Raw genomic sequence first — 56,156 nt, 5'->3', positions numbered from 1 at the left:
AACAACGCGACTAGTTTTGAACGGCTGTCGGAGATTCAAAACGAGATTCTGAGCTTCAGCATGGAGCAAGTCGGTGATAAAGTCGACAAATTCTACGTGCAAGGTAAAATCACGGACGACAGTTATGGAAATATCACAGGCGTCCAGGGTAGCCTCAGGACTGTTATTGTTGGCGGTCGCGTCCTCGACGTCTCTGCTGTCCTGGATAAGACCGGTTTTTATGAAAATTTCGATTTTGTCAGGCCGCGAATCATGGAGTTGCACGACATCCTCCGGACCGTGCAGGGTAAATCCCCAGTGCGGTTTCGCTGGGCGGTTGACACCAAATCGGGCACTGTGGAGAGTGATTGGACATACTACGACGATTTGACCGCTGAGGAGAAGAAAGACAACTTCTGGAGGCACTGGAAGGGTGACGAAGCTTGGACGGCGCAGCTTGAGGCTGAGCTAGCCGGCGAGTAAGGCCACCGAATGCACCCGGCACGAACCAACAGCACGTGTATGAAACGAATGCTGACGGTCTGATCGAGCGGGTCATCGTCGAGAACCTCCATCTGAAGCCCACCGGCCGCCCTCGCTTCAAGCATGAGCGGAACACGCCAGGTAAGCTCCCCACGGGCGACGCGGGTCACCTGATCGCGGATGTCTTCGACGGCAGCCCAGAACTCGACAACCGCCTCAGCCAAGCAACAGCAGTCAACCGCGGCGCGGGCTCGAAATGGACGGAAATGGAACGCTCTAGGCGAAAAGCACTGACGAAAGAACCACCCAGCGCTGTCACCGACATTGACATCAAGGTTTTGTACGACAGAAGCAAACGACCCACGGGCTTCGACGTTCAATACAAAATCGACGGCGAACCGGTGACCCGCGATTTCTCAAATACTATACCCGAGACCGACTGAAGTAGAAAACGATGCCCAACGAGACCAGTTTTGAACGACTGTCGAAGATCCAGGACGAGAACATGGGCTTCACTCTGGAGCAAGTTGGCGACAAGGAGGCTTATGCAAAATTCGATTGATCGAGATGGATTCGCGCGTGTCGGTCACGGATAACACCGGCTGGTCCGCTGTGCTTGAAGAGCAACATCTGACAGACACTCTTCGCAAGGGAACCAGCCGGTGCGCACACAGACTACTACGGGAATGACGGCCGAGCACTACGCGATCCTCGCCGAACGGATCGAGAACGAGTTCACGTGGCGTCGGCGTCGAGGACGGCCACGCACACTCTCGCTCGCGGGGGCACTGCAGATCACTCTTCTCTATTATCGCCAGAATGTCACCGAGCAGTTGATCGCTGATGTGATCGGTGTCAGTCAGTCGACCGTGTCACGAACGATCGCGGTGGTTGAGGCGATGCTCAACGTCGTTGTCGACGACGAGCAGCCGGACGTCGAGGCCGCGCTCCGCGGGACGACGGCCGTCATCGACGGCACCCTCCTCCCGTGCTGGTCCTGGGCAGACGCGCCCGAACTGTACTCCGGGAAACACAAGACCACAGGGCACAACTGCCAAGTCCTCGCCGACCTCTCCGGCCGGTTGATCCACATCTCGGATCCCATCGCGGGCAAGCACCACGATGCCCACGCTTTTCGAGAAACCGGGTTAGCCGACATCCTCAACCTCTCGAACACGCTGGCCGACAAAGGCTACCAAGGCACCGGAATGGTCACACCGATAAAAAAGAGACTAGGCGAAGAACATCTTCCAGATCACGCGAAACAACACAATCGCTTCGTGAACACCCACCGATACGTCATCGAGAGAACAATTGCGAACATCAAAACCTGGCGCATATTCCACACAGACTACAGGCGACCACTACACACCTTCCACGACGCCTTCAACGCCGTCCGCTGCCTCATCTTCTTCACTCAACAAGAAGCCAATTTTGCATAAGCCTCAAGGTCGACAAGTTTTACGTTCAAGGCAAGATTACGGACGACAGTCAAGGGAATATTACCAGTTCCGAAGGCAATCTTCGGAATGTCGTAATGGGTGGGCGCGTGTTCGGCGTCTCGACCGTTTTGGATGACGCCGGGTTCGCTGAGAGTGTCGCTTTCGTCAGACCGCGAATCGTTGAGTTGCATGACATCCTCCGTAATTTGCAGGGTAAGTCTCCGGTGCGTTTTCTCTGGGCGGTCGACACCACGACAGGTCAGGTTGAGAGCGACTGGACGTACTACGACGATTTGTCGGATGAGGAAAAGAAAGATGGCTTCTGGGAGAACTGGGAAGGTGACTTCGCGTGGAAAGCGCAGCTTGAGGCTGAGCTAGTTGGCGAGTAAGGCCAAACCGGTCGGACCCTGACTGCCGTCGTGCGCCGACAGAGCTGCCCTGGCGGGTCGCGGAGACCTCCGCGGGGACCGATTCCGCGGTACCTCCGCGAGCGGTCAACCACCTCGCCGGAACCGCTCGACACCCCGCCGCGCATAGCGGAGGCGTGAGCACATCTCCCCACCTCGAAGGTACCGCCTGGCATGGCGCCCAGCTGGTGGTGGTCGACCCCGACAAGCTCCGCCGCATCCGCCGCCGGCAGCTGAGTCACAGCGTCGCGGAGAACTTCCTTAAGTGCCCCGCATCGGCTGTCGGGGACACGCTCATCCCTCGACCGTCGGACCCGTTCGCACCAAATGAGGTGGGCGTCGGTGCGCACTCGGCTCTCGAGTTCGTCTACGAGCACGAGCCGTCCGAACGAAGCCAGGACCTCGCGAGGGAACGGGTCGTCGAACTCGCCGCCGAGGAGTGGACCATCGAACGCATCCACGACCCGCGCGGCGATGTCAGGCCCGTCATCATCAAGGCTCTGACCAAACCCGATGGGACCGTCAACCTCGACGACACCGCTGCGCTCGAGCGCGTCAACGAAGAGATGAAGGTCACATGGACCGGTCGCGTCACCGCCCTTGCCCTCGGTGACTGGGACATCGAGGACCCGACGGTCGTGGATGTGCACTCCATTGAACTCGACATCCAGAACGTGGTCATCAACGGGGTCCCCGCGCGGGCGTTCGTCGATCGCGTCGACCGGGTGCCCCGGCTTGACGGGTCGGGGACCGCGCTGGCCGTGCGGGACTACAAGAGCGGTGCCTACAAGCCCCACAACCCGCGCTTCGGGGACGCGAACGGAGACCAGCAGCGCCGGTACGCGGCGCTGGTCGCCGAACTAGACGGAGAGTTCCCTGTCGACGCGCGTCTGCTGTACATCGGCGCCGGCAAGTCCCGCGTCATCGACCTCAGCCCGGGGCCGATGGCTCAGGCACTTGCGTCGTTCAAAGAGGCGTGGAACACCATGAACGACTCCGCCGACGCGGGTGCGTTTGATGCGACCCCGTCGAACCTCTGCGGGTGGTGCCCCCTGGTGAACTCGTGCCCGATCCCAAAGCTCACCTCGGACAAGGCGAAGGCGCACGCGGAGACACTGCCGTCGAAGGTCGCGCTTGGCATCCCCGTCGTCTCCGTGCGACCGGCCGCTGCGCCTGCCCTGGCCCCGGCCGCAGCCAAGGGCCGGGCGCGGGCGCCCGGTGCCGAACACCTCCCGAACGCCCCGCGCATAGAGGCAGGAGAACACTTCACCCCTCCCGAGAAGGCGCCCAGCATGACGAACGACACGACCCCGACCCTGGCCAAGTACCCGGCCTCCGAGTATGCCGCGATGGCGGCGTTCAGTCTCGTGGACACTGCGACCGAGCACCTCGACGAGCGCGGCCAGGCGCTCACGCCGACGACCATGAGTGCCTTCGCGCAGACCCTCGCCCACGTCCTCACCGACACCGAGCAGACCCTTTTCGACGCGGTCGGCTGGGAGTTCGGTCGCCACGCGCGTCTCGGCTTCGCTCTGGCGAGCAACCTCCGCCTGCGTCCTGCCCCGTTCGGGCAGGACGCTGCGGACTGGGCGGCGTGGGTCACCCTGCAGAAGAACCTGCTGCAGGCGAAGACATCCATCGCGCTCGGCCTCCTGGACTACCAGGCGTTCCCCGTGGACGCGTTCGCGGTCTTCATCCCCGCGGCTCCCGCTGCCGTCGCCGCCGCCTGATCTGACACGAAATGGATCGAGATACGACACCATGAGCACTCCCGAGCGCAACGAGATCATCTTCGCCGCCCACCGAGCGGCAGGACCGGGCGCCACCCTCGAGAGCGTCGCGGCGCAGACCCGGCTCCTCCTCGACTGCTTCGCCGAAGGGTCTCCTGTCCTGGCAGAGTTCGACAAGGAGGCGATCCGCGCCGAGGCGACGACGAAGACCACGACGTTCTACGGAACGCTGCTGTTCGTCGACAAGGAGATCACGTCCACGCGCGGCGTCATGTTCTTGAAGACTCGCCCCAGCGACCACCACCCGAACGGTAAGGAGCTCGTGCGCACGGACCGGACTGACACCGTCGAGGGCCAGGAGGTCGCTAAGAAGGCGCAGACCCTCGTTGGCCATCGGGTTGCGGTGACCATGCGCATCGAGAAGGCCGTCATCGCCGGTAAGAACCGCACCGTCCGGGTCGTCCACGCGATCGTATCCAACGGCGTCGATCCGGCGTTCAACCCGGCCGACCCGAGCTACCAGCCCGACTACGAGGACCTGAAGCTGGACAAGATGGCGTCGCGCCTGCCGAGGCCGGGGCCGCCGCTGGCCGCTCTTCCCGGCGCAGCCGCGTAGCAGCCCCACCGCCGCACCTTCCCGAGAGAGCCGGACGTTCTCGCGTCCGGCTCTTTCGGTGCGCACCGCGCCGCTACGTTCGCCTCAGACGATTGGACGTCACCGTCGTGCAAGCGGCGCCTCCGAGCTGTCAAACGTTTCCTCGGGCCGTCTGGCCCTCCTTTCATACGCGCAGTCGTCCTCGGCGTGGCATCCGTGCTTGCAATGCTCGAGCGTTGCTACTGCCGCCTCCAAGCGCAGATGCGGGAGCGTCGTCAGGACGACGTCACCCCACCGGCAACCAAACCGGTTCTCACGCCCCAGACGGGCTGGGACGGACTCGCGGACGTCGACACTCGGCTGCCCGGAGGAATGGGCGCCCCGGAGCTGGTCGTGCGGCTCGTCGTGGCTGTGCTGGCGGTGCTCCCAGGGATTCTGTCCAACCTGGACGCGATGGCCCGGGTCTGACGCCACTGCGGCCGTCAATAGGCTCATGGCTCAGAGACGGATCAGCGTCATCGCTGCCGCCGCCATGACCATCCCCGCCCTGCAACTGACCCGCTGCAGCGCGCAGCCGCGTTCGTGCACGATCCCAAAGGCACCGCCGGCGGCGAATGTGACGACTTCAGCGAGGTCGGCGAGGAGATGACCGACGATGCCCTAACTCAGAAACGGGCGCAGACCGGCGGCCAGGACGCCCTCGTCGGCGCTCACAGGCTCGCAACGTCGATCGACGACACCGACCGTGTACGAGGAGCCCCTCGGCGGGACGTGGGGTCAGAGCTAGCCGAACACCGTCGGCAGGGCCGCCGCTCCAGCGAGCGCGATGCCGGCGACCGCGTAGACGGCGACGGGCACCATCAGCAGCCACTCTCGCCAGGAGCCGGCGTTCCCAAGCGCGGGAAGGGCAAAGTAGCCGCCTCGGGTCCAGAGCGAACCGAGCAGGGGAGTCTGCGCCCACGCCTTTGGCGCCTTCGGCTTGAGTGGCCAAGCCAGCGGCAGGCCGCCCGTGGTGAGGAAGTCGCCGGCGAGGTGGACGATCCAGCCGACGGCGACGCACAACGGCAGCCACGACCACTGACCGGGCGCGAGCCATGTGATGAGCGCAGCGAGGGCGACGCCGACAGTCCACCCGAGCGGCCACCGCTTCGTGATGCGGAGCACCTTGACGGCAAACGCGAGCAACGCGGCGGCGACAGCGCCGGCGACGACGGTGAAGGCGGGGCCGTTGTCGATGTCCAGCCACCCGGAGCCGGTCAGCCACAGCGCCCCGAACAGCACCGCGACCGCTGAGATGCCGGAGTGCGTGCCGTGCCGGTGGCCGCCGCTGAGCGCGCCGACGGCGGCGGTAGCGAGCTTCGCGGCGCCGGGCACCGAGTGTGCGATCGTCGCGTTGTGGTGGTCGGCGTCGGGCAGGAGCGCAGCTCCCGCGCAGACGACGGCGCCGAGCGCGACCGCCGCCGGTTCCAGCGGGTGCCAGGCGAATGCAGGCAGCTGCGCTGCGGTGGACGTGACAGCGACCCACGCCGCGGCGCCGGTGAGTGCGTGGGAGGTTCCCATCATGGGGTGGTGCCTTTCGAGTGGTCAGTCGAAGCTGACAGCCGGAGCGGTGACGGTGGGGATGGTTGGGGTGCGGAACAGGTCGAGGTCGACGACGGGCGCCTGGACCGCGGGAGGGGCGGTGTCGAAGTCGACGACGGGCTGGTCGAGCGCCGGTGCGGTCTGGGCGGCGCTGGCAGGCTCCGGGTCCTGCCCGTCGAAGAACGCCGCCAGGCGTTCCACGTCCGAGGAGGTGAGCCCGTCCTCGGGGGTAATGAGCGCGACTCGCGCTCCCGACTGGCGGGCGACGTCCGCGATGAGGTCGCCACGGCTGATGCCGAGGTCGTCGAGCGTGCCGAGGTGGTCGTCGGCGACAGCGAAGGAGGTCACCTGTGGGTGCTCGCGGAGGAACCGGGCGACGGCGCCGACCTTCCACCAGCCGAGGTCTTCGTCGGCGTCGTTCCTGGTGAGCGAATGCGCTGGCTGGCCCAGCGGCTCGTTGAGCGCGGGCCCCGCCTCGGCCTCCCAGTCGCTCAGCCACACGACCGTCGCGGGCAGATCGCCGAGACGGCCGAGCATCGTGTCGGAGATCCAGGCGGCCCCGCCAGGCACGTCGGCGATCGTTCGGAAGTCGTGCCAGTCGTCGCTGCGCACGATCGGCGAGACCGTTCGGTCGACGTCGAGGAACAGCACGCGATCGCCGTAGCTTCGCGGTCCGGCCGGCGGCTTGCCCCCCGCTGCAGCCGGTGGGGCTTCGACGGTGTCGGGCATGTCGATGGCGTCGATGTCGAACTCGAGCGGCTCGTCGTCGAAGGCGATCGTGTCGGTGTCGAACGTCGAGGCCTCAATCGTCGCTCCGGGAGCGTCACCGTCGTCCGCCAGGAACGCATCGGCCGGCACGTCCGGCTCGGACGTCTTATCGGACGTCCCGTCAGCGGCGTCGGCAGGGAGCGCGTCGAAGTCGATTCCGAGCCCGTCGTCATCGCCGCCGCCGAAGTCGAAGCTCAGGTCGAGCTCGCCCATGTCGATGACGGTATCGTCGTGCGGCGCCTCGGTGTCGTCGATGATCTCGCCGAACACGGGACCGCCGCCGGTCGTCGGCAGGTACGGTGCGAGATCTGCCTTCTTGCTCGGGTCCAGCGGCGCTCGGACGGCCGTGATGTGGGAGACCATCGACTCGACGTGGTTGTTGTCATACCAGGCCTGGACTGCGAACGGTTTCGACTTGGACGACTCGTAGATGCCGCGACCAGTGGGGACGACCTCGCCCAGATCCGGCGCCTCGGTAGGAGCCTTCAACGCTGACATCAGCGAGCCGAAGGACGCCTTGCCGAGAATCAGCGACGACATGTTGTTCTTTAGGCTCGTGCCGCCGGGGATGGCTTTGAGCGTCTCCGCTTTGAGCTCCTGCGCGGCGAGGATGAGGGTGAACCCGGTGGACCGGGCCTCCCGCACCGTGCGGGCAGCCTTCGCGCCGATGTTCTTCTTCGCGTCGTTGATGCTCGAGAGCACCTCGTAGTCGCGGAGTTCGTCCTCGGTCGCGTCGGCACCTGGCTTGCGCAGCGTCTCCGCCGCCATGAGCGAGGTGAACTCGTCGATGATGACCATGACGTGCGCGGGACGAACGTCCTCCGGGAGGTCGCGGTAGGAGGCGACGCCGTACCGTCCGTTGAGCTGTCGGCGCCGGTCGACTTCGGCGAAAATGAGGTTCATCATTGCGCTGGTCGATCCTTCGTCGATAGCGATTGCGCGCATCCACGGCTCGCCGTAGCGAAAGTCCGCGGCGAGCTTCATCGGGTCTGCGAGGAAGACCTCCCAGCCGCGCAGGAGGGCGAGGGTGAGTAGCACCTGTAGCGCTGCCGACTTTCCGCTACCTGTGCCCCCAAGCACAAGCAAGTGAGGATCGGCCATGATGTCGATCTCGACGGGTGCCCCTTCGACGTTCGTCGCGAACGGCAGGGCCTTGCTCGCAGCGACCGCGTCCCAGTTGAACCGGGCGGGGAACGGCATCGGGTTGAACTCGCAGACCAGCAGCGTGAACGAGCTAGGGGTGCTCCCGGCACGCACCTCGATGTATTCGTTGCCGGTGAGGCCAACGAGCTTGGACACCGCCTCCTTGACTTCGCCGCGGTTCACTCCGCGGGGGAGGCTGAACTCGAGGACCTGGACCTTGTCGTTGGAGGGCAGCACCCCGGACTTGAGCAGCTTCGGCGCCGTGCCGTCGACCTTCGAGGCGACTTTCGCGTCGAGGAACGCCTGCTCCCAGTCGAGCGAGATTGTCTTGTCCCGGTTCTGGGTGCTGTTGGACCGGCCCGTGCGGGCGAACACGACCGTCGGGAACTTCGGGCTCGCGCCCGCGTAGATGGCGACACCGTCCTCGATCTCGGTGAGGCGGAGCCAGTCGCAGCCAAGGGACATCCGGATCTTCTCCTGCGCGAGCTTCACCGCGGCGGAGGTGACCCCGCCGTACAGGCGGAGGTTGATCTGCCAGATGTGGCCGATGCTGTCGTCCCGGTCGGTGAGCGGCCGGACGCTGGACACCTCCGGGCGCACGAGCTTCGCCGCGTCGAAGGCGTCGTTGATGGCGCCGGCGAGGGCCCACCTCGTCGCGAAAGATGATCCGCCCGGGTTGATGTTCGCCGGGTTCGACGGCACCTGCCCGTTGGACCAGATGACGCTGAGGCCCTGCGTGTGCCGTTCGCCCTCGCGGTACCCGGCAACGACGAATCCCGTGACGGTGACGAACGGTGCGGCGGCGAGCGTGGTTGCCAGCTTCTTCCGCATCTCCTGGCCGAAGAACGCTGTCGGGTCGAGCCCCTGCTTCACCATGAACGGCTGGCAGTGGATCACCGTGCCGTCGGCGAGAGCGGCTTCCTTGTAGACGGCGTGCTGAATGACTGGCGGCTTCTCGCCCAGCTTCAACGCGTCCGCCCACCGCTGCCCCCACCGGGCGGTGACCTCCAGCTGCTCCATGTGCGCGAGCAGACCCGGGTCCCTGAGCGTTGTCGTCGGAGCCTTCACCGCGCCGAGGTACAGCGTCGCAATCCCGTCCGGGTCGTCGACGTAGGCCTCGGTCTGCAGAACCGCGCTGACAGTGCCGCGCACCGCGCTGAGGGAGTTGGCCGCGGTTCCGTCGGGGCTGACCCACACGCTCGCCCAAGCGGCGGTCGGCTGGCTGCCCTCTTGCCGGAAGATCGGGTCCACGCCGAGGAGGATCGGCTGCCACTGCTTCGCTTCGAGGACCGCGTTGTAGACGACCGTCTCAAGGAACAGTGCGAGTTCGTCCCGGTCGACGTTCGGGTCCGTGGCGTCCGGGAGCGTCGACTGCTGCCATGTGATGACCCGGAACCGCAGTGGGTGCCGGGAGCCTTCGATGGGTTGCCCGTCACCGTCGATGTCGGGGGCGGGCAGCATCGCGAAGCGGACGCCGGAGCCCATCATCGGCATCAGCTTCTGGTGAAGCGCGATCGCCCCTGCCGCACCGAGCGTGCCGGGCGCCTCGAACGTGTCGACGGTAGTGCACGCTTCACCGACTCGCGTGTGTGAGATGAGGTACGGGGCGGGAGAGAGTTTTAGGCCAGCCCAACGCGGCTTCCATGCGGCGCGCGCCGCCTTTGTTTGCCGCCACGAGGTGAGCGCCTCCCGACGCACCAGCAGGTGCAGGAACCCAGCGGCGATCGCGGCGGTGACGCCGACGCCGAGCAGCCAGTCCGGTGCGAACAGCCAGGCGACTCCGGCGAGATGCAGGTTGATGAGCAACCCCGCGGTGAGCGCGGCTGCCCCGACGAGAGCGCCGATCGCGGGGACCGCGGCCGCCCACCCGCCCTCGCGAAGGCGGCGGGCGAGCACACTGATGCGGACGCCGTCGGATGGGTCGTCAGCGTCGATGTGCCGACGCATCGACATGTCCACCTGCGTGACGAGCACGTACGCGGCGGCGGTGTTCGCCCACGCCCAGTTGAGCCCGAGCGCATCCGTCGGGAGCGTGAACGCGGCGGCGGCCGCACCGTAGGCGGCGACAGTGACGAACCGGGTGGGTAGCACCAGCCAGGCGACGGCGGTCACAGTGGCGAGCACGTAGACCAGCGGTCGCACCTTCGACAGCGCCGCTGCCGCGCGCGGGGACCGGCCGATGAGGGCGAGGGCCGGGCCCTGCGGGTTCGTAGACGGCAGCCATTCCCGCAGCTGACGCGGCGCGTTTGGTAGCCAGTCGATGCCGGGGAGGATGAGCTTCCAGCGCAGCTCGGACCACATCCGATGCTGCTGCATCTTCCGCGCCTCGCCGGGTCCGTTGACAGTCGGTGTGCCGTTCGTGTCCTTCTGGCCAGTGAACAGTGGCGCGACGGTGAAGAACGCAGAGACCACCACCCCGACCCACAGGGCGACGACGCCCGGGTAGCGAAGGGCGGCGACGACTGTCGCGACAATGACGGCGATGACGAGGACGTACGGGGTCAGCGAGGCGGGCGGCTGCTGGGTGCGTGCGTGAGGCATGGCGCGTTCCTTGCGGTCAGGAGTTGATTAGCGGGACCAGGGCGGTGACCACGTGCGGGTCGGCGGGACGGCTGCCGACGATGCGGGTGACGGAGCGTTCGAACGCGGGCCCGGACACGGCGCGAGCGCCCGGGGACCGGAGGAACCACAGCCGCTGCGCGGTCCGGTCGTTCGACGGCCAGATGATGAGCGTCGGGGCGCCGAGACGAGCGCGTGGGGCGTCCCGTTCGAGATGACGGTTGAGAGCTGACACGGCGGCGGGAACGGTCCGCTTGTCGGCGGGCGCGAAAAGCTCGAGCCCTCGTCGAGTGACGCCGTCGAACGTCCAGTAGAAGCCGGGCGCCCACACCTTCGTGTCGAGGATCGTGACCGTTCTGCCGGAGATGACGACGTGGTCGATGTTTGCGGTGAAGCTGGGGAGGGGGATGCGCAGATCGTGGATGACGGTCGGGCCGCCCGGCCGGAGAGCGAGGGCGTTCAGGATGCGGGCGGTGCGCTCTTCGCCGCGCTGGCCGACCTTCGCGACGCTGGCGTTCGCGGCCCAACTCGCGTTGGTGAGACTCGCGCCGGTGCGGCCGAGAATCTGCCCGGGCGCGGTCACGATGGCACCGCGGAGATGATGAATCCGACGATGACGACGATGATGATGATGCCGGCGGTGATGAGCCCGCGAGTGGTGGTGAAGAACGCGATGATGTCGTCGCGCTGCTCGTTCGGTCGAGGGCCGGAGGGCTTGTTGTCTGCCATATCCAGTACCCTGCGGCGGGGGTTTCGGTGGCCCGAAGATGGTCAGCGGGGCCGACTGAAGACCATGCGTTTCACCGGCCGGGTTGGGCCGACAGCGCCGCGCGCCGCTCCGAGGGTGCCGCGCCTGGTGCCGTCGTCGGTGACGCTGGCGATGCGGGGAAGTTCGGCGATGCCCTTGCGTTGGAACACGCGCCGCCAGAGTTCCGGCGGTGTGCCGGTTCGCTGCCAACGGGGAACGCTGCGCAGTCCCGCCAGGTTGTCGAGGAGCGCGAGCGGTCGCGCCGTATCGGCCGGACGGTACGGCACAGCGACAGGGTCGAGGAGGTCGCACGCTTCCCACGGCTCATCGAACGCCCCGGTTGGCCGGTCAGCGCGTAGGTTCACGAACCCTCGCGTCGCGTTGTGCCCGGCGGGGAACCAGTCTGACCAGCTGACGATGAACATGCGCGACGCGGTCAGGTCGTCCCGACGGCCCGGGAAGATGCGGGCGGCTCGTGCAAGATGTGTGCGCAGGTTCCGCGCCAAGCTCGTCGCCTTGCCGGTCATCTCCGGGCGTCCCGCGATGACGAACAGCACCACGAGTCCGGAATCGGCGGTGGACCGGTCGGCGAGGACCGCGGCCCACTTCGCCATCTTCTGCTCCATCGACCCATTCGCCGATGCGGTCAACTCCACGGCGATGCGCAGACCGTCCGCACGGACGATGGTCATGTCCGCGGTCTGCTGACTCTGAACGTGCCGGGGCGGCACTCCCCAGCCTCGGTACGCGAGGTCGTTCACGGCGGAGAGCTTCTCGCCGAGGACGGCTGCGACTCGGCAGAACTCCGCGACACGCAGGCCGAGCTCGGCGGCGAGCACGTTGTGCCGGTCGTACTGGCGGCTGAACTCGAAACCGGTGCCGCCGGTGACGGACACCCACTCCGGGTAGGTGAGTGCCTGCTCGAACCGTTCGACGGCGGCGCTAGGTTTCGCGGGGCGCAGGAGCGTGCCGCGATTGAACTTCGCTCCCGCGCGGAGCGCGTCATGGTAGATCCCGATCTCGAGGAGCCGGGCGGCAAACAGGTCGGAGATGCTGCGGTGCCGGCCGGACGCGAGCGCGTGCTCGCCGGTCAGCGCCGCGAGCTGCTCCGCGGTCAGCGTCCGCCACGCGTCGAGGGCGCCGAGGACGTTCAACTTCTGGTTCCAGGCGACGCCGGCGTCCAGCCGTTCCCAAGCCTCGCCCGGGTCTGTGCGCAGATGCGGCGGCAGCCGCGCGAAGTCCGCCTCCTCCGCCCGGTCCGCACGTTCGCGCGACACCCAGGAGGCGGCGGACCCGTCACCCCACATGCCGCCGTGGAACGGGTCAAGACGCAGGGCCGCACGGACGGGCGACAGGGGGATGCGGGACGCGAGAGCGTCGAACGGGATCACGCCGTGAACCCCTGACGGGCCGCGAAACCCGGGCCGCGCAGCGCACCGAAGTTGGGGATGTCGACGGTGAACGCGCCTTGGGCGGTCTGCTCCACCTTCGTCTTCACGATCGCCTGGTAGCGGGGGAGACCGGACACGTCAGCCGGCTCCCAGTCGGAACCGTCGATGATGAGGCGCTTCACGAGCGTGGCGACGATCTCCGGGTTCGACTGGGCGTACGCGATAAGCGTCCCGAACCCCATGACCGCGTCACGGACCGCCTGCTCCAACTGCTCCGGGTACTGGGTCGCGAAGACCGCGCGGACACCGAAGGACCTCGCGTCGTTCCGGATCCACGCGACGACGTCGGCAGAGGTTCCCGCAATCTGCTTGAGCTCGTCTGCGTAGATGGACAGCACCTTGCCCTGCTCGAACCAGCCGACACAGTGGCGTTTGATCGACTCGTGCAGCGTGTACATGATCAGAGACGACATCTGCGCGGCGATCTCGTCATCCATCGAGTCACCCGACGGTGCGACGCCGGTGTTGATGATGACGCAGTGGTGCTCGGTGATGAGCCTGGACCAGGCGACCTTCTGCGGCCGGGCCCACCACGTCTCCGCGGCCATGAGCGCGGCGACCTTCGTCCGCGGCGCCTTCAACAGCTGGCTCCGCTGGGCCTGCGTGACCTTCGGGTCGTACGCGGGAGCGAGCCCCTCTACAGCGTCGTAGAGGTCGTTGCCGGGCTCCGCTTTCGAGCGGAGCATCTTCTCCCTCAGCGCGACGGCCAGCTCGATGCCGAGCTCGATGCCGCGATTGGCCAGGAGGACGTTCGCGTAGTAGAACGGCGACGCGTCAGCGGCGATGCCGGGCACCTGACTTGCGACGTCGGGGGTGACAACGAGCGCTGCTGCGAGCAGGCGTCGGAGCGTGTCGAACGACTCCGGTCCAATGCTCGTCTCCCCGTACACGTACTTTAGTGCGGCGACGATGTGCCGAGCTTGAGCTTCTACGGTTCGGCCTTCGGCGGGGAACAGATCGATGCCGATGGGGGAGGTGCGGTCGGCGACGTCGAAGCGGACGTATCGGGAGTCTGCGGCGTCGCTCCACGCGGCGTACTCCCTCGCGGAGATGCCGTCGCCTTTCGTGTCCAGGGAAATCATCGTGTGGTTCGCGCCGACGCTGCCGTGCACCGGCGACGGGTGCGCTTTGTCCAGCGCCGCATACCCCCACAGCGCCTGCAGCAGCGCGGACTTTCCGGAGCCCGCCTCGCCGAGGCAGATGATGCCCTGCCACGCGTCGACGGTGCTGAGGTATACGGGCTGGCCGTCGTTCACGCCGATGTCGGGACCGATGCGTTCGCGCAACGAGGCAGGGGCGACGCGCGTGCGAGTGGACGCGACACCGGATTGCGCGCCGGAGTGCGGCGCGGCGATCGACAGCGGCAGGATCGCGCCGACGAGGAACGCGGTCGAGTGCAGCGGGTAGTCACCGTCGGTCGCCTGAACCGGCTGGCCTTTCGCGTCGATGCCGGCCGCGCGCGGCGGGGTGGGACGGATGAGCTTGCGGCGAGGCGTTGGGACGAGACCGGTCGCCAGGTAGTCGCGGGTCCAGGAGAGTCGGGAGCGGACGTGGCCGGAGAGGATGAGCCCGCCTACGACGGCACACACCCCGCCGACACCGATGGCGACCCCGCCCCACGGGTCCAGCTCGAGCGTGTTCGCGACGAAGCCGGCCCCGGCCGCGAAGACGGCGGCGAGGAAGAACGGTGCGGCGCTCGACGTCGCGGTGAGCACCGGCTCCTTCGTGCGCAGATCGAAGCCGGGCAGCGACGAGCTCACCCGGCGGAGCAGGTTTCGGGCGCCGTCCTTGTCGTGCGCGCCTACCCACATGCACGCGACCACCGAGTTCGTCGTCACGGAGTGGTGGACGCCGGACGCCGCGCGAGCTCCGCGCCAGGTCGCGTGCCAGTTCCGTTCGCTGCGGGAGGGCTCCCGGACCGACATGCCGACCCACTCGCCGTCGCGGAGGGTGCCCGCGATCGCGTCGACGACGGTCGTGATCTCCGCGCCCGCCTGCGTGTTCACGCCGATGCCGCTGCCGCGTTTGAACGACAGCCGGCCGACGACTCGCGCGGCCGCGAGGTCCGGCGGGTCGGCCTTCTCCGAGTGGGCAGACACCGCGTGAGCGATGCCGAAAGCGGTCTGCTTCACAGCGCCGTCCTCGGGGGAGACGAAGTAGTGGGCGAGCCCGCCGTCCTCGCGGACGGTGACGAAGGTCGCCCCGGCGACGACCGTGCGCAACGCGCTGCCGGCCTTGGCGACGAGAGTGGCCGGGTTCGGGTCGATCGCGGAGGCCTTCGTGAAGCGGAAAGCGGTGGTGGAAGTCGATCGCAAGCTCATGCCGAGTACCCTGCGGCGGGCCGAAACAAGCCTGGGGCGAATCACGCCCCGAAACCGCGACGGCGTGGTGCCGGCAGCGAGCGTTAACCGCCCATCCGAGCCCCGCCAGCGCCCCGCCCCCGCCATCTACCTCAGCCTTATGCTCCGCAGGCCCCGCTGATGGTCTCCACATCGGGCGCACTTCGTGCACCACGGTCACCTCGCATCCGCTCCGTCACCGTCTCGATGTTCCGCCGCTGCCTTGTCCGCGTCCGCTCCCTGGTAGCGCTCCGCTCCGACGACGCAGGGTCTGTCCCGTCGCTGGCGTCGCTGCTCGCTCTTTTGCGCTTCGCGCGTCGTGGTCGTTTCTCGTCGTCGGTTCTCGGTCGTTGCTCGTGGGCCTTCCGCTGTTTTGGGTGTCGTCTGGTGTGGCATGGTCCATGTTGTCTGCTCTTCGTTGTTGAGGGAGGGTCCGGTTCCCGGGTTGGTTTTGCCTTGTCTTTCGCGGGTCAGCTCTCTGTCCCGTTTCGCCGCGTCCTGTCTCGTCTCGTCCGTCTCGTGCTCTCCTGCGACGTGACGTGCGCTGACGACGTCGGGGGTGGTGCGCGGAGCGCTTCGCGCGTCCCGTTCCCGTTCCCGGGTGACCTGCCGGGGTGTCTGCTGATGTGATGCGTGACGGTCCGGGCTGCTGCGTCGCGGACGAGACGACGTAACGCCGCAAGGCCGGGAACGGGAGGCGACCCGGGGGACGGTGGGTGGTGCGCGCAGCGCTGAACGAGATGGTGCGTCACGGGACGAGAGGGCACAGGCCGGGACACGGGGCGCAGGGACCGAACCGACGGGCATCTGCGGGACCGGGAGGGAACAGGGCAACGGAATCCGGATGCGCGCAGCGCCGAACACCACGAACCGGAACGGGGACAGACCGGACAGGGAGCGCAGCGACCGGTGGAGCGAAGCGACGCCGAAGGACGGGACAGCAGAGGACACAGGAGCGGATGGAGGATGCCCGAAGCGCGGGAAGGTCACGGTCACGGCGTGCGCCGTCGTCACTCGGCCAGCGCACCTGAACGGCGCGCTGGCAGTGACGACGGCGCACCCTTCTCGAGACGTCGACAGGAAGGGGATGCCCGCGCAGCCGAGTCGGAGCGGGGAGAACGGATCGGGAGGGGAGCTTGCGACCCGACGCGAGCGACGTAGGAGCAAGCTTTTCACCTCGGTCCTCTTGCCTCTTTTTGCTCTCGGTTCGGCCTGGCTGGGCGGTCGGCTACCGCCGGCTGACCCGGGCTGCGCCGGGGGCGGTTGCGCTATCGCGCTGTCTCTTCGCCGACGGCGGGGCGAGGGTTCAGCGTGGCTTGGTCATCCGGCCGATGGGGAGGATCCGGATTGAGTGGCGGGTGAGGTCGCGGGTGTCGCAGGGTCGGATCGGGCTGCTGGGCGTGTGTGCAGGACCCGTCAGTCGACGTCGAATGCTTCGTCGCCTGTGTCGGCTATCCGGAGGGTGGGTGTGGGTTCGGGAAATTGGTCGTGTGTGCTGATGTGCTGGTCGGCGTCATCGTCGTCGGGACTGCGGGCGGGGGACGACTTCCATTACCTTCGCTGGGTGACGGCGTTCGGCTGTGATCGATCGGATGTGGGTGGTGGCTACGACGGTCGGGCTACCGTCCGCTGTGTCTGCGCCCGCGCATAGTGCGATCGAGATTGCCGCGCATGGCGGCCGCCCCGAGGGCGAGGACGATTGATGAAGGCGCTGGCGCGACTCTGCGAGAACGCAGTCGCGAACCCGCCGGACGTCGTCCTGACGGACGAGCGCGTTGTGCCCATCGAGAACGGCTTCGAGTGCAGGCGACGGAGGAGTATGTCGTTGAGGTGTGGAAGATGTTTTTCAACTGGCGGCTGGCTGGTCGTGATGCCGCCGGATCAGCGAGTGGAGGTCACCCATGGGTTCGGCTATTTCGGGAGAGGGCTGGCGAGTCTTGCTTGCGTTGTCGCTGCCGGGTTGCGTTGGACTGATCCGATGACAACTCGCCCGGAGGGCTTCGACAAGCAGGCGTTCTAGTGGAGCGTCGGCGGTTGGCCACAGTGTGGGGGATCATTGATTTGGCGTCAGCGCCGGTCGTCGAGACGTTGTGGCGCTCGACCGGCGTGGTCTTAGGTGGAGTGACCAGCGACCGAAGGAGATCAAAGTGGCTAACTCGACTGCATCGCAATGCCCGACGTGGTGCGTGGGCCGGCATGAACCGGATGCGCGTCCTGACGATGCTGTCATTCACTACAACGAGCCGACTCTGACGCGCATCGAGCGCCGCGACGCGGTCGAGGTTGGGCATAAACGGGCCTTCCGTCAGAGCGATTGTGAAGTGTCGATCGGTCTCACGCAGCGTGATGGGGACCCGGCGCCGAGCGTCTTCATTGAGGGGCTGGTCGGGCGGGTGTTGCTGCTCGCTCCGGCGGGTGCAGATCAGCTTCAGTCGGCCCTCAGTGAACTTTTGGCTGTCGCCCGCGCCTGAGGTGGTTAGGCCGTCTGGGGCGCGAAGGAGCCTGTCACGTAGGCCGACCGTCGGGGGTTCGCGGACGGGGCGCGTGCGGATGCTTGTAATCCCGTGAAAGCTCGCGGGAGGTTCGCGATCGGTGCTGGCCGGCTGGCGGATCGCCGCGCACGTGAAGTCGTTCCACCGCTGCCGGTTGTTCCAGACGATGCTGCGGGAACGACCCCGGCGCCTGGTCGTGAGCAGTCACGGTGAGCGCCTGATGACGATGGCGATGATGCCCGCGTACATTGCCGATATGAGTGACTGGAACAGCAACGATCATCCTCGAGGCCATCACGCGAATCCCGGTGGGTTCAGCGGGAAGGCACATTCTGATCCGGAAGGGATGCTCGTCTCTGAGAGAGCTGGCCGATCGCACGATAATCCAGTCCTATGCATGCTCCGCGACACGGCGCGCCTGCTCGGTAAACCGCAGTCGGTCGTCGCGAGCAACTGGCTCCGGAGCCCGGCCATGACGACCTTCCGGGCGGATCAGTCGACTGGCGTCAGCTTGGATGAGTTCGAGAGCGCGATGAGCCTCTTGCGTCGCCTCGCGTCCGTCCGGTAGGTGTCAGCTTGCCTTCCTCCGCAACGGCGTGACCTGTGCGAGCGTCGCACCGCGTTCCGTGTGCGCCCGTTGTACGTCCAGGAGGTCCCAGGCCTGGTCGCCGGTGACAGAGACGCCGCGTGCTCCGGCGCGGCGGGTTCTGCCTTTCACGAGCATGTAGTGCGTCTGGAACACCCCGGAGCCGATCTGTTCCTGGGCGTCGTGGAAGAACACGATGTTGGAGACGGGGCCGGTTCCGTCGTCGAGCGAGACGAACACCACCCGCTTGCCGCCACGCATCGGCGGCGTGTTCGTTGCACGTCTGACTCCGGCGATAATAACCTCGGTCCCGCCGGGTAGCTCGCTGAGCTTCGTTGTGGGGGTCACGCCGAGGTCGAGGAACAGAGGGTAGAAGCTTTCCATCTGATGCCGGTTGATGGCCAACCGCAGTTCTTTGAGTTCCAGGTCCGTCTGAGTGCGACCGTGCAACTCGAGCGAAGTGACACCGGCGCGCGGGTCGACGGGCAGGTCGAAATCGAATGCGAGCTGGTCGGGGTTGATTCGGTTCGCGGTCGTTCGTACTGAACTGAGGTGAGCGAGGAGCTCGTGTCGACGGGCCGGTTCGTAGTTGATGAAACCGTCCAGCGCGCCGACGCGGACGAGAGAGTCGAGGGTGGCTCGGCGAGGGCGAACACGATCGCGGAAGTCCTGCAGGGAGGAGAACGGCTGGTGCGCGGCAATGCGTGCGCGCTCCGCCGCGGAGGAGCCGACGAGATCTTCGAGAGACATCCGCACCCCGTAGCAGGTCCCGGAGCCGGTCGGTTCGACGATGTATTCGAGGGTCGAGAGCTGAACGTCGATGGGGAGCAGAGGCACGCCGAGATGGCGGGCTTCGGCGACGATGAGGTCCTTCGGCCACATGCCAGGGTCGTGGGTGAGCAGGCCCGCCATGAACTCCGCCGGGTGGTGACGTTTCAGCCACGCGGACTGGTAGGTCGGGAGGGCGAACGCGGCGCCGTGCGCTTTCGCGAACCCGAAGGAACCGAACCCCTTGAGGACCTGCCAGGCCCGGTCGATGACCGCTGTGGTGAAGCCGCGCTGCTCGGCGCGAGCGCGGACGAAACTGGCGATACCGGGCAGGCGCGCCCGGTCAGCGAGCTGGCGGCGGAGGACATCCGCGTGGCCGAGGCCGCAGCCGGTCAGCTCATCGAAGAGTCGCATGACCTGCTCGTGGAAGACGACGACTCCGCGCGTTTCGCGCAGGAACGGTCGGAACCGGCTGTCGATGTAGTCGGGCATGACCTCGCCGTGCCGGGCGCGGAGGTACTGGAGCGGCATGTTGTTCTGCATCGGCCCGGGCCGGAAGAGGGAGATCTCGACGGTGAGGTCGTTGAACTCGGTCGGTTGGAGCTTTCCTACGAGCTCCATCTGTCCGGGGGATTCGAGTTGGAAGACGCCGAGGGTGCGGGTGGAGCGGAGGAGCTCGAACGTCGGCTCGTCATCGAGGGCGAGGTTGTCGATGTCGATGCGGGTGCCGGTGAGCCGCTCGTGCTCGGTGACGGCGTGGGCCATCGCCGACTGCATGCGCACGCCGAGGATGTCGAGCTTGATCAGGCCCATCGGGTCCATCGCGTGTTTGTCGAACTGCGACATCGGCAGGCCGATGCCGGCGAGTTCCACTGGGGTGCGGTCTAGTAGCGAGGTGTCGGAGAGGATGACGCCGCACGGGTGTACGGACACATGTCGGGGGAGCCTGTCCAGGCGCTCGGAGAGGTCGACGAGCAGGTCCAGCTGCTCGGACTCCTTAACCGCTTCGGCGAGGTCGGAGAGCTCGGGTTTCGCGGCGAGTGCCTCACGGAACTCGCGTGCGTTGAACCGCCAGAGCTGCTTCGCGATCGAGTCGATCGCGTCGTCGTCGAGACCGAGCGCGAGGCCTGCGTCCCGGACGGCGCCGCGTGACCGGTAGGCGCTCGTCATCGACATGAGGGTGGTGCGGTCGCTGCCGAACTGTTTGAAGACTTCACGGTAGATGTCGTGCCGTCGGGCGGATTCGACGTCGAGGTCGATGTCGGGCAGGTTCGTCCGCTCGGGGGAGAGGAACCGTTCGAAGATGAGCCCGTTCGAGATGGGTTCGACGGAGGAGGTGTGCAGCGCGTAGTTGAGGACGGATCCAACTCCTGAGCCTCGAGCTTGGATGCGTACTCCCATGCCGCGGATGATTCCGGCGACCCGGGCGACGGTGAGGAAGTAGCTCGGCATTCCGAGCTTCTCGACGGTCTTCATCTCGTGCTCGAGCTGGCGGTGCGCGTCGTCGAGCGCGGGCATGCCGGGCCGGGCGTAGTAGTGGTCGACACCGGCGCGCGCTCTGTTCCAGAGCGCTGTCATAGGGTCACCGTCGATACCGATGATGGAGGCCTCGGGCATCCGCGGGATCCCCCAGCCGATGTCGCTGACGGGGTCGAGGGCGCACTGTTCCGCGAGCCGCTCCGTCGCCGCGAGGAGCAACGCGACCGCGTCCTGCCGGTGGGAGCCGGCGCCGACGACCATGCGGGCGACTTGGCGCATCAAGCGGGCTGGTTTCAGCCATGCTTGGCCGGTGGGTTGCAGGTCGCCGGTCTCCCAGAGCGTTGCCAGGGGCTTCAGCGATCGGGCGGCGTCGGCTAAGTCCGCGGTTGCTGCTTCCTCGGGTGCGCCGTACCGGGCGGCGTTCGTGAGAACCGCTGGGAGTCGCGTTTCTTCGGCGAGCGAGAGCATTTTCGTCGCGGACGTCACGGAGCCGGGCTTGCTCGGCTCGGCGAGATGGCAGACGACCTCGAGGGTGAGTACGCCTGCGGGGAGGGCCTGCCGCCAGCAGCGCAGCGCGGTGCGGGCGTCGTCTAGAGCGCGCCGGTCGATCGCCCGTCCCACGTCGGTGGTCGGTCCGATGATCACGGTCAGTCGGGGCTCCTCGCCGAGGACCGCGGCGAGGTCGCTGCGGGCGAGCGCGATCGTCTTCGTCGGGCCGACCCCGTGGTGGGCGAGGGACACAGCTCGGCACAGTTGCGCGTATCCGCGGCCGCCGTTTTGCCCGTGGGCGAGGAGGACGACTCGGCCGAGTTGTTCGCCGTGCTCGCCTGTCATCGCGACGTCGACGCCGAGGCCTGGGGAGATGCCTGCGGTGATGCACGCGCCGATGTGGGCTGGTGCGCCGTAGAGCCCGTCACGGTCGGTGAGGGCGAGGAACCCCGCGCCGTCGTCGACGGCCGCGGCCACGAGTGACGGTGCGGGAGTGACTCCGTAGTGGAAGGAGTGGGCGGATGCCGTGTGCAGGTGCGGGAACCCTGTCACCGCCAGGCCGCCGTGAGGTACCAGGTGCCGTCGGCGTCGCGGCGGAGGTCGTACCGGGTGAGTTCGTCGTTGTCGCGGGCAGCGTCGACGAGCCAAAACTCGGTGTCGATGCAGTTGGGCGAGGATGTTCCGTCCCACCACACGGAGCGGGTGTAGTGCGCTTGAGGCTGGCCGATGATGTCGTACTCGAACCGTTCGAGAACGAAGGCGGCCGGTTCGCCGTCGTCGGTGAGTGTGACTTCAATGGGGCTGTCGAACGTATCCACGATCGGTCTCGCCTTCTGCACTCAAGCTCGAACATGTGTTCGATTCTGTACGGTAACTCAGACCACCCACATTCGCCATTCCCTCCCATGGCTACGGCGCTGCGAATCGGTACCGCGGGCGTGGCGGGCCCGAGCTCGGACGTCGGAGGTACTCGCCCGCGGCTCTGGATACCTTTGGTGCCGACACGGCAGGATGACGCCATGCCGATCGTCGACGTCACCTTCGACATGCGCAGCGACACGCCTGTCGCTCGCGCCCCGGAGGTCTTCAGTCCGACCCTGCGGCGGTAACGCCAGGCTCGGTGAAGCAAGCCGCTACCGAGCGGGGTGGTGTTCAAATTGAACCCTGAGGGATCGAGCGCATACCTCGTGCAGGAGTGCGAGCTCGGCCGGTTCCGATTGGCGTGCGACACCATCGCGTCGTCCCATCGTCGGTGTCTGCCAGCGCTCCATGAAGCGATGGGGCGTCGGCAAACGATGCTTTCCATGCGCTCGGCTAAGCCATCGGCGGGTCGCTCGTCTTCCCAGGGAACAGGGTGGGCTCCGCGCAGACCATCATCCAGGTGCGCGGCATGAGCCGTGCTAGTGAGGATCGCATCGACCTGACGCTCGAGTGCATCCGACTGCACTACGCACGGAAGCTGAGTCCCTCGCTGCCGTGCTTGACCGGTAGGCGCCGCTCCTGTACCCGGTCACGCGCTCGGTGCCAGGTCCCCGATTGATCACAGCTGCGTTTCGACGCGCTTGGTCCGGAATCGAAGAATCTGACGGGTAGCTGATTGCAGCCGGTCCGGCGTTGGCTCGTCGGTGTCATAGGGGTACTGCGGCGGGATGGTGAAGAATCGTGCGAGAGCGGCAAAGGCACCTGGGTTGCTAGCCCGAGCGTGGTCCCCCTGGACCATTAGAACCACTTCGTGCGGGACAGGTCCGCGCCCTGCGTCCGAACGGCAGCGTCGATCACTGACCACGCGGGTTGTCGACCGTCGTACTCATCAAGGAGCAGCCGCAATCGCTTGGATAGTTCTTCGCGCAAGATGGTGATGCGCGAGTCGCCGGCGGGGGAGCCAGTGTTCATGGGTGGCGCTCCTGCGGGGTCTACGAAGTGATCGGGCGGTCGGCGTTTCACCACAGAACGCCGGCGAAAGTCGATTCGGATTGAACCGGGGCGTGGGTGGTGAGCTGAGCGAGCCGGCCAGCGACCGCTTCGCAGAGGTCCTCGACGTCGATGCCGCCGGTGACCTCGTATGAGGTCACCGCAATGAGTACGTGTCCAATCTCGCGAAGGTACGTGTGCCGTCGACGGACGTCGCTCGTCCCTGCCAAGGTGTAAGTCCGGTTCTGGTTGTCGGCCGTCCTCTCCCAGTGGCCGGTGATTCCCTCCCCTAGAAGCGCTGGGGGAGTCGTGCGGTGATTGATGAGTCCGCCGAGAGCGTCCTCGACTGCTTCGTTCAGAGCCTCGGGCGCTAGTGGACTTTCCACGCCGGCGAACTCGAGCACCCTAAGCGCGACAATTTGAGATTTGGTCACCGTCACGCATACATTGTGAGTCGGTTGTAGTTGTTCAACCGAACCGGCTGGTCGCAGCTCTGGCCGGTGACCGAGGCTCAGGGAGATGCATGCACCGCTCACACACGGAACGCCTGATGGCACTGGCCGTCGCGTCGCCAGACGCATGGTCTGACACCTACTGTCAACTCGCCTTGTTCGATTTTCCTGCGGACATGCGCACGAGCCTGATGCTGAGCTACTACCGGAACTTCGCTGTTCCCTCGATCGCGCAGACCTTGGCGGACGCTGGCGGTATCGCGACCGATCCGATGAAACAGTCGGTCGACACGACGCTCATCCTGTTTGAACTCATCGAGGCCAGGCCTGAAGGCCCGCATGCAGACCACCTCATCGGCCTGCTGACCCGGGTGCATCGAGATGTCCCTGGGGGCAATGACGATTACCTCTACGTGCTCCTGAGCCTCCTCGTCGTCCCGATTCGCTGGGTTCAGCGGCACGACTGGCGCGCGCTCAGCGTCGCGGATGTCGAAGCCGCCACGGCCTTCCATCGTGAGCTGGGCCACCGCATGGGTCTTCGGGATCTCCCGGACAGCTACGAAGCCGCAGATGAGTTCTACGCGCCCTTCGAGCTGGCGCGGGTGCGACCGTCAGACGAGGGGCCCGCGCTCACGACCATGACGATCAGCGTCAACCAGTCGCGAATGCTGGGCCTGATTCAGCCCATAGCGCAACCGCTCATGTCCACGTGGAGTGATGACGGAGCTGTGACTGATTCGCTCGGTTTGCCTCGAGGCGGGCGGGCCCTCCGGCGCGTCAACGACGGCGTACTGCGGGTGCGGAACGCCATCACCCGGCGCAGGCGGTGCCCGATCACCTCCCCCTTCCGGCCGGGGCTCTCTGGATCCGCTCAGTACCCGGACGGATCTGAGGTCTCGGACCTCGGGCCGCGTGCGCGCTGATGGACCTGGCCACACGATTCCAGGACGCGTTGGAACCACTCGCCTCCTCAGAACGCGGACGCGAGTCGATCGGCAAGGCCGCCGAGTTTCTCCAACCGTTCGTCGAGCGCTGGGCGCGTGAAGCGATGTCGACGTACGTCGGTCGGCCAGGCATCGAGCTGGACGAATTCGTCTCCGAGATTCGGCTCGCGGTCATCGTGGTGCTGAAGCGTGTAGCCGATGGAGCTCAGCCGATCGAACTGAAATCGCAGAACTGGTACGCCTACCTTCGGCAGGTTGGGCGCAACGCCGCGCAGGGCTGGGTGGACTCGCCTGCCGCGACCGGTATCGCAGGGCAGGCAGGCCGGATGCGGCGGCGTACAGCGATCGCGAAGCACGCCTCCCAGCTCGCCCTCGAACTCGGCCGCCAACCGACGCCGAACGAGGTGCTCGCTCGCGTGAACGCTGCTGCGATGGCGAGCCGAACGGACGCGGCTAAGCAGGGCGCGCTGGTCACCCATGTCGACTTCGAGCCGGCATCGGTCGCGTATGCGACGGATGACCTCGCTCTCGCCGCGGCGGCGGACGAGGAATCTGCGCGCCTCGGCGACCCCGTGGGTAGCAGCGCGTGCGAGCGAGTGAGCCTTCAGTGGATGCTCCGCGAATGCGAGGAGCGAGGCCCCGAGGTCGGTGCGTTCGCGCGAGCCTGGATCGGTGGCGGACTTGCGAACCCGCCGATATTCACGTCGGCCGACGAGGCGCGCAAGGCGATCGGAGTATCCCGGCGGCGGGGAGCCGTCCTCGTCGACGAGGTGCGTGCTGTAGCGAAGACGCTCCTCAGGGAGGCCGTCTGAGGCGCGCTTGTCAGTCCTTTGTGGGATCCCAGAGTTGACGAATCGGCAGGGCAGCAGCCGGGTCGACCAAGATGAAGTTCGTGCTCGGGCCTTCGACGCGCGTGTGCTGTGGCCAGCCGTTGGCCCGCGCGATGAGGCTCGCGAGCTCCTTGGCATCCTCCGCGGCGCATTCGAGGGCGAACCCGTCGCTGAAGACGAGGGTGACGATGTCGAGGCTGGTGCCCACTGTCCGCGGGTCCAGGTGAGTGCCTGCCAGCTGCGTGCGGTTGATCTCGTCGAGGAGGTCGGCATCATCCTCGGGAGCGACACCCCTCGCGAGCGCATCGCGATACATGGACAGGTAGTGCGCCGATGGTAGGAGACGGTCGGTCATCGGCTTCCTTTCGTTCTGGCGGTATGGCCCGCCTTGGTACTGCACTAGCGTACAGTATTGCGTGAGGTTGAGTCGGGTTCTTCCCGCTTCGCTGGCTGAGGTGCAAGTCTGCCCGATACTGCGCAGCCCCCGCGTGTAACCCATTGAGGATGAGCGATCACATCTTGGCTGAGTCGTCCCTAACGAGTCGGAACATCACGCCCGCTCGCGGCGCATAGTTGAGAGCATGACCCCGATCTCTGCCTCGTCATGGCTCGGCCTCGCTGGCGACTGGCACGGCAACCTCACGCACGCGCTGACCGCGATCCGAGCATTCCATCAGCGCGGCATCGAGCACGTCCTCCAGCTCGGCGACTTCGGGTTCATCTGGTCCACCGAGCGACTGAACAGCGGGGACTTGCAGCTCGATGAGATGAACGCCCTGCTCGACTCGCTCGGGATGACGCTCTGGATCATCGACGGCAACCACGAGAACCACGCCCGCATCCGGGAACTGGCCGCCGATGACTCGGGCATCCGCTTCGCCCGCAGCCGCGTACGAATCCTTCCACGAGGCTGGCGCGCGACGTTCCCGACCGGCCGGGTCATCGCCGCGCTCGGCGGAGCCAACAGCATCGACCGGTACGCCCGCAAGCCAGGGATCGGATGGTGGTCTGATGAGCAGATCAAGGAGGACGACCTCGCCGCACTCGGAACCGACCCCGTCGACGTGCTCCTCAGCCACGACGCCCCCAACGACATTCCCTACCTGCGACTCATCCTCCGCGGTAACGAGAAGCGCTGGGACCCGCGCGGCCTCGCCTACGCGAACGCCGGCCAGGCCCAGTTCCAGCGCGGATTCCTGCAGGTGAAGCCGAACCTCACCGTCGGCGGGCACTACCACCTGTTCGTCAACCAGACGATCGAACGGGACGGGTTCACCAGCCGGCACGTCATCCTCGACCTCGACGACAGCACGGCAGTCAGTCAGGCGGTCCTGGACACCGACACGCTCGAGCTGTTGTTCTTCCGCCTCGACGGCGCACCCGTCCGCCACACGCAGCTGCGCTGACCATGACGGCACTCAGAACATCCCTACGCGAAGGTTCGCATCTACTGGACCGTACCCGCTTCGGTGGACTCGGGGGTGGACTGCCGGGGTTCCCGAGCTGTCCATCTCCTAGCACCGCGCCCGCCTCGTCTGGCGTCTGCGCTCGAACGCGTATCTGTTGCACCTCGGCGCCATCACCCGCAACGAGTGCTGGATCCTCAACATGGACGCGCTCGATGAAGACGACGTCGCCATCCACATTTCGCCGGCGGTTAAGGCGGGGCGCCGATCACGGTCCTCGCCGAGCGCGCGCTGAATCGGAACCCCTCCGAGGACCTGCGGATCCTCTGATGGACTCCGCGCGTGAGCCGGCCGCCCTTCGCCCACATGCGGGTCCGTTCTACGGAACTGAGCTGAACCTCCCGCTGACCGAGGCGGAGGAGAACGTGACGGACGCGATCTGACCGCGCATAGCTGAAGCACCCCGGCCAGGATGGGAGCACGATGCCCCACGCCGTTGAACACATCGTCCGGACTCACCAGGTCGCCGAAGCGCTCCGCGCCGCAGGCAAGCCGGCGTGGCGGGAGACCGTTCGAGTCGATCTGACCGACGAGACGCTGACCGTCACGCAGACGGCGGCGATGCTCGCCTCGGCGATCCGCACGTCTGCGTGGTTCACTGCATCCCGCCAGCAGAACGGTCCACAGCAGCCGACTCACCGGCTCTCAGACCACAGAGCGCCGGGCGACGGCTCCGGCGACTTACCGCCGGAAAAGCTGAGGCCAGTCCTCCGTGTGACGTGCACCGTGGCACTCGCAGGTCACCTGCCACAGCTTCGGGTTCGACAGCCTGGGGTCCGGCGTCGCCATCGCCGGCTTCCCGCCTTCTCGACACGTTCCGTGCATGTGCGTTCTCCTCCTCGCTACCGAGCCGCAGGTAGACCTCGCTGTCGCGATTCGGGCCCCGCATCTCGGAGCGCGGCAAACCTAGGTCCTCGCCCCGACTCTCGCCACCCACCCACTGCAGGAGGCCCCGTGCTCGGCCCCATCGATCGCCACGTCCTCAGCCGCGCCTCCGGCCTGCCCTGGTGGACCCGCCTCCACGAGGCCGGTCGACTCCTCCGCCGCACACTGCGACTCCTCCGCCGCTCCTCCGCCGCACACTGAGGGAGCGCCACCGATGAACGCAGGACAGCTCGCCCTCCTCCTCGCCCTCGCCGGCACCGCAGTCCTCGCCTTCACCGCAGGCCGCGCCTGGCAGTACCACCGAGGGGGAGCGACACCCACCCGCCACCTCGTCGTCACCTACCAAGGCACGCCCGAGCTCGAGGTCGTCGTGCGCCCCCCGAGAGGCCCAACCGACCAGGCAGGCCACCCCCGCCCCCTGGCGGCCTCCTCGCCCGACCTGCGGCCCCACCGACACCGACCCCGGCCGACCTTGAAGGGACGGGGGGATCACATCGCCAGCCACCCCCCACCGGTAGCCCTCCCCGCCCTGGGGTCTCCTTTCCCCCCCGGAGCTCGGTGGGGGTCGCGCCCGGGTGCGCATACGACAGAAGTTGCGAGATATCCACCGCCGGCCGTGGTCGACCAGCGCGGCCCGGTTCGTCTTGCAAAGCGCACCGGGAGTGAGTATCGACGCAGGAGGTCAGAGGTCCCGGCTACCGTGACCGCATGGACGCAGCGAATCTGGTGGTTCAGCTAGGGATTCTCGGAGTGACCGCCGGCGCCGGCGCGATCGCGTGGTGGCAGGCGATCGTCGCTTCCCGCGCGAAGGCAGACGCGCAGGCGTCCGAACAGCGAACCGCTGATGCTGAGCGACGCGCCGTTGTCGCGGCCGAGCGAGCAGCAGAGGCCGCCTCCGCCAGCGTGGAGCAGCACGCGCGAGCTGCTCAAGCAGCCGAGCAAGCGCTGCCGCCGGTCTGGAGCCAGCTGGTACGGATCGACAAGACCGTCTACCGAGTGCGCAACGACTCGAGTCGCGTCATCGTGGTGACTGCGTTCGAGCCGCAACCGACCGAGCTCGCCGCAACGCTGGCGCGGGTGCGGTTTCCTCTCCCTGCCCGGGTCGAGTATGGGGATGCGTTGGACGTGCTGATCCTCGGCCGGATGAGCCCTGGAATCGAGTCCATCCGCATGGTGTGGCAATTCGAGGACGAGTCAATGGAGCAGGTCACGGTGAGACGCGTGCTCGCCTAGCGCGGGTGGCCGTCAGCCGAGCAGCTCCTTGACGTTGGCGCCGATCTCGAGAGCTTGGGCGCCGAAGCGGACGAACCCCGCTGTCCACGGCTGCACCTTCCGAACTGCACTTCGCAGGCGATCCGTAACGTCATCGCCCTGGCCCCCGCTCTCGATCACGGAGTAGAGCATTCCGACCAGCTCGTTGAGCTTGCGGACGAGGTCGACGGTGGAGCCCTGCGCGGACGCGTCCAGCAGTTCGCGCGCCTGCAGCAGGAGAGCGCGCACGTAGTCTTCAGCCGCTCCAGGAAGCCGAAGACCGCCGTTGTTGAGCAAGGTCTCGATGTCCTCGATGCCGCCATGGATGCCCGCGGCGTTCTCGTCATCGAGCGGGATCACGGGAAGGGCGAAGGCGGCGCCGTCGAGGGTGTCCGCGAGGCCGTAGAGCGCGTTGACGGCGTGCTTCGGCAAGATCTCTCTACTGCGGTTGGCCGAAACGTCCCAGACATCGGCGGGCGCGAACACACCGATGTACCAGTAGATCAGCGGCTCCTCGTAGTGGTCCGTCCGGCGTCCCCGCTCGCGCATCCTGGTGATCGCAGCATCGACCTCGAGCAGCAGCTCGACCGCGTGCGCTTGACGACGCCAGAATGCCGCGTTGACCGGCGGCCCACCCCGCCGACCTTCGACTGTCTCCGTTGGGTTCAGCGCCCTCCAGCTCTCGAGGAGGTCGGCGAGCTCGCGGGCGGGATTCGTCGTCATGGCACGAACCTAGCCGCTGCGATCATCTCCAGCTGCGCGAAGGAACGTCGCCACCAGTCGATCGGCGGCCGTGTCAGAGGCCGGCCGTAACCTCCTCACGATGTCGCACCACTGGACGCCCATGAGCATGGTCTGACTGTCCGTTGTCCCGGGCGAGTGGTGGGTGGGCGACAGGAGCGAGCACCTCGGCTGGATCCGTCTCGTGCAGTATCAGGGCCTTCCGACCTACTTCTGCGGCACGCGGAACGGGTGGGTTGTCGGCGGTGGTGACTCTCTGCCAGACGCTGCGCGCGCGTTCATCCAGTGGCGGACCGAGCAGCACGCAGCGCGCCAGTAGGGGATCGTCTTTCGCCGTTTCATCAGCGCCCGTGCCGGCGGCGGCAGGATTCCGGCTTGATGAACGGTGAGAGCTACTACGCCCTCGTGGCCGCGTCCATCTCATCAGCGCCTTCTTCCGGCGAGAAGGGAGGCGAGTTCGAGCGCGTACTGCGGGCTTGTCCTAGCGGCGCGGCAGCGCCGCTACCATCGGCGATGTGTCCGACACCATCACCGTTGCGATCATCACCGGAGCCATAGGCCTCCTCGGAACTGCCGGTACTCTCAGCGCCACGCTCCTCTGCCGCAGCTCCGAGCGGCCGACGCGCCTGCCAGTTCTTCGTCCACCTGATCTTCGCGGGGCGGGACCTGAAAGCCGAACACTGGGACGCGTTCGAGCGCCCGTAGCCCGTCCAGCTGAGGGCGAGGCCGCGCATAAGGGCGTCATGACCGAACTCCTCCGCGATCAGACCCTCGTTCAGGTGAACTCCGGATCGAACAACAACAAGTTCTACCGGGTCACTCTCGCCGTCGATGGCACGCTCACGAAGCGGTGGGGCCGCGTCGGCGCCGTCGGTCAGACGAAGGTCGAGCAGGGCAACGAGTATGCCTTCGAGTCCGCCATCCGCGCGAAGCTCGGCCGGGGCTATAGCGCCGTCGAAGCCGTCGCCGACACCACCCCCGCCGCGCGGTCGAATGTTGGCTTGGCCTCCGCAGCCCGTCAGGGACTCGTCGCGGACGCCGCCGCGCGCGACACGGTCCTCGACGCGCTCATCGACCGGCTCGTCGCCGTGAACGCCCACTCGATCGTCGAGCAGTCCGGCGGTCTCATCACCGTGGACACATCCGGTGTTGTGAAAACCGCGCTCGGCATTGTGTCCATCCGCTCGCTCGCAGAGGCCGTGGTGCTGCTGGATGAAATGGAACCGCTCGCCGCGACCGCTCGAGGCCCGCTCCTGGACCGGTACCTCCGCCTCGTGCCGCAGAAGGTCCCCGCCCGCGCCGGCTGGGCCGAGCGCTTCTTTGACGGCGACCGAGCCTTCCAGAAGCAGCGCGACTTCCTCGACCAGCTCCGTGAGTCCGTCGACTGGGCCGCCCGAGCCCGCCGCGTCCAGGGTTCGGACGACGCAAGCTCCGAGCCGCAGGCCGACATCTTCCGCATGAAGATCGCCGCCCTCGCGCCCACGGACCGGGACTTCAAGCGAGTGGCCAAGCTGTTCGAAGCGACGAAGAACCGTCAGCACGCAGCATCCGCTCGCAAAGTCGTCCGCGTCTATAAGATCACCGACCGCGCCGACGCCGCGAAGGCATACCGTGCCGCGCGGACGAAGCTCGGCAACGAACGCGAGCTCTGGCACGGCACACGCGCCATGAATGTCCTCTCCGTGCTCGCCAAGGGCTACTACGTCCCGCCGACCAGCGGCACCACCGTTGTCACCAACGGTCGGATGTTCGGCGACGGCGTCTACTTCTCCGAGCAGTCCTCCAAGAGCCTCGGCTACGTCGATGGGGAGATGTACGCCCGCGGTGCTGGCCGAGGCGCCAGCAAGTTCCTTCTGCTCAACGGCGTCGTCATGGGTGCCTCCTACCGCCCGCGCATCGGCTGGGACGTAGGGGAGCACCGTACGGCCCGGAACGGTTCGTACGACTCCACCGACGTTGCCGGTGGCAGCGCAGGTGTGCGCAACCATGAGGCGATCGTCTGGAACACGGAACAGATCCAGCCGCGGTTCCTCGTCGAAGTCGAATGAGCCACCCCTGATCCGTGCCGCGCATAGAGCGGGCATGACTCCCCTCGAACACCACACCGGCGACCTCTTCACCACCACCGCACCAGCGATCGCGCACGGTGTGAACACCGTCGGCGTCATTGGCGCCGGCAGCGCCGCGCAGTTCGCCCGCAGGCACCCCGCGATGAAGGACGCGTACGCCCCCGCCTGTCAGAACGACGCGCTCAACCCCGGTCACGTCTTCGCCTGGAAAGTCGCGGGGGTGAACAGCAAGCATGACGTCATCTACATCCTCGCCTCCCAGGACCTCCCCGGTGCGCACGCCCGTCTGGACTGGCTCGAATCCTCGCTCGACCATGCCGTCAGTCATGCGGAAACTGCCGGCATCGACCGTGTCGCCCTACCCAGAAGCGGCAGGGGCATCGGCGGCCTCGACCAGGACGAAGCGGAGCAGGTCATGGCCCGTGTAGCCGCGACGAGCTCGACCGTCACCCTCGAGGTGTGGACGCTAGCGTGACGGTCAGCGCCAGCCACCTCGCGAACAGTTTCCTCCGCCGCGCGTTCGCAGACGATGTCCCCACGACGCCGATGACGCTGCAGCGCCTGCTCTACGTCAGCGCCAGCGAGTACGGCAAACGCACCGGCGACGAGCTGCTCGGCGAAGCGTTCCTCGCTTGGCTGTACGGGCCGGTGCAACGCGGCGTCTACGACCAGTTCCGCGGGTACCGCAGCCAGCCCATTCGCACATACGCGAAAGATGCTCGCGGCACGGCATTCGCCGTTCACGAGCGGTCCCACCCGGTCCTGCGTACCGTGCTGACCGATGTGTGGTCGGCCGCAAAGATGCTCCCCGACGGGATGCTCGCCTGCGCACTCCGAGCGCCGGACTCTGCCTGGTCAACGACACCGCAAGGCACCCGAATCCCGGCCGCCGCCGTTCACGGGGATCTCAGCTACAGGCAACTGCTGAACCTCTGAACCTCGTCGGCGCTCGCCGCGCATAGAGGTGGCGAACCCCGATCGGGCTCGCCCCTCCACACGAAACCGGACCTCGCGCATGCCTTCACCTTTCACCCTCGCCCGCCGAGCCGTCAGCGCCCTCACCGCACTCAACGGCGTCGACGGTGCCGCGACCGACACCGAGCGCACCGCCATGCTCGCCTGGCCCGGCTGGGGCCCGCTCGCACCCGCGTTCGACCATCGGGACGACACCGCATGGGCCGCCATCCGGGAACAGCTCGACGAGATCGTGGACGCGCGAGCGTTCGCCGTCGCCGCGGACGTCGTCGACACGAGCTTCTACACCAGCCCCGCCGTCGTTGACGCGATTTTCGACCTACTCCGCGCGACCGGGTTCACCGGCGGGCGGGTCCTCGAACCCGGCTGCGGAAGCGGCAATTTCATGTCCCGCACCCCGAGAGACCTCACCATCGACTGGACCGGTGTCGAACTCGACCCGACCGCCGCCGCGTTCGCCCGCACTCTCAACCCCGACGCGACGATCTACGGGGCGCCGCTACAGAAGGTGAGCCTGCGCTCCGGCAGCTTCCACGCCGTCGTCGGCAACGTCCCCTTCGCCCGTGGGCACGTCTACGACTCCGTCCACGGCAGCGCGTCGTCCCTGCACGAGTACTTCTTTCTCCGCGCGCTCGACGCCGTGATGCCCGGCGGGTACGTCATCGCCGTCGCATCCCGGCACCTCATCGACGGCGAGCACGGTCTCGACAGCATCGGCGCCGTCGCCGACCTCGTCGCCGCGGTCCGGCTGCCCTCCGACACTTTCGACGGGACGTCCGTCGTCGCCGACATTGTCATCCTCCGCAAGCTCTCCCGGGAGGGGAAGCGCACCCAGAGCTGGACGCAGCCGACTCACGAGGTGCCCGTCAACTCGTGGTCACACCGCGGGTTGCCTCGCACCGCTGCGCTCCCGCACACGATCGTGACCGGCGCGCACACGACCACGATCAGTGGGAGGTGGACCGCGCACCTCGACTGCATCGCAGGCACCCCCGAGGCGACCGGGTTCTACGCCGCGCCGGTCGCCGTCCGCACCAGCAACCCCGCCCGAAGCATCACCCGCGCCGTTGCCGCCGCCTGCGCGTTCATTGTTCCCACCGACTACACCGCCGACGCGGGCTCCCAGCCCATCGACGTCGTCCTCACCGACGAGGCCGGTCGGAAGGAGGGGTCGTTCCACCTCGTCGACGGGAAGGTCCACCAGATCGTCGCCGGCGTCCTCACCGCCACCGCCCGGGCGAGCGCCGAACTCATCTCGCTCATCCCGCTCCGAGACGCCGCCCTGGAACTCATCGCCCTGGAATCGAACCCCGACCACGCCGACCACACCATCGACCCGGTGAGGGAGGCGGCGCTCGCCCTCTACCGCGCCCACACGAAGAAGTTCGGCCCGCTGAACGCCGGCACGATGATCACCGGGAAGCCCGACCCTGAGACGGGCGAGGCGACGCTCACTTGGCGACGCCCGACGATGGGAGGGTTCCGGAAGGACCCCGACTACGTTGCCGTGCTCGCGCTCGAGAACTTCGACCAGGACACCGGCGCCGCCGAACCCGCCGCGATTCTCCTGCACCGCATCGGCCGCAGGCCCCCCGACCGACCGTCGCCATCGACGTAGACGAAGCGCTGGCCATCACCCTCTCAGAAGGGCGCGGCGTCCACCTGGACCGTGTCCGCGAACTCCTGGGCCTCCGCGACGACAGCGCGGCGCTCGACGCTCTCGGCGACCGGGTCTACCGCGACCCCGCCCGGCGCGGCGACGTCGTCAGCCGCCGCGACTACCTCTCCGGCAACGTCCGCGCGAAGCTCGACCAGGCGCGCGCCGCTGCCGCCCGGGACGAGTCATACGCCAGGAACGTCGCCGAGCTTGAAGCGGTGCAGCCGACCGAACTCGGCCCGTACGACATCCGTCCGCAGCTCGGCGCGTCCTGGGTCACCCCGGGGGACGTCGCCGACTTCGCCGCCGACGTCATCGGATCCCGCGTCAGCGTCGAATACACCCCGGGCGTCTCCTACTGGGAGGTCAGCGAAGGCTATGGCGGCAGCGCCGAGAAGCGCATGCGTTACGCCACTCCGGACTTTACCGGGTACCAGATTCTCGCCCACGCTCTCAACGGCAAGGCCCCCGTCGTCTACGACACGTTCTACGACCCGGAACGCCGGGCCGACGTCCGCGTGAAGAACCCCACACGCACCCTCGCTGCGGAGGAGAAGCTCCGGGAGTTGCAGGAGCGTTTCACCACCTGGCTGTGGGAGGACCGGGACCGCACCGAGCGGGCCTGCGCTGAGTACAACCGTCGGTTCAACTCGCACGTCCTCCGCCGCAACGACGGCTCGCACCTCACCTTCCCCGGCATGGACCCCTCCATCGAACTCTGGGCTCACCAGAAGGACGCCGTCGACCGGTGCATCTCCTCCGAGCGGACGATGATCGCCCACCCCGTGGGAGCCGGCAAGACCAAGTCCATGATCGCCACAGCGATGACGCTCCGGCAGGTGGGCCTCGCCCGGAAGGCGCTCATCGCGGTTCCCGGCCACCTCCTCGAGCAGATCGCCCGCGAGGCGCAGCAGGCGTACCCGACCGGGAAGTTCCTGCTCGCCACGAAGGACGACCTCGCCGGCCCCGCCCGTCGCCTGTTCGCCGCACGCTGCGCGACCGGCGACTGGGACGCGGTCATCATGAGCCACCAGGCGTTCACCAGTATCCCCGTCGACCCCGAAACCGAGGAACGGTGGCTGCAGACGGAGAAGGCCGAACTGCGCGCACACCTCATCTCCGACGAGGGCGGCCGCCGCGGCGCGAAGCAGATCGCGTCCGCCGTTCGCAAGCTCGACTCCCGCATCTCCACGCTTCGAGACAAGGTGGCCGACCCGAACCAGGTCACCTTCAACCAGCTCGGCATCGACTACCTCATGGTCGACGAGTGTCATTACATGCGACGGCTCCCCATCGCGACGAGAGCAGACGGCTTCAGTCTCGGCTCGTCGAAGCGTGCGACCGACCTGCTCGTCAAGATCGACACCCTCGCCGACCGTTACCCGGGCAAGCCCATCGTCGCTCTGTTCACCGGCACCCCCTGGTCGAACACGCTCGCCGAGACGTACGTGTGGCAGCGAATGCTGCAGCCGGACCGGCTCGCCGAAGCGGCCGTCGCCCATTTCGATGCGTGGGCGGCCACGTTCGTCCGATACGACACGACCGTCGAAGTCGCACCGGACGGGTCGGGCTTCCGACTGCACCGCCGGCCGGCCACCATCCAGAACGTGCCCGAGCTCCGCCTGATGCTCGGTGAGGTCGCGGACCTGCTCAGCCCGGAATCGATCGCGCTTTCCCGCCCGGACGCGGTCTGGGAAGATGTCGTCTCCGTTGGCGGCGAAGCGCAGCTGAACTACGTCGCTTCGCTCGCCGTTCGTGCTGACGCGATTCGCAACCCGGAAGCGGCCCGCGGTGGGCGCTCCCGCGACAATGACAACATGCTCGTGGTCTGTAACGACGGCCGCCGCGTCGCCCTCGACCCCCGCCTCGTCGGAGTGCCCGAGGACTCACCGAAACTTGAAGAGGCCGCGCAGCGCATCGCCCGCAACTTTCACGACGGTCGGACCACCACCTTCGGGCTGAGCGCCACCCCGGGCACCTTCCAGCTGGTGCTCTGCGACGTCGGCACACCCCGCGCCGACGACGGCCAGACGTACGGACGTCTTCGCCGTCGCCTGATCGAACTCGGTGTGGCCTCCGCCTCCATCCGCTTCATCCACGACGCGAAAACCGACCAGGCTCGCGCCCGCCTCTTCGCCCAGTGCCGCGAAGGCGACGTCGCCGTGCTCATCGGCTCCACCGACAAGGTCGGCGTCGGAGTGAACGCGCAGACGCGCCTCTCTCATCTGCATCATCTCGATGCCCCGTGGCGCCCGAGCGACATCATTCAGCGTGAGGGGCGCGCTCTCCGGCCCGGCAACCTCAACAAGGAGGTGACCATCTACCGGTACATCACGGAGGGCACCTTCGATGCTTACATGTGGCAGACCCTCGAGCGCAAGATGCGCTTCATCGCCCAGATGTACGGCTCCGACGGCACCCTCCGCGAGATCGACGACGTCAACGAGACCGTCCTCAACTACGGGCAGTTGAAAGCCCTCGCGGCTGGCAACCCGCAGCTGCTGCGCTCCGCCGAACTCGCCGCCGACGTCCGCCGCCTCCGCGTCATGCGGTCCGTGTGGGGCCAGGGCATCCGTTCCCTCCGTGCTGAAGCGAAGGACGCCCGCGCCAGCGCCGCCGCCGAGCGGAAGCAGGCGCACCTCACCGAAGCCGCTTACCTGATCGCCGTCGACGCGCCCGAACCAGTCCAGCACGACTACCTCCGGGATCTCGAACACATCGCCGGCCACGTCCGTGACGGCGACTACGCCCGCACCGTCACGTGGCGCGGCCTCCGGCTCCGCACCGGCGGGTACGGAGCCAAGCGCGCGGTAGGCATCGAACTCGACTACCGCGAGGTGGAGACGTTCCCGCTCGGCGCGGCAGTTCAGCGCCTTAGCCCGGCGACCCTGGCGAAGCACCTCGATACGTGGCTCACCCGCTGGTTCGAGAGCGCCGCCGAGCGGCCCGGTCAGCTGCGAGCCAGCGCCTACCGCGCCGAGACGCGCGGGATCGAGTGCGAAACCCTCGCCGGCGCGGACACCTTCGAGCGCGAACCCGAACTACAGGCGGCTGAGAGCGAATTCGCCTTCGTCGAAGCGCAGATCCGTGCGATCGCGGAAGAGGCGGATGCCGCAGCGAAGCTCGCGGTTGCGGCATGAGCAGCGCCCGCTACGTCAGCCCACTCCGCTACACCGGCGGGAAGGCTCCCATGGCGTCGTGGCTCGGCGAGATGTTCGATCGGCAGCATTCAGGCCTCCCGATCGAACTGTGGATCGAACCGTTCGCAGGCGGAGCGGGCGCGGCGCTCACCTTGCTGAACCGCGGCGCCGTCGATGAGGTCCACCTCATCGACGCCAACGCCGGCATCGCCGCGTTCTGGCAAGCCGTCCTCGCTGACGGAGAGGACCTCGCCCGCCGCGTGCGCCTGACCGTCCCGACGCTCGACCTTCGGCACGAATGCCGTGCGCTGCTCACCGCACCGGACGACCACGATCTGTTCGAGCTCGGCTACGCGGCATTCCTCATCAACCGCTGCTCCCGTTCCGGCATCCTCAGCCCGGCAGTCGGGCCGATGGGCGGACATGCACAGATCGGCGAATGGACGATCGGCGCCCGGTTCAACTCCGCAGCTCTCGCCGAACGTATTCGGCGCGTGCACGCACTCCGCAACCGTGTCACCGTCTTCGTCGGCGACGGCATCAGCCACGTCGAGGATCTGAACGGCTCCGGAATCGAGGACGAGGTAGTCCTGTTCGTCGACCCTCCCTACCTGCGCGAGGGGAACCGGTTGTACGTGCGCGGGATGAACGGTTCAGCGCACCAGCGTTTCGCGGACGCGCTGCACGCCACTGCGGCCCGGTGGATGCTCACCTACGGCCGGTATCGACGCCGGCAAGACCGAATACCACTGCGTCGTCATCGACGGCAACGGAACCAAGCTGCTCTCGCAGCGATTCAAGAACCGAGAAGCGGCGATCCTGACCCTGATGGGTGACGTCGCATCCCTGACGGGAGGGACCGATGCCGCCTGGGCGACGGACCTCAACCACGGCGGGACAGGGCTGCTGCAGACGCTGCTCAGCTCGCACGCGCAGCCGCTGTTCGACATCTCGGGCCGCGTCGTGCATCACGCCTCGGGCGCCTACTGGAGTGAGGCGAAGACGGACGCGAAGGACGCGGTCATCATCGCCGACCAGGCCCGGACCCAGCGCGACGTGACGCTGATTCGGCAGGCCGACGAGGTCACCGCGGAGCTGCGCCTGCTCTCGGCGCGACGGGAGGACCTGGTCCACGACCGCGCCCGCGCCGTGAACCGACTGTGCGCCATCCTGGTTGACTACTTCCCGTCGCTCGAGGGTGCGTTCAACTACGCGACGACCAGGGGACCTCTGGTGCTGCTCGCCCGGTACGCGACGCCGTCCGCGATCAGGCGGATGGGGGAGGCGCGGCTGGGGTCGTGGTTAGGAGCAGGGCTGCTGGAAGTCCGCGGCCGTGGCCAAGACGGCGGTCGACGCTGCTCGCGAGTAGACATCGGTCGTCGTGGGGGAGGGGGGCAGCGGCTCGGCTGGTGAGCCGGTCCGCGCGTGATCTGCTCCGCATCCGCGACGAGGTCGCCGAGCTCGATGCGGAGATCGACGCCGTTCTGCAGGACAGCAGGTCCGCGAATCTGCTGGTGTCGATTCCGGTTTCGGGCGCCGGCTCGCCGCGGATTTCCTTGCCGCGACCGGCGCCGACCTCGCCGCGTTCGAGACGCCCGACCGACTGGCCAGCTTCGCCGGCCTCGCTCCCGTGCCGCGTGATTCCGGGAAGATCTCCGGCAACCACCACCGGCCGAGACGCTACGACCGGCGGCTCTTGAATGCCTGCTTCCAGTCGGCGTTCATCGCGTCGAGAATCTGCCCGGTCTCGCGCTCGTTCTACGAGCGGAAACGCCACGAGGGGAAGTCGCACAAGTAGGCCCTGATCGCTCTCGCCCGGCGCCGCATCAACGTCATCTGGGCGATCTTCCGCGATCAGACCACCTACAACCCCACCCCGACAGAGCCGGTCGATCTCATCCCCCGCTTCTGCAGAGCGGTCCAGGTTCGCGATCGAGGAGCAGACCCGCCATCGCCCTCGCGGCCGCCTGACTCGGCTAGGTGAGGAGCTTGGCTTGGATCCGTTCGGCGACCGCCTCTCGGAGGGGGCGGACGTTCTCGGCGCTCCAGTCGGTCGGGTCGGGGAACTTCCATTCCAGGAACCGGCCGGAGGGCGTCGCAGGGAGGGCGAGGCCCGGCTTCATGGCGATCACGATGTCCGCGTTCTCGAGGTCCTCGACGGTGACTGCGCGGGGGGTGCGGTCGCTGATGTCGAGGCCGAGCTCGGCGACGGTCGCGGCGATCGCGGGGTTCACGGTGTCGGCGGGGGAGAGGCCGGCGGAGGTGGCGGTGTAGCGGTCGCTGGCGAGGACTTCGAGCAGGCCTGCGCCGAGTTGGGAGCGGCCGGCGTTGTGCTGGCAGAGGAAGAGGACGGTGGGCTTCTGAGTCATGCGGGGATGCTGCTTCCGGTGGTGGTGCGGGTCCAGGTCTGGGTGGCGATCTGCACGGCGTCCCATGGGGAGCCGAGCGGGGGTGTGTAGGAGAGGTCCAGGTCCGAGACCTGCTCGACGGTGAGTCCGGCGAACAGGGCGGTCGCGTAGGTGTCGACGCGCTTGGCGGTCTCGGTGCCCAGGCGTCCGACGAGCTCCGCGCCGAGCAGGCGCCCGTCGCGGGTGTCGCCGGTGATGCGGATCGTGATCGGCTGCGCGGCCGGGTAGTAGCGCTTGTGGTCGTCCGCGACCGCGGTCGTCGTCACTGGCGCGAAGCCTGCGGCGAGGGCTTCGTGCTCGCGGAGGCCGGTGCGGGATGCGACGAGGTCGAAGACCTTCACGACCTGGGTGCCGACGGAGCCCGCGAAGCGAGCGGTGCCGCCGAGGGCGTTCTCGCCCGCGACGCGGCCCTGCTTGTGCGCGGTGGTGCCCAGCGGCAGGTAGGTGGTGCCGAGCAGGCGGTGGTGCGTGGTCACTCCGTCGCCCGCGGCGAAAACGTGCGGGAGGCCGGTGCGCATCGCCTCGTCGACGACGACGGCGCGGCCGGCGCCGAGGGACGCTCCGGCGCGGGCGAGCAGGTCGGTGTTGGGCTTCACGCCGACCACGAGGAGCACGACGTCAGCGGTGCGGGTCAGGGGCGTGCCGTTGTGGTCGGCGTGCACGGCGAGGCCGGTCGCGGTCTTCTCGATCGAGGCGACAGTCGTGCGGGTGAGCACTTTGACGCCGTGCTGGTCGAGTTCGGTGTGGACGAGGGCGCCGAGTTCGGGGTCGAGGGTGGAGAGCACTTCGGGGCCGCGCTGCAGCTGCGTGACGCGGAGGCCGCGGACGGTGAGGGCTTCGGCCATCTCGAGGCCGACGTAGCCGGCGCCGACGATGATCGCGGTCTGCGGGTCGCGGCTGTCGAGGAACCGCTCGAGCGCGAAGGTGTCGCCCATCGAGTGCAGCACGTGCACTCCGTCCTCCGGCCCCAGTTCGTCCACGCCGGCGATGCCGGCGGAGGAGGCGAGGGCGCCGGTGCCGACGATCAGTTCGTCGTACCCGATCCGGTCGAGCGAGCCGTCGGGGGTGCGGACGGTGAGCTGCTGTCCGGCGACGTCGATGTCGGTTGCGAAGGTGTCCAGGCGCAGGGTCATGCCGGTGGCTTCGAGGTCGGCGTGGGTGCGGTGCGCGAGCGACTGCCACGGCTGCACCTCGCGGGAGAAGTAGTACGGGATCCCGCAGATCGAGAAGTTCGGGTACGAATCGGCGACGACGACGGTCACGTCGACGGACGGGTCGAGCTCGCGGGCGCGCAGCGCGGCGGAGATCCCCGCGTCGCTGCCGCCGATGGCGACGAGATGCATCAGATGGGCCTTTCGGATCAGACGTGCGAGGAGGTCGAGGTGGCCGGGATCACGAGGCTCCCGGCCGCCCGGGCGACGCCCGGGAAGAGAAACACGGCTATGCCGACGCCGATCGCGGCGCCGATGAGCTGTGCGGCGATGAAGGGCAGGACGGAGGTGGGGGCGATGCCGGCGAAAGTGTCTGTGAAGACGCGGCCGAGGGTCACGGCGGGGTTCGCGAACGAGGTCGATGACGTGAACCAATACGCCGCACCGATGTACGCGCCGACCGCGGCCGCCGCGAGCGGGCCGCGGTTCGTGCTGGCGAGGGAGAGGATCACGAGGACCAGGCCCGCGGTGGCGACGACCTCCCCGAGTAGGTGCCCGGCGGTGACGCGCTCGGTCGTCGCGATAGCCGTCGGAACCTCGAACATCGCGTTCGCGAGGACCGCGCCGCCGATGCCGCCGAGCAGCTGAGCGCCCACGAACACCGCCAGCTCCCGCCCGGACAGGCCGGTGCGGTCGCGACGACCGAGGAGAGCGTCGACGGCGGACACGAGCGGGTTGAAGTGCGCCCCCGACACCGGCCCGAAGACGAGGATCAGCACCGCCAGTCCCAGAGCTGTCGCGAGGGAGTTCTCCAGCAGTTGCAGGCCGACGTCGTCCGGAGAGAGCGACTGGGCGGCGATGCCGGAGCCGACGACGATCGCCACGAGCAGGCCCGTGCCGAGGAACTCGGCCACGGCCCGACGAGCGAGCGGAGGAGGGGAAGTGGTGTCCATGTCGTCGGCCATCTTGACCGCTCACGATCACTCAGTCAAGATTGAGTCAATGAACACCGAGCGAACCGAATTGGAAGCGCGCGCCGCCCGGCACGCGGCCCTCAGCGACCCCGCGCGCCTGCGGATCACCGACCTGCTCACCCTTGGTGACCTTGCGCCGCGGGAGTTGCAGGACCGGCTCGGGATGCCCTCGAATCTCGTCGCGCACCACCTCGCCGTCCTCGAGCGCGAGGGCATGATCCTCCGGCGCCGCTCCGAAGCGGACCGGCGCCGCAGCTACGTCCATCTGGTCCCCGAAGCGTTCGACCAGCTCGGCCCCTCGACCACAGCGGCCGCGCGGCGGGTGCTGTTCGTGTGCACCGCGAACTCCGCCCGCTCCCAGCTCGCCGCCCAGCTCTGGGCGCAGCGCAGCCCCATCCCCGTGGCGTCCGCCGGCACGCACCCCGCCGCGGCGATCGCGGCTGGCGCGATCGCGACTGCCGAGCGGCACGGCCTGACGCTGACGGAAAGGGCTCCGCAGCAATTCGCGGACGTCGCGGCCGACACCGACCTCGTGATCACGGTCTGCGATGCCGCCCATGAGGAACTGGGCTCGGACGCGCTGCACTGGTCGATCCCCGACCCCGTACCTGCCGGCTCGGACTCCGCGTTCGATGCCGCCTATGACGAGCTCGCCGCGCGCGTCGACGCACTCGCCGCGAGAGTCACTGCCGCCTGATCAGGCGCGGGTGAGCATCCCCGCGAGGGAATCGAGTGCCGGCGCGAAGAGGGGATTTCGACCGGTCACGCCACCTCGTCGACGGAGAACAGATCTCTCGGCTGGGGCGCGTTGTCGAAGGTCTCGACCCGGCCGGCCTATCGGGGCGTGGTCGAGCACTCCGTCTACATCGCCACCGCCGCATGAGGCCGCGGCATCGGTTCGATGCTGCTCGCCGCGCTCATCAGCGCAGCAAACGATGCGGACCTGTGGACGATTCAGGCGAGCATCTTCCCCGAGAGCACCCCCAGCCTTGCCCTCCACGACCACGCCGGATTCCGCCGCGTGGGCACTCGCGAACGCATCGCGCAGATGACGTACGCGCCAGCGGCCGGCCGCTGGCGCGACACGATCCTCATCGAATGGCGGCGCCCGTGACGTCGTGACTCGTCCAGGATCCGCGTGTATCGTGATCGTCACAACGGGCCGGTTCCCGGAACGTTGCCAGCCTAAGACCCCGCCTCGGTGGGGTCTTAGTTTTTAAGGCGTCCAGATCCGGTCGTGTGACGTCGACGCGGCGACCAGGCCGCTCAACCGCGCCATCGTCGCCGCGGACTTCGGGTGCGTCTCTGTTACCGTCTGGCGGCGTCGATGCAGGTAGACCGCGAGGTCGGCCGCCTGCACCCCGGCGGCGTTCCTCGAGGACGCGAACTGGATCGGGGATGAAATCAGGTCAAGGCGGCTCGTCAGGTAGCCCGGCGTGCCCAGCAACCGGTAGCTCTCGAACTGCCGCCGGTGTTCCTCCTGCGTCGCGATCTCGTCGGCGACGACGATCACCTCCTCGGTATGGAAGGAGAAGACGTTACGGCGGTACTCGTTCACCCGCTCGAGCAGGTGCTGCAGCACGATCTTGTGCGGCTGCTCCGGGTACCGGTACCGAGCGTTCAGACGCTTCACGTCCACCCCACGGAACAGGTAGCGGACTTCGGCCTCCTGCGCGACGCGCAGCGCGGCCGCATATATTCCGGCCGCCTCGCGATGCTTCCCCCGCAGAGGAGCCCACTCGCCGGCGCCACCCATCAGCTCGTGCCCGTGGAACTCGACATCGGCCGGGACCCCGTGGTCCGCGGCGATCTGCTCCCGAAGGGCGGCGTAGCCCTGCTCGAGCTGCTCCCACTTCTCCTGCGTCGTCACGGCAGCGCCGATGAAGTAGAAGTCCTGGGTATAGGACTCGTCCACGTAAGCGATCAACACTCGGTCATCATGTCAGCGACCTCCGCCATCGTCCGCGGCCGGACGCACCGCAGACCCCCGTCAGATCGTGTTCTCACGTCGCCCGGACGCCAAGCGAGCCGCGCCGCCGACCGATGCTTGGCACGATTGATCTCTCACGAGTCGGCGTACGCAGCACACACCCATCTCCACCCCACGGCCGAGCGTTCGCATGGCAGAGTTCTGCTCCCGCGTCGAGCACGGCCTGCGGTACTGCACAGGGTTCTCGCGCGGGCGCTCACATGACTCAACTTCGCAGCCGGCCGCGGCGTCGGGCCGGCGCCAACAGTCGCAGATCGGCCGAACTAGACTCGGAGGCTACGGGTCAGATGCTTGGCACATCGAGCCAGCACGAATGGTCACTCAGCCGAGTGAGCGGCACCGCGGATCTCGGCTTCGAGTTGCTGAAGCATGGGAAGAGGCCCGTTGGTCTCATACTTTCCAACCAGCTCGGCGTAGAGGTCACTAGGGGAACGCCCCTTCTCGAGCTCGGAGCGGATCCACGCATCGCGTTCATCGCGCTCCTGCTTCTACTCCCGCCGAAGTACTTCCCACTCTCGTTCGCGACGCTCCTTCGTCTTGGCGGTACATGATGCGCACGGCTTCACCGCAGTGGTTCTGGACGTGGGCCGCACCGATCCCCCCGCTGGCTTGACAAACCTGATTGAGAATCACGGCCTTTGCAGCGGATTTTGTTTCCCGGGCGAGACGGGCGGCCCGACGGTCCGCGGGTTCCATGACGCACGGGTGTCGGAGGATTTCCACCGGCGCGGTCAGGTAGCAGACGGTGCAGGCGGCCTCGCCTGCGTCGCCGACGACAGTCTCATCGGGCTTGCCGAAGTACTCGGTCAGCCACGCGAAGTCCGTGTCCGCGAAGCAGGTAGTGCAGGAGCGGGTGGCGTGCACGTGCCCGTTCGTGTTGCGGACGAGGAACGCGCGGGTCCAGCCGCCACGGCGGGTGAACTCGGCCTCGTAGTGGCTGCGCGGACGCGCTCCTCATCGAGCTTCGTACGAGCCTAGGCTCGAAGGCGTCGACGTCCGCCAGATGGCAGGACGAGTTGCCCAGAACTCCGGTGGCGGCTTTCGTGATGAAGGACGCGATCTGTGCCTGCTGACGCTGCAGCTGTCCGAGCGTCGTTGTGGCGGTGAAGCCGTCGTCGTAGAGGGCTGAGAGGGCGGTGTCGATGTCCGAGGGGGACTGGCAGGCGAGGGCTGTGCTGGTGGTCCTGTGACCGTTAGGCGCGGTCGGTCGTCACGGGCGGAAGAACGCAGCGACCTGCTCGCTCAGGGTCGTCCGCAGAGCGACTTCGGGCCGCGGCGGCATCACCTGCGCGAGAGCGGCGCGGAGGACGGGCGCGGTCAGGTGCGGGACGATGAGTTTCGGGTTCATGCTCTCGTCTATGCGCTCACGAAGCGGCAGGTACTCAGCGGGCGTCGGGCACGTCCGCGAACGCGTCCCGATAGTCGTGCAGCAGCCCGAAGCGCGGAACCGGCCAGACCATCGCGACTGCGGTGCCGAGGACGTCGCTCATGGGCACGAAACCGCTCCCCGGGCCGTCAACGTAGGCGCGCGAGTCAGCGGAGTTGTCCCGGTTATCGCCGAGCACCCAGAGGCTGCACTCCGGCACGACTACGTCGAACGCGGTCCGTGATGGGAGGCTGCCACCGGCGATGTAGGCCTCGTCGATGGGCTCGCCGTTGACGAGGAGGTGCTCGCCACCGACGGTGTAGCTGACATGGTCGCCGGGCAGACCGATGACGCGTTTCACCAGGTGCGTCTCGCCGCCGTCCGCGGTTCCGAGCCAGTCGTTGCGGTCGGAGAACACGACGATGTCGCCCCGCTTGAGTTCGGTCGCGTAGCTCGGGAGACGGTTTACGATGACGAGGTCCCCGACGGCGAGGGTGTCCGCCATCGACTCGGACGGGATGAAGACGGTTCGGACTGCGAACTGCCCGATGGGCAGCGCGAGGACAGTCACGATCGCGATGAAGCTCGCGTAGCTGGTGATGCGCCGTCGGGTCCTCCGGTGCCGGCGCAGCCGACGCGCTTGAGCGTCGCGAGGGCGTCGCAGCTCAGGTGTCAACGGTGCGAGCGGAAACGTCTTGGAGTGGGTCACCGACGCTCTATGCGCTTGAACGTATGCGGATGCACCGCGTACATGACCGGCATGAGCACCTTCGACGAATCACGGGTCACCCGCGGTCAGCCGCAGAACGCCGGCAGCTTCGCCGCCCACGCCCACTCGGCGCCGGAAGCCTCCCTCACCCCCGCCGTGGACGCGGCCGCCGAACCCGCACCGATGGTCCACGATGTCCGAGCGGCGCGGGTGGCGTTGGAGTCGGCGTTCCAGAACCTCCTGCAGACGTCACCGGTCGCCGCGTGGCACGCGTGGACCGGCATGCAGAAGCAGGTCCGCGACGCCGAGTACCCGCGCCTCATTGTCACGCCGGGAAATCCCGACGAGGACACCGCCGCCGAGCTCCGCGATCCGGTGACGGGTCAGGAGACCCAGGTCATCGTCGTTGACCGAGGTGAGCGGTGGAGCTACACCGAGTTAGAAGCCGGCTACGTCGACTCCGAGAACATCGCCGTCGACTACGGAGACGGTATCGACGGCGAACAGTTCGTCTACCTCTCCAGCGCCACCGGCCGCCCCGTGCGGCTCCCAGAAGGCTGGACCGTGAGCTAGTCCGACGAGGGCACGACGACGCGGTCGAGCGTCGGCAACGGCCACCGGCCGCACTGCGCGGCCTGCAGCGCTGACGCGATGATCCGCTCGGCATCCTGGAACGTGCTCCCGGTTTCGACAGCGGTGATATGCCCTTCAGGACCCGCCTATGCGCCCCGTCGGGGAGGTGTGCTCTCAGCGTCCAATCATCGCCGCGAACTCCTCCGGCGTGAGGATCGGAACGCCCAGGGCGGTCGCTTTGGTCGCCTTCGATGTGCCCACCTCTGAGGAGACGAGCAGGCTCGTCGCCTTCGACACTGAGCTGGAGGACGCTCCGCCGAGGCTCTCGATGAGCTCGTTCACCTCGTTGCGGGACAGGGAGGCGAGAGTGCCAGACATCGCGCCGGACACGACGACCTTCATCCCGTCGAGGGGCTTGTCCGCTGTGGTGCCCGCGACCGGCGTCTCGCCCATCGTGGCACCGGCGGCGCGGAGTTTCTCGATGACGGGGAGGGCAGCCTGGAAACCCTCGGCGAACAGGCGAGCGCGTTCGGGGCCGATGCCTTCGACACCGGATGCGAGGAAGCCGGCCTCGTCGGTGGCGAGGAGGGCGTTGAAGGTGTGGAAGTGGTTCGCGAGTCGGCGGCCGAAGGTGCGGCCGGACTTGCGGATGCCGAGGGCGGTGATGAACCGGTTGAGGGGCTGTGTCTTCGCCGCCTGAATGTTCGCATGGATCTTGGCGGCGTTCCTCTCCCCGAGCAGACGCGGCGTGACGTCGGTGGACCCGGCGTTGAGGTTCAGGGTGGCGAGGTTGGTGACGGTGAGGGTGAAGAGGTCAGCGAGGTCGCTGACACGATTCGATTCGATGAGAGCGTCCGCGACCTCCGTGCCGAGACCGTCGATATCAAGGGCGTCGCGGGAGGCGGCGTACGCAATGAGCGCGCCGAGGCTTGCCTCCGGTGCGGTGGAGCGCCAGATCTCACCGCTGCGGTCCAGCTCCGTCCCGGAGATGGGGCAGACGGTCGACGGCTCGTAGGGGATGGAGGTGTGGTCGCGGTGCTCGGGGAAGGACAGCTCCACTCGGGGGATGATGTCGTTCGCCTTGTGCACCGAGACGCGGTCGCCGACGCGGATGTCACGGTCGGCGATGAACTTCGGGTTGTGCAGCGTCGCGCGCGCCACAGTGGACCCGTCGACGAGGACGGGCTCGAGGAGGGCGGTGTAGCTGATGTTCCCGGTGCGGCCGACGCCGACTTCGATGGCCCGGAGGGTGGTGACGGCGCGGTCGGCGGCGTACTTGTATGCCATGGCCCAGCGCGGCGCGCGGGAGGTGTTGCCGAGGGTCTGGCGGGCGGCGAGGTCGATGACCTTGATGACGATGCCGTCGGTGGGGAACGCGAAGTCGGTGCTCGTGCGGAGTTCTGCGAACTCGGCGACCTGGGCGAGGACGTCGTCGGTCGCCGGGAGCAGGAGCGCCGAGTGGGTGAAGCCGAGGTCGGTGAGTGCGTCCGCGGGCGCGGCGGGCGTGGAGTCGTAGAGCACGAAGCTCAGGCGCACGTCGTAGTCGAGGGAGGATTTCCGCACGCTCCCGGCTGTGGCGTTGCGCGGGTTTGCGAAGGCGGGCTTGCCTGCGGCGACGCGAGTCGTGTTCGAGTAGGTGAAGTCGTCCCGGCTCATGACCAGTTCGCCGCGGACCTCGAACAGCTCCGCGGGCGCGTCGATGTGCTGGGGGAGCCCGGCGGCCGCGATCGCGAGGACGCGGTCGGTGATGTCCTCGCCGGTGACCCCGTCGCCGCGGGTGGCGACTCGGGTGAGGACGCCGCCGAAGTAGGTGACGGAGACGGCCATGCCGTCGAGCTTCGGTTCGACGCTGAGCGCGGTTCCAGCGGGCACCTTGGCGAGGAAGGCGCTGAGCTCTTCGAGGGTGTTCGCCTTGTCGAGGGAGAGCATCGGGGTGGCGTGGGTGACATCGCCGCCCCCGCTCGTGCTGGCGGACACGGCCGTGAACAGCTGGTGCTCGACGCGCTCGGAGGGGTGCTCGTCCTCGAAGGCAGCGATCGTGTCAAGCAGTTGGTCGTAGTCGGCGTCGGAGAGGAGAGAGTCGGGGCCGTCGTAGTACGAGGTCGCGGCGGTGAGGGCGGTCTGAACGGCGTCGCGGTAGTCGGCGGGGGTGGCGATCACGGGCTCTCCTTGGAAGTGGGGGAAACGTCTGTTGTCTCGGATTCACTATGCGCGGTCCGCCTCCCGGTGGTGAGCGGTGACGCTAGGCGGCGGTGGTGTGTCTCACCTCCTGCATCGCCAGGTTGCGGCGGTGGAGGTCGACGAGGAGGGCGTTGCATTGGGCGGACTTCGGGGTCGTTGACCGGCCCCAGGCGAACCGCGGCGGTAAGCGCATCCTGCTCGGCCTGTTCGAGGCACGGAGAGCTGGTGAGCAGCACCTCGAGGAGAGCGGCGCGATCGGGGAAGTGCCGGTAGCAGGTGCCGATGGACACGCCTGCGCGGACGGTGATGTCGCCGGTGGTGAACCGGTCCCGACCCTGCTCCGCGATGATCTCCCGAGCCGCGGTGAGGATTTTCATGTAGGTGACTTTCCCCTGATGCTGACGCGGCATGCCGCGCCGAGGGGCGTAGCGCTGGGGATGAGAGCGTCGAACTCCGCCTCGGACAAGGTGTCGGGTTCTGGGGTGCTGGTCATCCGCGGTCTATGCGGGCGCGGGAGAGGAGATGTCCTCTACTGGATTGATGCGGAGTCCGGCGGCGTCCGTACCTTCGAGATCGGCCGTCTCGGTATTGGGGTGGAGCGATCGCAGGCGCCTGGAAGTGACGTGCGTCACGGGCTCGAGTCCAGCAATGACGCCGCGCGGACGAAGCGGCGAAAGCCCTGGACGGCAGCCGGATGAGATGTCCATGCGTCGCTGGCGACCGTCGCTCCGTCGCGGAAAACTCGGCGCCGGGCGGTCTTCGGCACGCTCGCGAGGAAGGCGTCGACCGCCGCAGGGAGATGGCCCGCGCGACCTTGGACGTGGCGGTTCGGGAGCGGTCGAGGTAGACCGCCAGCAGGAGGGGTAAGGGCGGGCGGGTTTCAGAGGTGTGGGGGTCCATGACGGTCGATATGGGCGGAGTCTGGGCGGGCGGACGCTCTCGCGGGTGCGAAGCGATGTCAAGCGACAACTTGACACGCCGATGCCTATCGGCAGTTGGGCTACGACCGCAATGCCAAGCAGGTGAGGACTGAGGTATTGATCCTGGTCGGCCGGAAGCGGTATATGTCTCCACCAGTGTCGTCGGCTCGGCTGGGTCGCCCTATGAGAAGGATTCGCAATAACTCGACCCTGCGCAGTCGGAACTGGCTCTGATCCGGCTCTCGGGTAGACCCGGACTCGCAGGCCGAAAGAGACCATAAACAGGAGCGAGTGTTGCGTTGGGATGGTTTCGTCCACCGTCGGCGGTGCGAAACCGGGGATCGGGCCTGATTCTCAAGCGGTGTCAAACGATGTCAAGTACCAACTTGACACGTGCATCCCGACGGGGAGTAGGGGAGTAGGGCCTTGTTAAGTAAGTAAAGTAGTTAGATAGTTCATATAAAGAAGAAGATATAGGTGTTCTGATACCCCTCCCCTCCTCAAATATTCTCCACCCTCCCTCTAATACCTTCCCCGCTGGATCTGCTTGACAATCGGCCCGAATTATACAAAACCCCAGGTTAGGGTGTAGTTTCCGTGTCCAGGTGGACCTTGATGGCAGATCACACGACTTGATGCCGCCGAAGAAACCCCAAGTCAACATGCATTTACGTCGTCAAGTCGCCATGTGACATGCCTTCGCGGCCCTCAGCGGGCGGTTCGCCGACCGTCACGGTAGCTGAGGCGCACTCACGAAGATTTTTCGGGCAACTTTCGCCCTACCCGCTCCACGCCGCAGGGTATTTCGTGAGCGTGGATCGTCCCGGCCGTGAGCCCTGCCGGAGGTGTCATGCCGACGTCCGAGACACCTTCCGGGTAGCCCGCCGCCGGGCCGCGCATAGACCGGCCGTGAACACCCTTTACCGCCCCGGACGCCTCCTGGTCTCCCTTGCCGCCGGCTGGCTCTTCCTCGCCGCCGCCCTCGCCGTCCCAGCGCTCAGCCGGGCGATGGACGTGAGCTTCGGGCGGTTTGACTACGCGGTCGCCTTCGTCCTGCTCGTCATCGCGACCGTGGTCCAGCTCGCGGGGCTGATCGCCCTCGCGGTGGCTGTGCTCGTCAGCGCCGACCTCGTGCTGGAACGGCTCGGCATCCCGAGCGCTCGACCCTGGCTCGTGCTCGCAGTGGCACCGGCCCCCGCCCCTGCCGCGACTCCCAGCGCCGCACAGGAGACACCCCCGCGGACCGCCGCTCGACCTCCGTGCGAGGCTCTCCTAGCCCCCGTCCTCGAAACTGGCCAGCACGGCGGCGACCGGACCGGCACCGGCACGACTACACCCTCGAAGACTTCTACGTCACCGGGTACGAACGGCACCCCGGCCATTCGCGCCGCCGTGGCTGCGTAAGCATGCTCGGAATCATCTGGGCGCAGGACCGCACCGGCATCATCGGCGTCGATGGGACGATGCCGCACCTTCCGGAAGACCTCGCCCACTTCCGCCAGGTCACCGACAGGGCGACCGTCAGCATGGGCCGCCGCACATGGGAGTCGCTGCCGGATGCTGTACGCCCGCTCCCGGCCCGATCGAACATCGTGCTGTCCCGCGCGCCCGGCGCGGTGTTCCGCCGCGCGAGAACCGCGCACAGCCTCACCGAAGCGGTGACGTTCTCGACCGGGGATGTGTGGGCCATCTGCGGCGGGCAGGTCTACACCGAAGCGCTCGCGCACGCGGACGTCCTCGACATCACCGCGGTGGACGTCGACGCCGTCGGCAATACCCGAGTGCCCGAGCCCTGCTGGCACCTGCTCTCCCGAGAACCGGCCTCCGGCTGGTGAACCTCGGTCACCGGGCTGCGTTTCCACCACGCCCGCTTCGCACGCACTGAGGAGCACCGAGATGCTGCAGCACGCAACCGCCGCTGACCAGACAAACGCGGCGACCGTCTTCGCCGTGCATGCGGCCGGCGCCCCCGCTGGTGAGCCAACACCGGAGCTTCGGGCGGTGTTCGGCGTGCTCAACCGCAAGGGACTCTCGCACGTGACGAGCGTCTGGTTTCAGGCGGCTGGGCCGAGCTTGCGGTCCTGATGCTCCTGCCAGGCACGCTCGGCAAGGACGCGCATCTCCGGCAGGAGGGCCGTGTCAGCGACACCGAGCGCCGGGAGCGCCCGCCGCAACCACGCGTGCACCCGATCGACGAGGTCCCGGGATCCTGCCGTGAACCCGGACACCTGCTGCACGCCATTGAACGACGCCACGATGGTCCACGCTTCAACTGAAGGGTCCACGTCGGTGTCGACCTCCCCAGCGGCCACAGCGTCGTGAAGGGCGGCCTCGATGACGGCGAGCCAGCCGACGAACGGCGGTGGCATGTCGATGCCGTGAGCGGCGAAGCTCACCTCCTGCTCCAGCCGCTTCGCCGCGCGCACGGTCACATCGTCGCGCATGGCCAGCGCCACCAGGAAGCAGGACGTCACGATGGAGCGGATGCCGGTGGTGGGATGCCCGTCCATGCCTCCGGGGATGAAGGGGCGGTCCTCGTACACGGACCGGACGACGGCGGCGGCGAGCTCGAGCTTGGACGGGAAATAGTAAGAGATGATCGCCTTCGTGGTGAAGCCGCCGAGATCGGTCATCAGGGTGTACGAGCCTTCGACGAATCCGTGCTTCTCGAATACCCCGGCGGCGACGAGCAGCACACGCTTGCGGCCGATGCGGTTGCCAAATGCCATCGAGTGACCCTTTCCTGCGGTGACCGTTGAGGATAGCCCGGGAATCGACCGCTGCGCGGCATGACACCGCGTATGGCCCCCGGGCGCCCTGTTCAGAGCTAGAGCGGCGTGTCTAGCCGCTCCTTGGCGCTGGCGATCAGCGCCGACGGGCCGGCCGCGCCCCAGCGGGCGAGCATGCTCAGCAGCAGTTCGTCGACGAGGTCGTGCTGCCGCGACGGCATCCCGAGGTCCTGCACGATTTCGGTGATGCCGTGGAACGCGGTGACGAGCAGAAGCGCCGCCGGTTCCGGCTGCACGGTGGGCGGCAGCTCCTCCCACTCGGTCGCCCGCTCGAGCATGTCCTCGATTTGACCGGCCCAGAGGGCATGCGGCTCCGGCACCTCGCCGGTGATCAGACCTCGGTCGCGTTTGATGCGCAGCGTCGCGAGCGCGAGAGGATCCTCCTGGAAGGCCGCGACGACAGCGCGACAGCACATGACAATGTGCTGCAGCGGCGTCGCGCGGACGCGGAAGCTGCTGTGGGCGAGGAACGGGACGCCGTTGTAGACCTCGTCCAGGATGGCGATCGCGAGCGACGACGTCGTGGGGAACTGATCCAGCTGGCACCGGAGGTTCGAGTCCGTCGTCGCTGGACGGTCGGGAGTATCACGGAACCCGTGCTGAAGGAACATCGCTGCGGCGAGCCGCAAGGCGCGCTCGCGATGCTGTGACGCAGAGGGGTTGTCGATGGCGTTCGTTGTCATGAGGTTCTTTTGGCGGGGCGAGATGTTCCCCGCTCTATGCGGTCTCCTCGGCGGAACTGCGACAGCCCGTCTGGAGTAATCTCGGACTATCTGAGCGTGCGCCAACGCGACTCGCATCCCATCGATTGGCGCACCACCATGCCCTACGCCCTCCTCGGCGTGCAGCGAACGAACACTGCCCTCGACCGTCGGCTCGTGCACAAGCGCGCTCACGCCGAAGTGCTGATCACGTCCATCCTCCCAGCGGGCCCGGATATCTGGCGTTGTGGCGTCCAGATCCCCCGCGGCCACAGCGGCGTCGGCGGCGTTCCCCGCCGCGTCCCCGTCGTCCTCGCCGTCGAAGTCGTGCGACAGGCCGGGCTCGCCGTGAGCCATCTCGGCTACGACGTCCCGCTCGAGTGGGCATTCACCATCCAGCGCATCGCCGCCGCCTGGATACCGGGGAACCCGCCCGTGTTCGCCCAGTACGACCCGTTCGAGACGATCGTCACCGTCGCAGTCGTCGGCGTTACCACCCGCAAGGGCCTCACCTCCGGGATGGAGCTCGTCTTCGAACTCGGAGAGGACGGACGACATGGTTTCGGGCACGCCGAGCACCGGTGCCTCAGCCGCACCGACTATTGCAGCCTCCGCCGGGCCGCACCCGCGCCCGGCGGCGTCGCCCCGCGTACCGACGGGGAGCGGCTCCGCGCCGGCACCATCACAGAGGACGGGCTGAGCGCCCTCCTCGGCTGGAACGAACCGGGAACGCCGTTCATCTTCGACCACCCCGTCGACCACATCCCCGGAATGCTTCTCGTTGACGCCGGGATCGCTGCGCACCGCAGGCTGACCGGGAGCGACCCGTCGGGTCTCGCCCTGGACTGCGACCGATTCGGCGAGCGCGCCAGCGACGTCGCCGTCCAGAGCACGCGAATCCCGGACGGCATCCGAACCGTCTTCCGGCAGGAGGGGCACCTCATCGCCGAGGTGACCACCCGTGCGTAACGCCGTGTTCTTCGATGTGGACCGCACCCTGCTGACCGTGAACGGCATGAACTCGTTCCTCAGCAGATACCAGCCCACCCGCGACGTCGAGGGACACTCCCGCCGCGTGCGGGACATCCGCGCGAGAACCGCGACCCGTTTCGAGAAGAACCAGGCGTACTTCCGCCTCTTCGCCGTCGAACCAGTCGCGCACGTGTACGACGAAGGGCGCCGGTTCACGGCGGAGGCCATCGACCAGGGCGGCTTCTTCCGCGACGACGTCCTCGCTGTCGTCGACCGTCATCGCGCCGACGGTGCGGACATCGTCATCGTTTCCGGTTCCGCGGACTGGCTCGTCCGACCGATTGCTGAGCACCTCGGCGCGGCCGGCCACTTCTGCACCCCCGCTGTCTCCCGAGACGGTCTTTTGAGCGGAACGACCGGTGCGCCGATGCTCGACGAGCGGAAAGGCGACGCCATCCGTGCATGGGCCGTCGCCCGAGAGGTCGAGCTCGGGGCGAGCTACTCCTACGGCGACCACCTGTCCGATCTCGACGCTCTCCAAGCAGTGGGGCATCCGATCACCGTCTATCCGACGCCTGAACTGCGTGAGCGGGCAATAGCGCTCGGCTGGGAGATCCTCGAGTAGTCACGGGCACATGCGCTCCCCGCCGCAGGGGACTGATCGACACCCGTGCCGCAACAGAAGGACCCTCATAGGAAAGCACGGCCTGACCTCCGCTCGCGACGGACGCTGGACCCCTGTCCCACCTCCAGCGTGGGGCGCCGCTTTCCGGACTTTGAGCGCGAGCGGGACAGCTGTCCTCGCCGCGGCAGGTCTGATGCTCGCCGTCGCCGTTCCTGCGCAGGCGGCGGAGATCGCTCCCACTCCATTCGCCGCCGAGACGACCGAGCACTTCGAAGCGCAGACACTCGCCATCGCCGCCTCAGTGTCCGCCCCCGTCATCCTTCGCGATGCGATCAGCGTCACCAGCCCGCAACCCGTCGTGATCGACTCGGCCCCGGTTCCCGCGTCGATGACCGATGCCAGCACCGCCGCAGCCGCGGACTCCCGCACCACCGACGACGCCGAAGCGTCGCCGCGATGACCATCACCACGGAGTCGCCCGCGCTCACGCCACGTTCGGTGCAGGCCTACTCCGGGCAGGCGGTCCTCGACTACGCGGCCACCTTCGTCGGCGTCGTCCCCTTCGGGAACGGCAACGACCGAACGACTCATTCGACTGCGACGGCTACACACGGTACGTCCTCGCCGCGTTCGGCATCGACTTGCCTCGGGATGCCTTCAACCAGTCACGGGTGGGCACACAGATCCCGATATCCGAGGCTCAGGCCGGCGACCTACGGTACTGGCCCGACGGTGACATCGGCTTCTACGACGGCAACGGCGGCATGTATGACTCCCGGACTGGGGCCGGATGGTGCAGCACCGCGACATGATCACCTGGGGCAACCCTGTCGTGGTCCGCCTCTCACCGCGCGTCACGAAAGCATGCCCGCCCCAGCTCGCCTCGCCGACGCTACCGCTGCCGTCTTCGGATTGATCAGCATTGCCATAGAACTGGCGAGCCTGCACTGCGCATACGCACGCGCGATCTGAGCGGACACGGAGCCAGGGTCGCCGCGTACATGACCGTCATGAGTCCCTTCGACGAAACCCTTCACCCGCGCGGCCACGCCGGCACCTTCGCCGCGAAGCCGTACACCGAACCGGAAGGTGCGCTCCGCACGGCGCTCCTGCCGGCGGACGGCACCTGGTCGAACGGCGGCATGCAGCGGGGGACCACCCTCGCTGAGTCACCGGTCAGCGACCGTGAACGGAACGTGTGGGTACGGTTCGACGAACCGGACGCGTTCGTGCGGGTGGACCCGTCCGAGTTCGGCATCGACCACCCGGACTCCGAGCCAAGCTGGTCTGGTGAGCACCGGGTGTTCCTCGGGGTTTCGCCGGATAAGCCGGGGCTCACGTTCGAGTTCGAGTGCGACGTTCGATTCGACAGCGCTGACGACGCTGACCCTGTCGAGGTGGACGAGGCCACCCGGGCAGCACTCCGCGCTGACGCTC

56 protein-coding genes and 2 pseudogenes are annotated in these 56,156 nt (G+C 67.5%); 36 read left to right on the top strand and 22 right to left on the bottom strand.

Going from position 1 to position 56,156, the window contains the following annotated elements:
• The 7 genes from B0H03_RS16750 to B0H03_RS14585 form a co-directional block, all read left to right on the top strand.
• Positions 1-462 (top strand): hypothetical protein (locus B0H03_RS16750; RefSeq protein ID WP_165827991.1); only part of this gene is annotated, 462 nt, incomplete at its 5' end.
• 35 nt (positions 463-497) lie between these two features.
• Positions 498-905, top strand: coding sequence for a DNA/RNA non-specific endonuclease (locus B0H03_RS14610; protein WP_104354100.1), 408 nt, complete (start codon positions 498-500; stop codon positions 903-905).
• A 219-nt stretch (positions 906-1,124) separates the two neighbouring features.
• Entirely contained in the window at positions 1,125-1,904 is a 780-nt protein-coding gene (locus tag B0H03_RS14605) for a transposase family protein (RefSeq protein ID WP_127843873.1), read from the top strand.
• A 95-nt stretch (positions 1,905-1,999) separates the two neighbouring features.
• Complete coding sequence (locus tag B0H03_RS14600; protein ID WP_104354102.1) at positions 2,000-2,293, top strand: hypothetical protein; 294 nt, start codon at positions 2,000-2,002, stop codon at positions 2,291-2,293.
• A gap of 155 nt (positions 2,294-2,448) precedes the next feature.
• Positions 2,449-4,041 (top strand): RecB family exonuclease, encoded by a 1,593-nt coding sequence (locus B0H03_RS14595; protein WP_104354103.1) that lies wholly within the window; start codon positions 2,449-2,451, stop codon positions 4,039-4,041.
• Positions 4,042-4,072: 31 nt separating this feature from the next.
• Complete coding sequence (locus tag B0H03_RS14590) at positions 4,073-4,657, top strand: hypothetical protein (protein ID WP_104354104.1); 585 nt, start codon at positions 4,073-4,075, stop codon at positions 4,655-4,657.
• A 195-nt stretch (positions 4,658-4,852) separates the two neighbouring features.
• A complete protein-coding gene (locus tag B0H03_RS14585) occupies positions 4,853-5,104 on the top strand; it encodes a hypothetical protein (RefSeq protein ID WP_127843874.1) in 252 nt (83 codons plus the stop codon).
• A gap of 315 nt (positions 5,105-5,419) precedes the next feature.
• On the opposite strand, the gene B0H03_RS14580 is transcribed toward B0H03_RS14585, so the two are convergent.
• Genes B0H03_RS14580 through B0H03_RS14555 form a run of 6 tightly spaced genes read right to left on the bottom strand, consistent with a single transcriptional unit; the run spans position 5,420 to position 15,207 of the window.
• Positions 5,420-6,199, bottom strand: coding sequence for a metal-dependent hydrolase (locus B0H03_RS14580; protein ID WP_104354106.1), 780 nt, complete (start codon positions 6,197-6,199; stop codon positions 5,420-5,422).
• Positions 6,200-6,220: 21 nt separating this feature from the next.
• Positions 6,221-10,669: a type IV secretory system conjugative DNA transfer family protein gene (locus B0H03_RS14575; protein WP_104354107.1), complete on the bottom strand. Its 4,449-nt coding sequence runs from the start codon at positions 10,667-10,669 to the stop codon at positions 6,221-6,223.
• Between the two features lie 16 nt (positions 10,670-10,685).
• Positions 10,686-11,270, bottom strand: a complete 585-nt coding sequence (locus B0H03_RS16745) for a nuclease-related domain-containing protein (RefSeq protein ID WP_160487411.1) — start codon at positions 11,268-11,270, stop codon at positions 10,686-10,688.
• A complete protein-coding gene (locus B0H03_RS16740) occupies positions 11,267-11,416 on the bottom strand; it encodes a hypothetical protein (protein WP_160487410.1) in 150 nt (49 codons plus the stop codon). The genes B0H03_RS16745 and B0H03_RS16740 overlap by 4 nt, the downstream gene beginning before the upstream one ends.
• 42 nt (positions 11,417-11,458) lie before the next feature.
• Positions 11,459-12,826, bottom strand: a complete 1,368-nt coding sequence (locus tag B0H03_RS16735) for a hypothetical protein (RefSeq protein ID WP_160487409.1) — start codon at positions 12,824-12,826, stop codon at positions 11,459-11,461.
• Positions 12,823-15,207, bottom strand: a complete 2,385-nt coding sequence (locus B0H03_RS14555) for a type IV secretory system conjugative DNA transfer family protein (protein ID WP_104354109.1) — start codon at positions 15,205-15,207, stop codon at positions 12,823-12,825. The genes B0H03_RS16735 and B0H03_RS14555 overlap by 4 nt, the downstream gene beginning before the upstream one ends.
• Positions 15,208-17,372: 2,165 nt before the next feature.
• Between B0H03_RS14555 and B0H03_RS14545 the strand changes: the two genes are divergently transcribed.
• Together B0H03_RS14545 and B0H03_RS14540 are read left to right on the top strand one after the other, a co-directional pair.
• Entirely contained in the window at positions 17,373-17,696 is a 324-nt protein-coding gene (locus tag B0H03_RS14545) for a DUF6907 domain-containing protein (protein ID WP_127843875.1), read from the top strand.
• Between the two features lie 121 nt (positions 17,697-17,817).
• Complete coding sequence (locus B0H03_RS14540) at positions 17,818-18,285, top strand: hypothetical protein (protein WP_104354112.1); 468 nt, start codon at positions 17,818-17,820, stop codon at positions 18,283-18,285.
• A gap of 3 nt (positions 18,286-18,288) precedes the next feature.
• On the opposite strand, the gene dnaE is transcribed toward B0H03_RS14540, so the two are convergent.
• Together dnaE and B0H03_RS16730 are read right to left on the bottom strand one after the other, a co-directional pair.
• Positions 18,289-21,591, bottom strand: coding sequence for a DNA polymerase III subunit alpha (gene dnaE / locus B0H03_RS14535; protein WP_160487408.1), 3,303 nt, complete (start codon positions 21,589-21,591; stop codon positions 18,289-18,291).
• On the bottom strand, positions 21,588-21,857 hold the full coding sequence (locus tag B0H03_RS16730; RefSeq protein ID WP_160487407.1) for a hypothetical protein: 270 nt from the start codon (positions 21,855-21,857) through the stop codon (positions 21,588-21,590). Before B0H03_RS16730 ends, dnaE begins: the two co-directional genes overlap by 4 nt.
• A 503-nt stretch (positions 21,858-22,360) precedes the next feature.
• On the opposite strand from B0H03_RS16730, the gene B0H03_RS17560 reads away from it, so the two are divergent.
• Entirely contained in the window at positions 22,361-22,579 is a 219-nt protein-coding gene (locus tag B0H03_RS17560) for a DUF6994 family protein (RefSeq protein WP_419956918.1), read from the top strand.
• Positions 22,580-22,758: 179 nt separating this feature from the next.
• Here B0H03_RS17560 and B0H03_RS16725 read toward each other — a convergent pair whose 3' ends face one another.
• Positions 22,759-22,932, bottom strand: a complete 174-nt coding sequence (locus tag B0H03_RS16725) for a hypothetical protein (RefSeq protein WP_160487406.1) — start codon at positions 22,930-22,932, stop codon at positions 22,759-22,761.
• Between the two features lie 47 nt (positions 22,933-22,979).
• Positions 22,980-23,390 carry a hypothetical protein gene (locus tag B0H03_RS14525; protein ID WP_127843876.1) on the bottom strand — a complete coding sequence of 137 codons (411 nt, stop codon included), beginning with the start codon at positions 23,388-23,390 and terminating at the stop codon, positions 22,980-22,982.
• Between the two features lie 188 nt (positions 23,391-23,578).
• Here B0H03_RS14525 and B0H03_RS14520 point away from each other — a divergent pair, with 188 nt between their 5' ends.
• On the top strand, positions 23,579-24,325 hold the full coding sequence (locus tag B0H03_RS14520; RefSeq protein WP_160487405.1) for an oxygenase MpaB family protein: 747 nt from the start codon (positions 23,579-23,581) through the stop codon (positions 24,323-24,325).
• Positions 24,325-25,158 carry a hypothetical protein gene (locus tag B0H03_RS14515; protein WP_104354116.1) on the top strand — a complete coding sequence of 278 codons (834 nt, stop codon included), beginning with the start codon at positions 24,325-24,327 and terminating at the stop codon, positions 25,156-25,158. Before B0H03_RS14520 ends, B0H03_RS14515 begins: the two co-directional genes overlap by 1 nt.
• A gap of 10 nt (positions 25,159-25,168) precedes the next feature.
• On the opposite strand, the gene B0H03_RS14510 is transcribed toward B0H03_RS14515, so the two are convergent.
• A complete protein-coding gene (locus B0H03_RS14510) occupies positions 25,169-25,531 on the bottom strand; it encodes a hypothetical protein (protein WP_104354117.1) in 363 nt (120 codons plus the stop codon).
• A gap of 226 nt (positions 25,532-25,757) precedes the next feature.
• On the opposite strand from B0H03_RS14510, the gene B0H03_RS14505 reads away from it, so the two are divergent.
• From B0H03_RS14505 to B0H03_RS14500, 3 genes are all read left to right on the top strand, one after another.
• Positions 25,758-26,582: a metallophosphoesterase family protein gene (locus B0H03_RS14505; protein WP_104354118.1), complete on the top strand. Its 825-nt coding sequence runs from the start codon at positions 25,758-25,760 to the stop codon at positions 26,580-26,582.
• A 1,014-nt stretch (positions 26,583-27,596) separates the two neighbouring features.
• Positions 27,597-27,728, top strand: a complete 132-nt coding sequence (locus tag B0H03_RS17295; RefSeq protein ID WP_272914920.1) for a hypothetical protein — start codon at positions 27,597-27,599, stop codon at positions 27,726-27,728.
• A 507-nt stretch (positions 27,729-28,235) separates the two neighbouring features.
• Positions 28,236-28,760: a hypothetical protein gene (locus B0H03_RS14500; protein ID WP_104354119.1), complete on the top strand. Its 525-nt coding sequence runs from the start codon at positions 28,236-28,238 to the stop codon at positions 28,758-28,760.
• A gap of 12 nt (positions 28,761-28,772) precedes the next feature.
• Here B0H03_RS14500 and B0H03_RS14495 read toward each other — a convergent pair whose 3' ends face one another.
• Positions 28,773-29,501 carry a hypothetical protein gene (locus B0H03_RS14495; protein ID WP_104354120.1) on the bottom strand — a complete coding sequence of 243 codons (729 nt, stop codon included), beginning with the start codon at positions 29,499-29,501 and terminating at the stop codon, positions 28,773-28,775.
• Positions 29,502-29,664: 163 nt separating this feature from the next.
• Here B0H03_RS14495 and B0H03_RS16720 point away from each other — a divergent pair, with 163 nt between their 5' ends.
• The 9 genes and pseudogenes from B0H03_RS16720 to B0H03_RS17145 all read left to right on the top strand — a co-directional run.
• Positions 29,665-29,838: a hypothetical protein gene (locus B0H03_RS16720; protein WP_160487404.1), complete on the top strand. Its 174-nt coding sequence runs from the start codon at positions 29,665-29,667 to the stop codon at positions 29,836-29,838.
• A 424-nt stretch (positions 29,839-30,262) separates the two neighbouring features.
• A complete protein-coding gene (locus B0H03_RS14485; protein WP_104354122.1) occupies positions 30,263-31,567 on the top strand; it encodes a WGR domain-containing protein in 1,305 nt (434 codons plus the stop codon).
• 34 nt (positions 31,568-31,601) lie between these two features.
• Entirely contained in the window at positions 31,602-32,063 is a 462-nt protein-coding gene (locus B0H03_RS14480; protein ID WP_160487403.1) for a macro domain-containing protein, read from the top strand.
• Positions 32,048-32,524, top strand: a complete 477-nt coding sequence (locus tag B0H03_RS14475; RefSeq protein WP_127843877.1) for a Panacea domain-containing protein — start codon at positions 32,048-32,050, stop codon at positions 32,522-32,524. The genes B0H03_RS14480 and B0H03_RS14475 overlap by 16 nt, the downstream gene beginning before the upstream one ends.
• A gap of 79 nt (positions 32,525-32,603) precedes the next feature.
• Positions 32,604-34,181, top strand: a complete 1,578-nt coding sequence (locus B0H03_RS17160; protein ID WP_237399619.1) for a class I SAM-dependent methyltransferase — start codon at positions 32,604-32,606, stop codon at positions 34,179-34,181.
• 440 nt (positions 34,182-34,621) lie between these two features.
• A complete protein-coding gene (locus B0H03_RS14470) occupies positions 34,622-37,360 on the top strand; it encodes a helicase-related protein (protein ID WP_337189982.1) in 2,739 nt (912 codons plus the stop codon).
• Positions 37,357-38,196: a DNA adenine methylase gene (locus B0H03_RS17155; RefSeq protein WP_104354126.1), complete on the top strand. Its 840-nt coding sequence runs from the start codon at positions 37,357-37,359 to the stop codon at positions 38,194-38,196. Before B0H03_RS14470 ends, B0H03_RS17155 begins: the two co-directional genes overlap by 4 nt.
• Entirely contained in the window at positions 38,084-38,773 is a 690-nt protein-coding gene (locus B0H03_RS17150; RefSeq protein ID WP_337189981.1) for an IS110 family transposase, read from the top strand. The genes B0H03_RS17155 and B0H03_RS17150 overlap by 113 nt, the downstream gene beginning before the upstream one ends.
• 172 nt (positions 38,774-38,945) lie before the next feature.
• Positions 38,946-39,158, top strand: a pseudogene (locus tag B0H03_RS17145) (transposase); the annotation flags it as partial.
• A 178-nt stretch (positions 39,159-39,336) separates the two neighbouring features.
• On the opposite strand, the gene B0H03_RS14455 reads toward B0H03_RS17145, so the two are convergent.
• The 3 genes from B0H03_RS14455 to B0H03_RS14445 are packed head-to-tail and all read right to left on the bottom strand — an operon-like array spanning position 39,337 to position 41,872.
• Positions 39,337-39,729 (bottom strand): arsenate-mycothiol transferase ArsC, encoded by a 393-nt coding sequence (locus B0H03_RS14455; RefSeq protein WP_104354127.1) that lies wholly within the window; start codon positions 39,727-39,729, stop codon positions 39,337-39,339.
• Positions 39,726-41,111: an FAD-dependent oxidoreductase gene (locus B0H03_RS14450; protein ID WP_104354128.1), complete on the bottom strand. Its 1,386-nt coding sequence runs from the start codon at positions 41,109-41,111 to the stop codon at positions 39,726-39,728. The genes B0H03_RS14455 and B0H03_RS14450 overlap by 4 nt, the downstream gene beginning before the upstream one ends.
• 17 nt (positions 41,112-41,128) lie before the next feature.
• Positions 41,129-41,872: an aquaporin gene (locus tag B0H03_RS14445; RefSeq protein ID WP_104354129.1), complete on the bottom strand. Its 744-nt coding sequence runs from the start codon at positions 41,870-41,872 to the stop codon at positions 41,129-41,131.
• Between the two features lie 49 nt (positions 41,873-41,921).
• On the opposite strand from B0H03_RS14445, the gene B0H03_RS14440 reads away from it, so the two are divergent.
• Together B0H03_RS14440 and B0H03_RS17555 are read left to right on the top strand one after the other, a co-directional pair.
• Positions 41,922-42,590: an arsenate reductase/protein-tyrosine-phosphatase family protein gene (locus B0H03_RS14440; protein ID WP_104354145.1), complete on the top strand. Its 669-nt coding sequence runs from the start codon at positions 41,922-41,924 to the stop codon at positions 42,588-42,590.
• Positions 42,591-42,644: 54 nt separating this feature from the next.
• Positions 42,645-43,007, top strand: a pseudogene (locus B0H03_RS17555) (N-acetyltransferase family protein).
• A 102-nt stretch (positions 43,008-43,109) separates the two neighbouring features.
• Here the strand turns inward: B0H03_RS17555 and B0H03_RS14430 are convergent.
• The gene (locus B0H03_RS14430) at positions 43,110-43,823 is read right to left on the bottom strand and encodes a DUF3800 domain-containing protein (RefSeq protein WP_160487402.1); all 714 of its coding nucleotides are present in this window, start codon (positions 43,821-43,823) and stop codon (positions 43,110-43,112) included.
• 389 nt (positions 43,824-44,212) lie between these two features.
• On the opposite strand from B0H03_RS14430, the gene B0H03_RS14425 reads away from it, so the two are divergent.
• Entirely contained in the window at positions 44,213-44,434 is a 222-nt protein-coding gene (locus B0H03_RS14425; RefSeq protein ID WP_104354130.1) for a hypothetical protein, read from the top strand.
• 659 nt (positions 44,435-45,093) lie between these two features.
• Here B0H03_RS14425 and B0H03_RS16715 read toward each other — a convergent pair.
• The gene (locus B0H03_RS16715) at positions 45,094-45,231 is read right to left on the bottom strand and encodes a hypothetical protein (RefSeq protein ID WP_160487401.1); all 138 of its coding nucleotides are present in this window, start codon (positions 45,229-45,231) and stop codon (positions 45,094-45,096) included.
• Between the two features lie 34 nt (positions 45,232-45,265).
• A complete protein-coding gene (gene lepB, locus B0H03_RS14420; RefSeq protein WP_104354131.1) occupies positions 45,266-45,958 on the bottom strand; it encodes a signal peptidase I in 693 nt (230 codons plus the stop codon).
• Positions 45,959-46,009: 51 nt separating this feature from the next.
• Between lepB and B0H03_RS14415 the strand changes: the two genes are divergently transcribed.
• Complete coding sequence (locus tag B0H03_RS14415) at positions 46,010-46,531, top strand: hypothetical protein (RefSeq protein ID WP_133248950.1); 522 nt, start codon at positions 46,010-46,012, stop codon at positions 46,529-46,531.
• Between the two features lie 174 nt (positions 46,532-46,705).
• Here the strand turns inward: B0H03_RS14415 and ligA are convergent, their stop codons facing one another.
• Both ligA and B0H03_RS17550 read right to left on the bottom strand, forming a co-directional pair.
• On the bottom strand, positions 46,706-48,691 hold the full coding sequence (gene ligA, locus B0H03_RS14410) for an NAD-dependent DNA ligase LigA (RefSeq protein ID WP_104354133.1): 1,986 nt from the start codon (positions 48,689-48,691) through the stop codon (positions 46,706-46,708).
• A complete protein-coding gene (locus B0H03_RS17550; protein ID WP_202130215.1) occupies positions 48,688-49,089 on the bottom strand; it encodes a helix-turn-helix domain-containing protein in 402 nt (133 codons plus the stop codon). Before B0H03_RS17550 ends, ligA begins: the two co-directional genes overlap by 4 nt.
• Before the next feature lie 1,452 nt (positions 49,090-50,541).
• Here B0H03_RS17550 and B0H03_RS14400 point away from each other — a divergent pair.
• From B0H03_RS14400 to B0H03_RS14390, 3 genes are all read left to right on the top strand, one after another.
• Entirely contained in the window at positions 50,542-51,036 is a 495-nt protein-coding gene (locus B0H03_RS14400) for a hypothetical protein (RefSeq protein WP_104354135.1), read from the top strand.
• Positions 51,037-51,038: 2 nt separating this feature from the next.
• The gene (locus B0H03_RS14395; protein WP_104354136.1) at positions 51,039-51,467 is read left to right on the top strand and encodes a dihydrofolate reductase; all 429 of its coding nucleotides are present in this window, start codon (positions 51,039-51,041) and stop codon (positions 51,465-51,467) included.
• A gap of 61 nt (positions 51,468-51,528) precedes the next feature.
• Positions 51,529-51,717 carry a hypothetical protein gene (locus B0H03_RS14390; RefSeq protein WP_104354137.1) on the top strand — a complete coding sequence of 63 codons (189 nt, stop codon included), beginning with the start codon at positions 51,529-51,531 and terminating at the stop codon, positions 51,715-51,717.
• On the opposite strand, the gene B0H03_RS14385 is transcribed toward B0H03_RS14390, so the two are convergent.
• On the bottom strand, positions 51,687-52,361 hold the full coding sequence (locus B0H03_RS14385) for a TetR/AcrR family transcriptional regulator (protein ID WP_104354138.1): 675 nt from the start codon (positions 52,359-52,361) through the stop codon (positions 51,687-51,689). The two genes, B0H03_RS14390 and B0H03_RS14385, sit on opposite strands and share 31 nt — an antisense overlap.
• 98 nt (positions 52,362-52,459) lie before the next feature.
• A complete protein-coding gene (locus tag B0H03_RS14380; RefSeq protein WP_104354139.1) occupies positions 52,460-53,104 on the bottom strand; it encodes a hypothetical protein in 645 nt (214 codons plus the stop codon).
• Between the two features lie 96 nt (positions 53,105-53,200).
• Between B0H03_RS14380 and B0H03_RS14375 the strand changes: the two genes are divergently transcribed.
• From B0H03_RS14375 to B0H03_RS14355, 5 genes are all read left to right on the top strand, one after another.
• Complete coding sequence (locus tag B0H03_RS14375; protein WP_160487400.1) at positions 53,201-54,091, top strand: AfsA-related hotdog domain-containing protein; 891 nt, start codon at positions 53,201-53,203, stop codon at positions 54,089-54,091.
• Positions 54,084-54,719: an HAD family hydrolase gene (locus B0H03_RS14370; RefSeq protein WP_104354141.1), complete on the top strand. Its 636-nt coding sequence runs from the start codon at positions 54,084-54,086 to the stop codon at positions 54,717-54,719. The genes B0H03_RS14375 and B0H03_RS14370 overlap by 8 nt, the downstream gene beginning before the upstream one ends.
• A 151-nt stretch (positions 54,720-54,870) precedes the next feature.
• A complete protein-coding gene (locus tag B0H03_RS16290) occupies positions 54,871-55,179 on the top strand; it encodes a hypothetical protein (protein WP_146083976.1) in 309 nt (102 codons plus the stop codon).
• Positions 55,115-55,531 (top strand): C40 family peptidase, encoded by a 417-nt coding sequence (locus B0H03_RS17545; protein ID WP_104354143.1) that lies wholly within the window; start codon positions 55,115-55,117, stop codon positions 55,529-55,531. Before B0H03_RS16290 ends, B0H03_RS17545 begins: the two co-directional genes overlap by 65 nt.
• A gap of 198 nt (positions 55,532-55,729) precedes the next feature.
• A partial coding sequence (locus tag B0H03_RS14355; RefSeq protein ID WP_133248948.1) for a hypothetical protein occupies positions 55,730-56,156 on the top strand: 427 nt, incomplete at its 3' end.

Source organism: Rathayibacter iranicus NCPPB 2253 = VKM Ac-1602 (assembly GCF_003149025.1).
Classification (GTDB): Bacteria; Actinomycetota; Actinomycetes; order Actinomycetales; family Microbacteriaceae; genus Rathayibacter; species Rathayibacter iranicus.
This window is presented reverse-complemented; position numbering and strand designations above follow the sequence as displayed.

Excerpts from the sequence above, each read along its gene's own strand:
- B0H03_RS14600 (WP_104354102.1), top strand. The coding sequence starts at position 2,000 with ATGGGTGGGCGCGTGTTCGGCGTCTCGACCGTTTTGGATGACGCCGGG.
- B0H03_RS14590 (WP_104354104.1), top strand. The coding sequence starts at position 4,073 with ATGAGCACTCCCGAGCGCAACGAGATCATCTTCGCCGCCCACCGAGCG.
- B0H03_RS14580 (WP_104354106.1), bottom strand. The coding sequence starts at position 6,199 with ATGATGGGAACCTCCCACGCACTCACCGGCGCCGCGGCGTGGGTCGCT.
- B0H03_RS14575 (WP_104354107.1), bottom strand. The coding sequence starts at position 10,669 with ATGCCTCACGCACGCACCCAGCAGCCGCCCGCCTCGCTGACCCCGTAC.
- B0H03_RS16740 (WP_160487410.1), bottom strand. The coding sequence starts at position 11,416 with ATGGCAGACAACAAGCCCTCCGGCCCTCGACCGAACGAGCAGCGCGAC.
- B0H03_RS14555 (WP_104354109.1), bottom strand. The coding sequence starts at position 15,207 with ATGAGCTTGCGATCGACTTCCACCACCGCTTTCCGCTTCACGAAGGCC.
- B0H03_RS16725 (WP_160487406.1), bottom strand. The coding sequence starts at position 22,932 with ATGAACACTGGCTCCCCCGCCGGCGACTCGCGCATCACCATCTTGCGC.
- B0H03_RS14520 (WP_160487405.1), top strand. The coding sequence starts at position 23,579 with ATGCGCACGAGCCTGATGCTGAGCTACTACCGGAACTTCGCTGTTCCC.
- B0H03_RS14515 (WP_104354116.1), top strand. The coding sequence starts at position 24,325 with ATGGACCTGGCCACACGATTCCAGGACGCGTTGGAACCACTCGCCTCC.
- B0H03_RS14510 (WP_104354117.1), bottom strand. The coding sequence starts at position 25,531 with ATGACCGACCGTCTCCTACCATCGGCGCACTACCTGTCCATGTATCGC.
- B0H03_RS14505 (WP_104354118.1), top strand. The coding sequence starts at position 25,758 with ATGACCCCGATCTCTGCCTCGTCATGGCTCGGCCTCGCTGGCGACTGG.
- B0H03_RS14500 (WP_104354119.1), top strand. The coding sequence starts at position 28,236 with ATGGACGCAGCGAATCTGGTGGTTCAGCTAGGGATTCTCGGAGTGACC.
- B0H03_RS14495 (WP_104354120.1), bottom strand. The coding sequence starts at position 29,501 with ATGACGACGAATCCCGCCCGCGAGCTCGCCGACCTCCTCGAGAGCTGG.
- B0H03_RS14485 (WP_104354122.1), top strand. The coding sequence starts at position 30,263 with ATGACCGAACTCCTCCGCGATCAGACCCTCGTTCAGGTGAACTCCGGA.
- B0H03_RS14480 (WP_160487403.1), top strand. The coding sequence starts at position 31,602 with ATGACTCCCCTCGAACACCACACCGGCGACCTCTTCACCACCACCGCA.
- B0H03_RS17160 (WP_237399619.1), top strand. The coding sequence starts at position 32,604 with ATGCCTTCACCTTTCACCCTCGCCCGCCGAGCCGTCAGCGCCCTCACC.
- B0H03_RS14470 (WP_337189982.1), top strand. The coding sequence starts at position 34,622 with ATGCGTTACGCCACTCCGGACTTTACCGGGTACCAGATTCTCGCCCAC.
- B0H03_RS17155 (WP_104354126.1), top strand. The coding sequence starts at position 37,357 with ATGAGCAGCGCCCGCTACGTCAGCCCACTCCGCTACACCGGCGGGAAG.
- B0H03_RS14455 (WP_104354127.1), bottom strand. The coding sequence starts at position 39,729 with ATGACTCAGAAGCCCACCGTCCTCTTCCTCTGCCAGCACAACGCCGGC.
- B0H03_RS14450 (WP_104354128.1), bottom strand. The coding sequence starts at position 41,111 with ATGCATCTCGTCGCCATCGGCGGCAGCGACGCGGGGATCTCCGCCGCG.
- B0H03_RS14445 (WP_104354129.1), bottom strand. The coding sequence starts at position 41,872 with ATGGACACCACTTCCCCTCCTCCGCTCGCTCGTCGGGCCGTGGCCGAG.
- B0H03_RS14440 (WP_104354145.1), top strand. The coding sequence starts at position 41,922 with ATGAACACCGAGCGAACCGAATTGGAAGCGCGCGCCGCCCGGCACGCG.
- B0H03_RS16715 (WP_160487401.1), bottom strand. The coding sequence starts at position 45,231 with ATGAACCCGAAACTCATCGTCCCGCACCTGACCGCGCCCGTCCTCCGC.
- B0H03_RS14415 (WP_133248950.1), top strand. The coding sequence starts at position 46,010 with ATGAGCACCTTCGACGAATCACGGGTCACCCGCGGTCAGCCGCAGAAC.
- B0H03_RS17550 (WP_202130215.1), bottom strand. The coding sequence starts at position 49,089 with ATGAAAATCCTCACCGCGGCTCGGGAGATCATCGCGGAGCAGGGTCGG.
- B0H03_RS14395 (WP_104354136.1), top strand. The coding sequence starts at position 51,039 with ATGCTCGGAATCATCTGGGCGCAGGACCGCACCGGCATCATCGGCGTC.
- B0H03_RS14390 (WP_104354137.1), top strand. The coding sequence starts at position 51,529 with ATGCTGCAGCACGCAACCGCCGCTGACCAGACAAACGCGGCGACCGTC.
- B0H03_RS14385 (WP_104354138.1), bottom strand. The coding sequence starts at position 52,361 with ATGGCATTTGGCAACCGCATCGGCCGCAAGCGTGTGCTGCTCGTCGCC.
- B0H03_RS14380 (WP_104354139.1), bottom strand. The coding sequence starts at position 53,104 with ATGACAACGAACGCCATCGACAACCCCTCTGCGTCACAGCATCGCGAG.
- B0H03_RS17545 (WP_104354143.1), top strand. The coding sequence starts at position 55,115 with ATGCCAGCACCGCCGCAGCCGCGGACTCCCGCACCACCGACGACGCCG.